Below are 54,764 nucleotides of genomic sequence, written 5' to 3'. Positions count from 1 at the left end.
ATTGTTGTTGCTGTGTTCATAACGTTAGATGTCCAGCTTGGGCATTTAACTGTTATTAATCTGTGCGAGTTCGGCTCTATCCATTTAAATGCATGAAGCCCACCCTGCCGTGTTAAAAAGTCATTGATGTGTTGCGCATCTTCTCGCGATACTTTTAGCGTAACGCTGTATGAGCGCAAGTCGTTGTTAATGCCGTCTTTAATTCGTTGCTCATAGCCGTCACCGAACTTAATGGTTTTTATTTTTGGCTCGGCTTTTTCGCTCATGCTCGGTGCAACTTGCCAGTGAAATGTTTCCATAGTTTTCTCCAGATGATTAAACTAATTTATTTGTGTTTTTACTTGCTAAAACTTATATATCTTATATAATACTTATATCAAGATTAGTTAGAAAAACAAAATGAATAAAATTATTTATCAAATTAAAGCCTTAAAGCAGTTACGGAAAATTCAAAGCAATGCTTTAATCCGTAATAAAATTAATGAACTGGCTGACATGCCGAATTGCATTAATGTAAAAGCCTTAACTAATCATAAATATCAGTACAGATTACGGGTGGGTAACTATCGGGTGTTTTTTAATTTTGATGGTGTTATTCATATTGTTTCTATTGAAGAGGTGAAAAAACGCGATGAACGCACTTACTAATATACAGTTTATTAATAATGAACAAGGACAACCACAGTTTGTAGTTATGCCTTACAACCAATACTTAGAGTTATCAAACGCAAAAACAATCGATGTTGAAACAGGCGTACCAAACGAAGTTGTTAATATGGTTTTTGATAATAACTATTCTCCTGCACAAGCATGGCGTGAGTATTTAAAATTATCTCAAGTTGAAGTTGCGAATAAAATAGGTATTAGTCAATCGGCTTATTCTCAATATGAAAAAAGCCAAAAGTTGAGAAAAGCAACACGGATTAAAATTGCCGAAGCGCTACAAATCAAACCTGAACAGTTAGATTTTTAATAAAAACCACCTATGCGGCGGTTAAGTGAATGACTATAACTTAAAGTTAGGGTCATTATTTCTATTAATAAAAAACCCTCTTAGAGGGTTTGAATTTCTTAATTGTTAATTTCTAAATTGATATTTTCTAAACCACTTAGTTAGTTATAATATGATTCATTAAAACTTTGAATTTTATTTTCATATATATCTAAAAGCTCGTTTTTTAACAACACCACATTGTTTTTATCAAAAAAAATGGTATTTGAACAAACATCAATAAGACTATATGAACACAAATCCACCTGCAAATAGTGAGTGGATTCACTGCCAGATGAAAAAATATAATCATATTGAATTGATAATTTAGGTATTTTTGTGTTACCTATTTTCTTATCCACTATTTCATGTCTTTTTTGGGCAATGACTTCCCAATCTAAATATTTATCCAATAATGGAATTAAATTAGGTATATCCTTCTTTAAAATATAAAACGGAAATTTATTTTTACCAAATGAAGAATATCCATAACGATTTATAGAATATCTAACAATAACAGAGTCATTATTTTTTGGTTCAGTTATATAAAGTTCTGTATGCATAGGAGTATAAACACTACCTAGCTTATTATAATCAGAACCTTTTACTTTAGTTGATAAAGCTTTTTCCGAAACGGAGGAGCAACCACTAACAAACATTATAATAACAAATATTAAAAATAACTTTTTCATACCATCTCCTTAATTTTTTCGTTAATGGTATGAAATTTCAGCTATTAAATCAACGTCTATTTAGCTTGCCACCCGGGCGTGTTTGCTCATCAAGAATTGCTAGTACTGATTGTTTTATCATATTACCGACTGCTTTTCCGTCATCCTCAGATAAACCACCGTTACCAACATTTACAGGCACGTTTACAGTTATATTACTGTATGATTTATTTGATGTTTGCAAGAAATCTTTTAAATCAGCATTTGTTCGTGCATCAACTACACGCTCACCTTTATCAAGTAGCCAAGTACCCTCTTTAGGGATGTTATCAATACCGCTATGCGCCATACCTGAAATTGTTTGAGCTGCGATCATGCCTACCGACGCATAGCCAAGACCTCGAATTAATGAGGCGGCAGGAACACCCATTATTGGACCTAATTCAAGTGCTTTTGCGGCAGCAACTTCGGTGCTAATCATTGCTTGTGCAATAGCCGAGGCTTTACTAGCAAGAAACATCACTTTGTATGCTGCAGATGATTCACCAGCAGTTTCTTTAAACATATCAGCAATCGAGCCAGTTAATGATGAGAATGTGCCAAGTGTTGCGAGTGTGTATGCAGACTGAATATCCTTTTGTTTTTGTTGCATAGTTTCTTCAATCTTAACGACAGCATCTGCATATTCTTGCTGACTAATTAGCTTTTGTGATAATAAGTCATTTTGAATTTGTAGCTGTTTCTCATTCCAGTCGCGTAATTTTTTATCATCTTCAGCTACATTCAGTAAATCACTACCAAGCCCATTGTAAGAATTGTGATAGCTAAATGACGGTGCGGATTCAGCTGCTTTTTTAGCCATTCTATTAAGCATTTCTTCACGTTCTTTTAATGATAGGTTTGCTTTTTCAATGACAGATAAATGCTGCTTGTAAGTATCTAGCTGTTGCTCCGCTGGAGTGCGCAAAGAATCCATTATTGATTTATATTCTTTTTGCGCATTTAGCTTATCTAACTCGATAGCTTTTGATTCTAATGCTTTCTTTTGAATATCAGTTAGCTTACTTAATTCCCCTTCCGATAATTGCCTGCGGATTTTTTGTAGCTCAGTGATATCAGTGTAAGCGTTGATTTGACTATTTAGTTTGTCTAACTGCGACTTATACAGCTCTGCTGCGCTCTTGATCGTTTTTGAGTGTTTGAAGCCCTCTTGTAGCTTGAAGCTTTCACGTAGATTTTTTGTATATAATCTAAGCTTTTCAGTAAGTTCTTCTGACATTTTGCCAGTTAGCTCCTGACCTTTTGCTAATGCAATTAAATCAGCTGCGTGTTCAATAGCAGCATCTCCTGCAGCTCGTTGTAGCCCAGCAAGCACAAATGCCGCCTCTGCTCCACTTTCTGACTTAACTTTGTTTACATCAAGTTGCTGACTAAGTACGCCAAGTTGATTTTCTAAATTTGGAAAATCAGCTACATCAAGTAACTTTATTTCTGTTGCTGTTTCAGCCGAGGCTTTGCCCACCGCATCCATTTTTTCTTTGTTTTCTGCCAAAGCATCTATTGATGAATGCACAGCCGATGTCATACTTCCCAATACTGTTTTAAATTCCTGCCCTTTTCCAACCGCATCTGCAAATTTTTCATTAAGCTCACCGACCTTGTTACCAAAATCATGCTTACTTATAGCTCCTTCGTCATATGATTTTTTTAGCGCTTTAAATTGATCAATATAGTCATGTATGGCAGATTGGTCTTCCTTTGTAACAATCCGTTGAACTGAATAATTGCCGTTAGCTTTCCAAGCCGTTTTAAATTTTTTTTCAAGTTGTTTTTGCAGGTTATCTATTTCATCATCAACTCTTTTAGAGTCTGCATCAACTTTTAATGTTAATTCTGATGTTATTGATTGTTGCTTACCTTTATCTAATTCTTTAAATTTAGCGAGAAGTTCGTCAACAGGCAATTGTAATTCTTCAAGCGGCTTTTTGGCTTTGTCTGCGCCGTCGCCCATTGCAAAAAATGCCGCACCGACGGATAACAATGTCGTAGCTAAACCAAGTGGACCACCGAGCATACCTAATAAACCGCTACCTGCACGGGATAACAAATTAAATTTACTAGTTAATACATTTACTTTTGTTTGTGCAGCAGCTAGCGCATTATTTGCTTGTGTTTGACGATTAATAGCTGCTGTTAAATTATTTTGCGCAACAAGACTTGCTTTTAAACCAACAGCACGTTGCGCTTCAAATCGAGCAGCGTTTACTTCTGCAACTGCTTTTAATTTCAAGCTTTTAACTGCTGCTAGTTGCGCCTGAGCTTGAGATATTTGTGCAGCTCTATTTGCTAATGTTGTCTTTGTTGCATTAAAAACAGATAGCGAAAGTCCGCTAAAATATCGTGATAATCCTGCGGCAGTTAAAACTGCGCCAGCACCAGTAACCAAATGAATATTGTCCGCGACGACTTTCAAACCACTAGCAACACTTTGTGTAACCCCCATGTTGCTATTTATCTCACCGATTAACGATTTGAAGCTGTTTGAAACTTGAGTAAAACCATCTTTTACTGTATTACCCATGCCGTCCGCCATGGCGCCCGTTTCGTCTTTCACCTTTATCATTGCATCTGCTAATTGACGCATTGATATTTGACCGCTCATACCGAGTTGTTTGATAACTACTTCGGCTTTACCCGTTGAGTTTGCCAGAGCTGTAACAACATTCGGTGTAGATGCCATTATCGATTTCCAGTCGTTACTGCTAACCTTACCTGTGATCATCGATTTAGTGATTGCATTAATGCTTGTTGTCACTTTATCAGCAGAAGTTGCATTTATTGTGTAGCTGTTTGACATTGCCTCGATAAAGTCGATCGTGTCGTTTGTGCTATAACCCAGATCACGCATTGATGATGCCGTTGCAATGTATAGTTCTTGTGAATCTTCAATTGCTTTAGCATTGCGGTTACTAATTTCAAGCAATCGACCTTGCACTTGCTCATAATTATCAGCTGAGCCTTCCACCGAATTTATCGCCATTCGGACACGAGCAGCCATTTGCCCCCAGTCATCAGCCATATTGACAATGCTAGTAAAGGCAAAACCACCGGCAAATGCGGTGGCTACACTTAATGCTGATGATTTTAGCTGTGTTAATTGCATATTCATTGCTTGAACTGAGCGATTATTGCTAGCAATGTATGCATCAAACCGCTTCGAACGGTCTTCCATTGTTTTATAATAATCTGTACCAAGTCGTGATGCTCGACTCATTTCTCGTTGATATGATGATGAGTCGGCTGTAACTCGGATTGCCAATTCTCGCAATGTTGCCATTTTATTTATTTCCCAAGTAAATTTGATAGCGCGTCAAATATGCTGACAGGCTCTTTCTTTTCTTCTTTGAATTTAAGCAAACAGTCGTCAAACTCGACTTTTGCACCTTGTGAGCGATAAATGCTTGAAGATATCTGTGCTGCGTGCCAGTCGTGGCGTTCGTCGCCGATTGGGTTTAATTTGTCGAATGCGACCCAGTAGTAAAATTCTCTTGCTGATAGTGTTTGTTCAAGCTCGGCAAGAGTTTTACCGAGCCTTAATGCTAATTTAAGCTTAAAAAACAGCTCAGGATCGCTTTCTACTTTTTTTCGGCCTCTTTTATCGGCTCGCTTTTCAAGCCAAGTAGATTAAAAGCTTCATTTACTAGTCGAGTGTGAACAGGACCGTAGCTTTTTACTAAATCATCAATATCATTACTGAAAACAAAATCACCGTTATCATCAAGCAAAACCGTTGCAAATAGCGTTGCTTCCGCTTCAATGTTTAACAAATCTTTTTCGCGATCAGTTAGTTTTTCATTATCTGTGATATCTTTGATTGTCTTAATATACCGATTAAAATCGGTGTGCAAAGGCTCACGAATAGTAACCTCCACACCCCACTCGGCGACATGGACCGTTTTTGTGCGAAAGCCTGAGTTTTTTGCTGTAATAATTTGTTTTAAATTCATTATTTTTGTCCTTGATTAACAGACGGAGCATTAAACACAAATTTCCCTTTCACTTTGAATGAGAAAGAACCTGTTACGACACCATTTTTCGCGCCTTTGAACTCGTAGCTAGTTACACGCGCAATCCAGTCGATTGAACTACCGTCTTCATATTTGATCTGGAATGCGTAGTTATCCCCAGTATCGTACGATTTACGTAATACTTGCTGTGCAGCGTTACCAATCACAAAATTAGCATTCATTGAAACCGTTGCCTCTGCAGGCAAGCCGCTGATAGTTTCTTTTGTGATTGATGAAAGTGTCGATACGTCGATTTCCTCACCTTCTGGCGCAGTCATGGAGTAATCGGTTACAGTGCATTCTAGACTAAGCTTTGCTGTTGCTGAGGCGATAAATTTAAGAGATGGATCTTTACTAACAAAAACACCGACATCCCTTGTTTTTGTGTATTCACTTTGTACTTGTTGAACTTCTGGCATATTAATATCTCCAAAAATAAAAAAACCGCAGTTAAGCGGCATAAATGGTTAAATGGGTTATTATTGAATGTAAAATTCTAACGTTGAGCGATAAAGCTCGGTTTCGGTTTCATAGTCTTGGCGACTAGTGATATTGAATGGTTTTAACAGTTTCAGTTTTTCGTATGACTGTTGTTTAATGGTTTCAGCTTCGAGCAGTGTTTTTGCGTAGATATCAACTTGAAAACAATACTCAACGGATGATTGTCCGCCCATAACATCGTCATAAACTTCTGAAACTTTTGTGTAACACATATATGGCGGACTAGTCCCATACGGTGCAACTAGTGGACTAACACGACCGTCGCACAATGTTTTTAGTGTGTTGTTAATTTTAGCTTCTATCATTTTAAGAAAATCTCATCGATATCTTTTAAATACTGTTTAAATGCTGCATCTTCTGCCTTTTTTACATTTGCATCAAAAGCAGGGCGGACAAAAGGACGTGCTGACATTTTTGACGTTCCGTTTTCGATCATCCACCAGTAAAATGGCAAAGTTTTTTTACTTTTACCTTTTTTTGATTTCTTTGTAACTCGAATTTTTTTAAACTTCACGCCAGCAGTTAGCGAACCTCTTGCTGTATCCACAGAAATAGACCGCCTCAATCGTCCAGTTCGAACAGGCGCACTTGCACGAATAGCGTCACGAAAAACCACTGCTCCAGCACGAACCGCTTTTTTTGATACTTTGCGTTGTTCCGACTTTGAAAGCAACTTAAAATCAGCTTCAAGCTCTTTAAATCCCGCTATTGATAACGAGGGTTTCATCATAACGTACACCCTTTTGACATGGTAATTCAAGCCTTGTCCTTTTTACGTCTTCAAGCACCGCTTTAATGTCGTAATAAGTTCCATTACACAGCGCACGCATATCAGCAGTAATATCGTTTCTATACCGAATTAAGATTTTACAATCTGTTTGCACCTGTTCAGCTTGTGAGCTTTGATACTCTTTCCCCGACACGTCCCGAATTTCGGCTCGTACAGTGCACACATCGACCCATTCATTAACTAGTTGTCCCAGTTCGTCTGTACGTTTAATTTGCTTCTGAAAAGTTACTTCGTTGCGTAATCGACCTGCTTTCATATGGGTATAATCCTGTATGGGTTAATCAACATTTGATAAGCTAATGGTAAAACACTCGCATTTCCGTTAATTGTTACCGCTTCTCGATTGTCATACCAGTGTCCGGCAAGCATCAAGATTGCAACTTTGATTGCATCGTTAACAACAATTCCATTTGAATCGCTATCAGGCACGGAATCATTATATAATTTCCGATTTAGATGACTTTCAATTGTTGTTTTTGCGGCATTTGCATATGTGGCCAATAAAGCGTTATCTTCATCATGATCAAGGTTTATATGAGTTTTTAACTCTTCAATTGTGGGCAAAGCCATAAATATACCTCTAAGCCCTTTATTTAATAAAGGGCCTTGTCTTTTCAGTTAAGATTTTGCTGAACGTGATTGAACCGCTGGCATAGTTAACACTTTAATAGCATTGCTATCATTCAACATAGAGCCAACACGTTTGGTTGTATAGAATCCAACAAATGGCTTCTTAGTGTATGGGTCTCGTAACATACGAATACCAATGCGATCAAAGATATAAAAGCCACGCTTGAAGTTACCGAACGCGATTGGTGCTTTGCCTGAGCTGTCGCCGATATCAGGCATTTGCTCATTTTCAGCAACAGCAAAACCCGATAATAGTGATGGTTGGCCAACTTGTAAGCCCGGTTGCCAGATGTAGTTACCATTAGAATCTTTTAGTAAACGAACGGCTAACAATGATTGATTGTTCATCATAAATTTAGCACCTGCACGATAGACTTTACGCAGTGTGTAAGTTAACTTCACAATATCATCAGTTGTTAAATTCGCCGCACCTGCTACAACATTTTGCAATTTACCCCAGTCACGATCTTTATCTGCTTGCGCTGTAGTTTCGTAAGCTAAAAAGCCTTTCGGTTTTTTATTGCCGTCACCGAGTGTAAATGCCTCTTCTTCTTTTTCTGCAAATTCTTGAGAAAGCTCATTCACAATAAAAGATTCAACATTAAAAAAGGCATCATCAAGCATGGTTTGCGTGGCGTACGGATTACCGTAAATTTCCCCCCAAACAGGAGAAATAACACCGAGTTTTGGTGTTCCTGTTTCTGTTCGCTCATCGGTTTCACCAACCCAACCACTAGCAATGCCACCTTTACTGGTTAGCTTTTTCCAATCAGGTGTTCCAACCGTCATTACCGTACATTCTTGACGCATCACAACTTCATCACGCAATGCGGCTAAAATATCAGTATTTAGTTCTTCTGGTACTGCAAAACCACCGTCAGTATCAACGCCAGTTTGCATCGCTTTTCGTTCCAGTTCGGCTAATCCTTGTTCGTCACCTTTGCGGATGAACATGGCAAACGCTTCTTTATGTGCTGAGGCTTGTTTGTTACCGCCTGCAGGGCGTTTGACCTCTTTTAGTTCGTTTTCTAGCACATTTTTTACATTATCTAATTCTGATAATTTGCCATTTAAGGTTTCAACCCTTTCAGCTAATGCACTTTTTTCTTGTGAGATAGCGTCTAATCGCTTGTCATTTGTTGCTTTAAATTGCTCAAATTGATTTTTAATTTCTTGCGCGACCAGTTCAACATCTTTTTGATCTACTGCCATAATATATAATCTCCTAGTTAAAAATAGATTTTAAAATTTTTAATGCGTTTTCTTCGCTATTACTAACATCTCGCTGTTTTAGTGAAGAGTATCCCTCAGACATAAACGCCTTTGCCTGAGTTCTGGAGAGTCCAACGTCGCGCAGCACTCTTTCTATCTCTTTCGGCGGCGGTATATCACCACTTTCGAAAATACTTTTTACGTTATCAATCCTTGCTTCATCATTGGCAGGGAACGTGACAACGGAAACCTCCCAAAGGTCAATATCCTTTAAAATGAATGCAGATTTTTCCTTGTCATAATCATAATCGTTTAATATATAGCCAATTGACAATCCCGATAATGATTTTGCTTTCATATGAGCATGTGCTCGTTTTGCGAGTGGGTCATCGTCAATTAATAACTGCCCCTCAAGGTATAATCCGTTATCGTCCTCAACCATTTTTGTGTAATAGCCGATAGGTTCGTCCATCTTGTGTTGCCAAAGGAGTGCAGGTAAACGTCCTTTTTCTTTCCACTTATTAAGCGAATTAGCAAAAGCACCTTTAATCACAATGTCGGAATAACTATCTTTTACACCGAACACCGAGCCGTAGCCCGTAAACGCACCTGTATCACTGATTGACTTAATTTCAAAGGGTATATCAAGTCTCTTTTTGTTTAGCATTTTTGTTATTATCCTGTGGTTTAGTAGTCATATTCATTGGGGTTAGATAGATGTCTCCACCTTCCCTAGGGTTACGCTCTTCCAAATCTCGGCACTCATTCGGTGACAAAATGCCCCAGTTAATACCTGTGGCGTATGAGTCATAACGTGATTTCATATCGCCACGCAATAACGCTCCAACATTGAATTTGGCATAAAATTGCCCTCGCTTTTCTTTATTAACCAGACCAACATTTATGCGCTGTTCAATACGTGTTAGGTATGGCACTAATGAGTAGTTAACAAAACCCATGCCGAGATTTTCAATATTATTGAATGTCGCCCTATCTGTGTTTTGCACCATGTGCATCGGCACTCGGAATATTCTGCATATTTCCTCTAATTGAAATTTCCTTGTTTCTAGAAATTGGGCATCTTCGGCGGACATACTGATGTTGTTCCACTTTAAACCCATTTCTAGAATCATTGGCTTATGTGCATTTGATAAACCTTGATGACGCTCTTGAAAATTGTCTTTTAATCGTTTGTACGCTTCATCCGTTAATACTTGGTCAGTTTGTAATACGCCGCTTGATACTGCGCCATTACTGAACAGTCTAGATCCGTGCTCTTCCGTTGCTAAGCCTAGCCCTATCGCATGCCGCGCATAACTAATCGGGCTTAGTCCAACCAAAGAATCCATTGAGAATGTGCGCACGTGCCAAATTTCATCTTGCGATAAAACATCACAAGAGCCATCAGGAAATGTGACTTGATAAACAGGTTCCCATTTCTCATTAAGCTTAGGCTGTACACTACCAGGTAAAAGCGGGAGTAACTCGACAACTTCACCAAATACTTTTACTTTGTAAGCATAAAAGTTACCTCGTAAGCAGAGACAACCAATCAAGTATTCCCAAAACTCTTGGGGCGTCATATAGTTGTTTGGTGCAACGTACAAAAGCGAGTACAGTTTTTCTTTAGGTGCTTTCTTGCGCCCGTTATCGGTCGCTTGATATAAAAGACAAGGTAGCATTCCAACTGATTCTGTTAATACCCTCACGCAACCGAACACCGCCGTTAACTGCATAGCTAGGGCAGGGCTAACTCTGCGACCCGCGTAAGTATCTAGTGAAAAGCCGATGTAATCGGATACCTCTTGAGAAGAGGTGCTAGCTTGCGATTTACGTTTAAATAAATTAAAAATTTTCATTATAAGGACCGTATTCCTACGTTTAGGATGTGATCTGATAAATTGTTTTCCAACTCATCTTCTTTATTTGTTACACCAAAAGCCATAGCTAACGCTTGCATTCCGTCTATCCGCCCTGTTGCTTTGTGCTTATCGAACTTCCTATTGTCCGCTTCATCCCTTGTAACAACAGCATTAGCAGCACACATAGTTAATACCGGATGGTTACCGTGTCTGATAGTTCCATTTAAAAGCTCATCTTCTAAAATCGACAAAGCAGGCGTCATATCTTTAAAGCCTTGACCAAACCTAACCAGTGGTGGGTTGACATTAATTCGCTCAAATTCCTTGATTAAAAAATCAATGTGATATCGGTCAAAGGCGATAGCAGAAATGTTATATTCTTGGATGATTTCATCTAGTTCTTTAACTAGATACTCATAATCAATAGATGCCCGTGGCGTTGTTCTTAAGTAACCTTGTTTAGCCCACACATCGTATGGCACTCTGTCCCGTTTTGAACGATCATGTATGCCAACTTCTGTTGCCCAAAAATACGGGTGAACGTTCCAGTGCCCATCACTTGTTTTTGATATAACAACGAATGCGGTTAAGTCATTCTTTTGTGATAAATCAAGTCCAGCAAAGCTAATGATATCTTCTGACGTCGGCTTGGCTGAGCAAGATTCCCAAACATTGCGGGAAACAAAAGGACTAACGACGGATACTCTTTGATTTAAGTTTAAATTTCTGAACTTGTTTTCTTCGCTCGGCATTCGATTAGCGGCATTAGCAAGCCGCTTCAAATCGTCATAGGAACGAAACAGACCAAGGGCTGGGTTTGCTGCTTTCCACGCATCCTCATCCAACACATCAGCATTTTTTTCAGCAGAATACACATGGGAAACAATATGTGGATCGTTAGAGTTTTTTGCATCATCAAGCCACACACTAAATAAATCCGCATCATTAGCCGCTTGTGTGCTAATCGCAATGAGTAATGGTGTTTTATGTGCACCCTGCGATGTTGTAATTGCATCAACAAAATCGCTTCTTGGTCCAACTATTTGCCCTACCTCATCCAAAATAGCAAGAATTGGCGATAGTCCGTGTGCTGTTTTTCCTTCAGCGGCTAACGCTTTATATTCAACGTTGCAAAGTAAACCATAGAGCCTTTTCCCACTTGGTACAACCCTTACAATTCTTTGTAGTTCAGGGTTTAAATTCACAATTTTAACAGCTAAATCAAAGACTATTGCAGCCTGCTCTCGGCTCATTGCTCCACTTACGATTTGCGAATTCTGTACAGCTTCGGGACCAACCAAGTGCGCCAACAACAACCCAGCAATTAAACCAGTCTTACCGTTCTTTCTAGCGATACTAAGATACGCCGAATGCGTACCGTGCGGATTATCATAAATATCTAAAATGAACCTTTTCTGAAAATCAGCTAATTGCATCGGCTCGCCAAGGTGTTCGCCGTCGGGGACTCGGCAATATCGCTCAATAAAGGCTATTACTTTTTCACCTCTCGTCATATTCCACCTTAGTGTATGGGAGTGGCAAGCAAGCCATCATCATGTTTACCCAAATATCTTCTAGCTTCTTGCTCGTTTTTATTATGATTAACTTGATCTCGTGATTCGCCGTTTGTTGCATGAGAGTGTATTTGCAGATTTCTTTTTTGTGCGGCAACTAACCGACCCAAATCAGTAATCTGCTTATCAATTCGCTTTATCTCGTTAGAGTTTCGTTCTTCGCCAATTTTTTTATTCTCCTTAGACAGCTCTTTCCGTAATTCGAGAATTCTTAACTGGTTATTACATAAATCAGCACATTCGATAAGGTCGGTATCTGTCCATAAATCTAGCGATTTAGATTTAATGTTAGCATCCCAAAAAGGGCGAGCTTTAGCCATTAGCCCCGCGTGCTCAGGAGGTTCAATTGTGTTTTTAGCGGCATTATTCATCACCCTGATAACCGCCGCGGTGCTATCTGAGCGTGTTTTCTTTTTTGCAGCCATAATCAATCCTAAAAAAACTAAAAAAATCGGGTTAGCGTTAAAATGAAAGGAGGCGGGTGGTTTTCAAAGCATTTAGCTGGAGGAATTACCTACCCCCTCCCTATTGCTGTTGTTATTCAATTCAATATCAACCGGGTTGCTAACCGCTTTACTATCTAATTTAAAATCAACATGTATAATTGTTAGTTGATTGGGTTTTGTCTCGATACTAACAGCTACTTGATTAGTTAAAAGCTGTCCATCCACTGCAATGCCGTAGCCATAAAATTTACCATTCTTATATAAATGGGCTAATTGAATTTGTTTCATCTTTCTTTACTCCAATGTCCACCATAAGGCATACCGTTCACATCGCATCCTATCTCTACTCCTCTATTCTCAATACGTTGTTTAGTGCTTGAGTGATGTGTGCTACATAAGCCTTGATAGTTTGATGAATCCCAAAATAGCTTTTGGGCTTTCTTTATATTTATTGGGTCTTTCGATATTAATGCTTGTTCTAACTTATGGGGGATAATGTGGTCTACTGCTGTAGCGGGTTCATATCTGCCTTGCTTTAAGCACATAACACAAAACGGGTTACGCTGTAGATAGGTTAATCTGGCTTTACGCCATCTAGTATTGTTATATACGTTTATCATGGTGTTAAATCTAATTACACATAAACTCAGTATTATTCTTTGGTGCAATCTCTTTACAATAGTATTTCTGCCAACCCTCAATCATTACTTTGTTGTACTCGATTGCACTGGTGAGATTGTAATAATCTTGTTGAGAAGTTCTTGCAAGTCGTAAGGCTTTGTTAGCAATATTGCTGGAGGTGGTACTATCTCGTTCGACGGATTCGACTTTGACGCGCAACTCGACAAGACCGTTATCGATATCATTACGTAAAGCATCTGTTTTAGCATACCCATTTTTAATAGCCTCGATAATGTTTGATTCAATTTTTTTAACTTCATTATTATCTTGTATATACTTTTCGTACTTTGCTTCGGCTTTATTCGCTTTTGCAACCGCAGTTTTTTCATCTTGCCAACAGTTATATGCAAAATAACAAGCAAATATCAACGCGCTAATCAATGCTACATTTGTTTTATTCATAGTTTTCTATAACTTCCAACTTAAATGACTTTCCGTTAAGTTCATTCATCAGCAAATTTAATGCTTTTTTGCTTTCAAATAACTGAGTATCGTTATTGCTCATGCCTACCAAAATACAGCCCTGTGTATCTTTGGTCCAATTGCCGGCGTGAATTAAAATGTGTGAGCGATTAGGAACGTCTTTAACTTGATATACTCGACCAAATTTTGGTGAGTTAACAATATCGCATTGATATATAGAAGCTGGAATACATGAAATCTGACGTTGATTATTTAGCCACGGTAGCTCTAAAGTTGACAAAACCGCACCCGACGGCAATTGTATTTTACCAAACGTACCGCGCGCACTTGTTTTTAATCTTGTTAGCTTCATGAGTTCCCTCCTGTTTTATCTTTGAATCTATCAGTAATATTCTTTATCATTTCAGCACCTAGCCAGCTTGCAATGCTTATAGCGCAATACTTTTCTTCATCTATCCAGTGCCTACTCGTAGCTATCCAAGCCATTAGCTGCCCGGCATATAGTGCGACTATCACTTGACAAATGACTACTTTTAGCGTGAATGATTTACCGCTTAAAATATCAAACGCTATTTTTGCAATAGAGCCGACAACAGCAGCTATTAACTGGTATAGCCAATCATAATTATTAGGATCTTTGATTGGCATAATTAATTCTTCTTGTTAGTTAATGATGTGACAGCGTACTAGCTAAATGTTAGTTATGTGTGTGTCTAGCTTTGCTGTCGATTCTGTAGATGTTGACAACATCAATGTCGCCGACATGCATGAAATTTGGACATGAAAAAACCGCAATTAAGCGGCTTCATTTAATAATTTTATTCGGTAATAAATCTATAAAAATTAAAATTATTTAGATAAAAAGTGTTGACTTTTATTATAGGTTAACCTATAATTATAACCATCAAGTGAGGGGCTTGATAAGGTAAACCCCCGACCTAAGACGAGGGCTTAAGGAGAAGAAAAAATGAAATTTTTAATCATATTTCTTCTACTACTTGTAAGTTTTCCGGCTTTTTAAGTAGTATCAAAGGTGGGGCGAAAGCCCTACCGATGTCCTTAAATATATCAATTGACACTTAATAAATCAAGGTGATTTTATGGCAAAATCAATAACAGAAATTCAAGCAAAAAGTGACCAAAAACGAGGAGTTAAAGTAAAAGGCTTCAAACTACACGTTGAAGATATCGCATTAATTGAACAGGCGAGTAAAAGCCTAGATATACCCCAAGCTCAACTTATTGTTGATGCTGTTAAATTCTATCTTGATAATAAAAAAGCCTCTTAATTGAGGCTTATATGTAACTATTTACACTGTTGGGTAATGAATCTATTATCATTACCCTGCACTTTTGCTATATGCGCATTACGCTGACATTCCCAATTTTCAGGTGCATACATTTTATTCCAAGCCATCATTAGCTTCTTTTCTTGATTTGATAAATTGATTTTATATTTATCGGACATATAGAGATATGTGCGTGCTATTACACCTCTAATTTCGTCACGAGGTTGAAATTTTCTTTCTTTGAAATCTACAGCAGTTTTGCACTGTCCGTACTGTGTAAATTCTTTAGTAAACTGCGAATAACGATAATTAGACCTGTCACCGTTTACTTCACCAATAGCAGGTTGCAAGTTGTGCATGTCACCTTCCATTTTATTAAAAGTAACATCTTTTTTACATGCTTTACGTCCACCGTCTCGCCAGCATTGTAGATGACGACCGAAGTTTTCGGCTGGCATGACGTGTTCCCACTCAATACGAGACGCTCTATTTAAATTTTTTCTTGGTTTATAACCGCATTTACTGAAATCAACAACACCTTTTTTACCAACCCATGCGATATCACATCCGCAATAAAACTCGGTTTGCGTTAAATATGATTTGTATAATTTAGTAAGATTATTTTTAGCTGAATTGAAATTTTGTGCTGAATTAGCAAGAACCGGAACAAACAAAAGAGAAATGATAAACTTTTTCATAAAAATCCGTTTTTAGAAGAACGTCCAGAAACAATAATATTTCAAATTAAAAAACTGGACTTAAATTCTATGCGTTGAAAACCGCATTTTGAACCAATTATATATGCGCATTTGCGCAAAGTCCAGCTTTTTATCTGCAATATTTTGCATTTTATGCCACTTTTTTGAAATATTCGTAAATATTTCCTCTTACAAACATCTCAGCTTGATTTAATAAATTAATAATATCGTGTGGGCGCTTTCCAATTGCTTTTGCTTGAGCGTTACATGAAACACCACGCAAATAATATGCAGTTAAAACAATCCACTGCGAATAATTATCATTTTTTAAAATTAACACTGCATTATCAACAATTTCAGCTTCATCTTCGGTCAGATACTGACGATAATCAAAATCCATTGGCGCACCATCAATACCTGCCGATTTTGAGGGGTATTCGGTTCCCATTCTTTTTAATATACGGGTGTTTTTCCACGCTGTTAAAATATCTTTAGTTTCTCTCATCATTCCCCCTTTTTTAATTCTTTTAGCTTTTCTTTATACTCAACTTTAATCTGCTTTATTTGCTCTACCGTGTATTTTTTCGGTTCATGATACCCTTCTAACCATTCAACTTTTTCTACACCTATTTTTTTTACTAAATTGATTCTGTACTCAATGATGTTCCCTGATTTGTGGTTGTTACATGCTGAACACTGTTTATGTACATTAAGCTCACAAAATCGTAACTCTGGACATGCTCCAACGCTTCGATAGTGCCCTGCGTGATATTGCCCCGTGTGATAGCGTCCACAACTAATACACGGCTCGTTTTTGTCTCGCTCTCGAATGAATGCGTTAAATGCTGTTTGCGCGTCTCTTAAATGCTCTGAGCGAGTTTTAATTTTCTCCTTAGCTATTCGTGTTAATTTAATTCTGGTTTGCTCTTGAACTTTGTTATCTTTTGCATACTGAATAGCGCAATCAACCGAACATACTTGAGCGAGCGAGTTAAATAATGCGAACTTTTTACCGCAGTTTTTACATTTTTTCTGTTTTATTTCTCTCTTCATCGTCTGAACTTCGCTTTATTCTTGTAAAATTTGCCGCAAGAGCCTTTTACTTCACCGTCAACATTGATGAGAGGTCTATTGCAGACAAATAAATCTAAATCGACGTTATATAAACATGCTCCGTTACACTCTGGACATTTAAAATCTGTTTTAATTAACTTGTGTTTTCTCGGCATCATTAACTCTATTTAAATTATGCTGATTAATGTATTCTCTGCGCTGTTCTCTAACTATTGCGATTGCTCTCTCTAATTCTTGCTCTTTATCATCGTATAGTTTCAGTTGTTCTTTGTGTTCGTTGTTCATCATGCCACCTTTGATAATTGATTAAAAAAATGCATAAAGCTGATTAATTATGTTTTGGTCTGTGGTTTTACCAAACAGATGCTTTAATGCCGCATTTATTAATGCGCTGTAAACTCTCTCAAACTCGTCTTGCTCCATATTTCCGTAAGCGAGGCTTTGCGCTTCTGTTCGTATATCGCCGTTTAATCTAACTGTTTGCTCGTAATAACCCGCTAAAATAGTTAAATCCTTTCTAAATCTATCGAACTGCGCTGATTCGTTCATATGCTCCAGTCCTGCTTTATCAGCAGACCAGTGTTGAAAACAAAACCCAAAAAAGGCAAAAACCTTACGATGAAAATGTGGGTTACGCCAAAGTTTTATTTCAACCTCACAAGCTTCGCCTGTTTTGTATCGTGTCATTTTGTCAGCTTCGGCGTCTGATGCTGGTACTAGTACACCGCCCGCTTGTTTAATAAAAAAATGCTTCATTGTTTATCACTCCGAATACTCAACTATTAACGTTGATTTGCTCTTCATCTTTTCGTGATAGCGTTTGTATTGCTTTCTAACGTTGAACCAAAATATCAATGCCCAAACTGGAAAAAGAATAGGCGTTGTTAATATTAGAAATGTATATATAGCAAGGCTTAGCAAGTGTGTCGGAAATAAAATCGCTTCTTGATTAAGAATCCAAAAAAACTCACCTTTAATATCGTTTAGCTGTTTAATTCCGAACGATGACGCTTTTAATGATAAACAGCTCATAAAATCAGGATAATATCCGTTCCGCATAGCTTTGAACGGGTTTTCAATAAAATCGCTCAGTGTTGGTTTTGTCACTTAGTTGCCCTCCAAATCACGAATCCCAAAAAAACAAACGAAGCTATTGCTACAATCACTTCATCACTCATCGTCTACTCCCCAGTCAACGCACAAACGCTTTTTATTTTCAAAAATCTTCTCGTACTCATTAGCCTTTGCAATGTCTTGCTCTAACGCATCTTTTTTACCTGCCCTGATTCGATATTTCAGAATGTTACCGAGGCAAAAGCCTTGAAATTGCTCAACTGTCATGCTACGTGCGATGATATCGATTGATTCGATACCGCTAATTATTTGATAGTGTTTCGGATTTTTAATGTTGTCGATCACTGTTTGCTGTTGCGTTAGTTTAGTCATTTCGTCATCCTCCAAATTACAAATGCACAATAAAGCATCATCGCTATCGCTACTATTGCTCCATCACTCATCCCTAAACCCTCACGCACTCAAATTATCGACAAATGAAGCTGTTGTAATTGCATCCAACTGGTTCTTAAGCTCCGCAATTTCTCTTTGAAGAACAATCACTTTTTCGCTATCAACTTCATGTTTTAATTTGTTATAGTATTTTTTAATATAATTTTTTGTTACTTGGTTGTAGTCACCTATCTCTTTCCCTAGTACATGTTTTTTATCAGTGATACAGTTGATAATGCTTCTTTTAATTTTTGGGTTGTGCGCAAGGCTTTCTACAGCACCTAAGAATTCAATTTCTAAACCATTTTTTTTGATAACCGAAAAAGCGCACACCAATTCTTGATAATATTGTTCTCTATCAAAAATAAGCTCTGATAACTCCATATTTAAACCAGTGTTTTTATCGAATACTTTTGCTTCCACTACTTTTTTAACTCTTGCCATTTTTGTATCAACTCCCTCAATTTTGTCTTATCTTCTTCTGAATAATTTTTTACTCGTTCTGCTAACTGCTGTTTAATTTGTACCGTATTAGCTCCACGCTCTCGTATCACTCTCACATAGTCGTACGCTATTTTGTCGAGCATGTGATAACGTCCTTGGGAGCAGTGGTTAACTAACGGCTTTCGCATTATTTTGTCCAATCATGAATTTGCGTTTGATTTCTTGTATTCGATTAAGTGACTGTTCACGCGTTAACGTTACGCCAACTGGTGCGCTACTAATTCGTTTAACTGGCTTTGGCTCTTCGTACCCATCAAGAATTTTTTTTGTCATATCAAGCAACGCGATACGTGCTTGTTCTAACAAATCCTTTTTAGACAGATTGCGCTCTCTCGATTCATACATCAAATCAGTAACCAACCAATAACAGGCGTTATTTGGGAAAGGGTAATCTTCGGCTTCAATAATTCCTCTTTGAGCGCTAAAATCCATTAACATTCTGATTAGCTCATCTGGCGTTGGTAGCCCTATTTGTTCAGATATGCCTTGTTTACACCATGCGATAAATTTACCTGTTGATGGTAAAAAATCGGTATTTTGTGCCCTAGCTACTTTCAACCCCGCTCGTAGATATTCCAGTTTGGTTATTCCGTTTTCCTTGAACGCCTGTAGCCATTGCTGTTTGAATGTTTTCTTTGAGTTTTCATCTTTCAAAACTGCTGATGATGCTGGGAAAACAATGATTAATTGCTCACAAAATAAATTAAAGACATTTGCCACTTCATCAGCTCCCGATGTTTTCTCGTGAACGTGTTGATGTTTAATCATGCCTGTATTGATTAACTCTGCGATATTTTTCATATAACGTTATCCATTTCGTATATCCAGCTCGTATCATCACGCATTGAGCTAGCCAATGATTTATTGCTATTGGTAGTATTACCACGCTGAAAACTACCAGCGTTGTGCAGCCATTCAACCTTGACACTCACCCACCCCCTAGCCATACACTCAGCTAACACGTCATCAGTTGTGTAACCAAGAGATAGACAGGCGTTGATTTGTTTAATTAATAAATTCAATGCCGTTTGTGTCAGTTTTGCCTTTTTGTTTTTTCGATGTTCAACAAAATCATTCCAAACCTGTTCGCTTGGTTGTTGCTGAAAATCAGATAAATTCAAGCCGTTTTTATTTATTTTTTTAATATTACTGATCTTAGTATTATTAATATTAGTATTCTTATATGTCGGATTTATTTCCGAGGTTTCTCGGATTTCGATCCGAGTTTGCTCGGATTTATTTCCGAGGGTCGGATTTATTTCCGAGTTCCATTCTTTGCCTTTTGCTGTTAGTGAAATACAGTCTTTTTCACCATATTTTTTGTAATTGATTAACCCTTTTTCACGTAAAATCTTCAATGCACGATAAACCGTATCAACCTTGTTGTAAGCAAGCGGTATTTCATTGCAAATCATCTGCTTTGATGCCCAATAATAAATTTCACCATCAATAGCAACAGGTTCTGCCCAAGTATGAAGTTGATTAAGCAGATCAAACAACGCCCCTTGTTGCATTGTTAAATCCCACTCAATACATTTGGAGTTATTAATAAAAGACGTTATTCTCATTAACCAATCCTCTTCAACGTGTAGTAATAACAAGCTTTTTTAGTCTTCTCATTGATTTTGTGATATTTGTCTTTCACATAGCCATATTTGAATAATCGCCCTGTTTCCCGAAGTCTTGCGCTAATCGCTGGTGTTGTATCAAACTGGTTAAAACGCTTCTTAATCTCGCGTTGAATATCGTCTAGTGTTCGGTATTTACCGTCACTACAAACAGCTATAACACGCTCTTGTTGTGATTTTGGCTTTAATAGATTTTCATTGTTTAATGTACTCATAATTACCTCGAATTAGTTTGATTACCGTAATACAGCCACTCAACCGAACAATTCAAAGCTTTAGCGATTTCTACGATATTCCTTGGTTTTTCTATGTTTCCAGATTCTAGATCGCTGATTGACTGTTGTTTCATACCAACCAAATCGGCTAAAAAAGATTGACTTATATTTTGCTCAATTCTCTTTTGTTTAACTCGCTCTCCAATTGTCATATTTGCCCTTACTAAATATTAACAGTTATAACTGTATTAAATAACAGTTTATACTGTTTGTCAATTACAGATTTATCTGTATTATTTTTTTTATAACAATGGAGATTTTTAAAATGAATAATCTTGGTCAACGAATCAGAGCACGACGAGAAGAATTGAACTTAACGCAGGAACAAGTAGCTTCACAAGTTGGAATAAAACAACAATCTTATCAAGCAATTGAAAGTGGAGAAGTAAAAAAACCTCGCTATTTATATGAAATATCTGTTGCTCTTAAATGCGATATGGCGTGGCTATTAAGCGGAAAAGAGAAAGAAGTAAAGAATGTAGAACCCATAGCACTAAAAGCTCGCCAAGTGCCTTTAATTAGTTATGTACAAGCAGGAGTTTGGACTGAATCATGCGAATTAAGAGATTCAACAGGATTTGAATATATTATGACATCTTTGGAATTATCAGATAAAGCATTTGCATTACAAATAAAAGGCGACTCAATGGAGCCAGAATTCAAAGAGGGTGATGTTGTCATTATAGATCCAGCCATTAAACCAATTCCTGGTGAATTTGTTGTTGCAATGAACGGCGAATCAGAAGCTACGTTCAAGAAATATCGAGAGTTAGGATATGATGAACATGAAAGAATGCAATTTGAGCTGATTCCGTTAAATCCTGACTATACAACAATGAGTACATTAACCCAGCAAATAAGAATAGTTGGCACAATGGTTGAGCACAGAATATTTAGACGTAAAAGATAATAGTTCAAAATAAAACACGGCTAACCGCTTCGGTGGTCTGGGATTAACTAGAAATAAGGAATATATGAATGGAAAAAAGAAAAATTATTCATGAAGGTGAAATTATTTTAAATGAAACAATAATACCTTGTTATATTCTAGATGATGGAACTAGGGTTTTATCTGGTAATGCAATGCAAAACGCACTAAAGTTACAAGAAGATAATGAAAAAAAATCAGGGACAAGACTGGCCAGATATTTGAATCAAAAAACGCTTAAGCCATTTATTTATCAAGGAAAAAGTCCTGGCCACTATAGCCCAATAGAGTGTTATAAAGGGACTCAAAAAATTAATGGATACGAAGCAACAATATTGGCTGATATTTGTGAAGCATTTCTTGAGGCTAGAAATAATATAAACTTATCTGCCAGACAAAAAATTATTGCAGATCAATGCGAAGTATTGATTAGAGGTTTTGCTAGAGTTGGGATTGTCGCATTAATAGACGAAGCAACTGGATATCAATATGAAAGAGAGAGATTTGAATTACAAAAGATTCTCAACGCTTATGTCTCGGATGAAATATTAAAATGGCAATTAACATTTACTGATGATTTTTATAAAGAAATTTTTAGGTTGTGGAATTTACCATTTATACCTAAATATATTAAAAATAAACCATCTTTTATCGGTAAATTGACCGTCAAATACATATATGATCAAATGCCTAAAGGTGTAATTGAAAAAGTGAAAGATAATATTGGAAAAACAGAAAAAGGAAACTGGAAATACAGATGGCATCAATCTTTAACTTCTGATATTGGTCGAGAGCATTTAAGAAAACAAATCATTGAAGTTACAACACTGATGTCTATTTCTGAATCAAAAGAACAATTTAATTATTTTTTTAAAAAGAAATATAACGAGGAGCCTCAATTACAATTAGAATTTAATGAGTCTCCACCAAAATAAGTTATTAACTAAAACAAAGCCCGCCTAATGCGGGTTTTTTCACGCCTAAAATCCCCCACCACAACTTTAGAACACCTTTCTGATTAAAAAATAATCAAACAAATTAATTACAGTTAAAAATACAGTTTTATCTGTTTACTTATAACAGTTTTAACTGTATTATCATTTCATCAAAACAAATCAACTTAACAAAGTTGAAGCTCTTTAAAAATTCGGAAAGTCGGGACAACTTATAAAGTGTTATTCAAGTAGACAGTGTGAAAGCGAAGCTCATCTTAGAACGAAATGCCTAGCTCCCTCTAAGCTGATGAACGAATAACGCAGAGTAAGGGAGCGCAACACCAGCTGGGGTATGTACCAGTATTCAAATCAAAGCGTATTCATAGAGTGCACTTGAGTTTGAAAATGAGGTGAATAGATGAATAGATTAATGATGATTCTAGCTATATTCGGTGTAATGTTGAGTTTTGCGCTAATTATATTTGGCGTCCACATCCGTAATAACGGTGCTATTCAAAACGGCTTAATGTTTGCATTTTTAAATTTGCTGTTTTGTTATCTGATTAAAAAGCATTGATGCTGATATTTATAATCAGTTTATAACCGACATATGTTATGCACAAGCTAAAGTTGAATATAACAAGAGATTCTGACAGCTCGGAAAGACGAGTACATACTAACATCCTTTCGCCCTCTTTGAGGGCTTTTTTTGACAGATCATTTTAACGAGGAGTAAATCAATGACAAGCAAGAAAATTATTGAACGATTACAAAAACAAAACTGGTTTGTTAAATGTGAAACAGAGCACGAAGTAGCATTAGTGTTAAACGCCTGCGTTGATGCAAAAATTAGCTGGTCGCACGGCGCGTCTGCGTCGTGCTTACCCGACCTGCTTTTACTGAAAAAGCCTTTGTTTATTGAACAAAACACGGAACATGGATGCGGTTTGCGTTGGGATGATCTGGAACCATTTCGCATTGGTAAAAATTGCGAAGACATAACAGATTGGTTTTTCGAAGAATTGAGGAATGAATAATGGAAGAATTAATACCACAAAATGAACATCAAGAGCATATGGTACAGGTTTTATTAGCAAAAATGCAGGGTGTACCAGTTGAATATAAGCGCGGCGCTGATTGGTGCCGAGCAGTCCCTGATTCCGTATCATTGAATACAGAATACCGTATCGCACCTCAATCAACACCTTTACCAATTTCTCGTGAAATGTGGACACTGATTGATAGGACATGGAACTATGCAGCAATAGATGCAAATGGCAGAGTGTTTTTTTTCGAACGTAAACCATACATCGTAGCAACTGATGAATTGTGGAGCAGTAACACAGGAAAATATATAGGGTGCGCATTAGCTATTAATATTGAAGGCATTAACTGGAAATGGTCGCTCACAGAACGACCAGAGGACGTTTAAATGAACACAATACCAACTGATCATGTCGGCTGTAATGTACATGACACAGACCGATTCAGACTAAATTACAAACTAAACAAGGGCGAGCAAATATACGCCCTTTTTTGTACCTACTTTTTGACATTAGGCGGATTGTTTATGCTTATTCGCTGGATGTTAGAAGTAGCGACGGAGTGAAGATAATGACGTGGGAAGAAATATATAGCTCGCTACCCATTCAAGCCAGAATGATTATTGATATAGCAGAAGCGTACAAAGTTGATTTAACAGAATTAGCTAATTTACAAGTTCAAAAACAAGAAAACGACACGCATTTAAATGAGGTTCGATATGGTAGAGATTAGAAAAGCGGTTAGAAAAAAAGCAAAATTAAGATTGGGTATAGCGGCACCCAGTGGCGCAGGTAAAACTTACTCATCATTGCTGTTAGCTTTCGGGTTGGGTCAAAAGGTAGGGTTAATTGACACAGAACAAGGTAGCGGTGATTTATATGCTGATTTGGGCGACTATGACATTATTCAAATTGAAGCCCCCTACACTATTGATAAATATCTACAGGCAATTAAGGCGTTCGAGCAAGCTAATTATGACGTAATTATTATCGATAGTCTTTCTCACGCATGGGCAGGCGATGGCGGTTTATTGGATAAACAAGGGAAAATCGCAGATAGCGGTAAGGGAAATGGCTACACAGCTTGGAGAAGCATCACGCCGGAGCATAATGCGCTTGTTAATACAATGCTAGCAAGTCCGTGTCACATTATCGCAACAATGCGAAGCAAGCAAGAATATGTGCTACAAGTTAACGATAACGGTAAACAAGCCCCCAAAAAAGTTGGCATGGCACCGATTCAGCGTGATGGAATGGAATATGAATTCACTGTCATGTTCGATATTGATATTAATCACAATGCAACATCAACAAAAGATAGAACACGGTTATTTGACGGCAAAATTTTTAAGATTACATCAGAAACTGGCGAGCAATTGCTAGCGTGGTTAAATAACGGTGTTACAAAAGAGCAGGCAGAAGTTAATAATTTCAAAGAAAAGACCTCGAATGTGTCATCTTTGGATGAACTGCAAAAATTATTCGCTATTAGTTTTAATAACTTACGTGGATGCAGCGAGCAAGAAGAAGTTATAGAGCACTACAATCAGTTAAAGATAAAGCTTTCAGAAGGTGAAAATAATGAGACAGTTTAATATTTATTTCGATATAGAAACAATTCCAACCCAGTCTGACAATATAAAAAACTATATTCAAAGTAATTTAACAGCGCCGGCAAATTATAAAAAACCCGATTCGATAAGTGCATGGCTCGAAGAAAACAAAGAACCGGCGTATCGAAAAACCGCATTAAATGGCGGTTTTGGTCAAATTGTCTGTATTGGTTACGCAATCAATGACGGAGATGTGAAGGTAATTCATTTTGATAACTGGGCATCATCTGAAAAAAAATATTGCAATTATTTTTTAATGATTTGATTGAGTGTTATAGACCAAGTTCAGATATTACACCACATTTTATTGGTCACAATATCGAAAACTTTGACCTGCGCTTTATTTATCAACGTGCAATTGTGTTAGGCGTAAAACCACCGGCATTTTTACCGCTCAATAGTAAATCATATAACAATATGTATATATTCGACACAATGACGGAATGGGCAGGTAAACGTAATTACGTGTCTTTGAATGAAATTTGTTTGTCGCTCGGTATACAGCCAAAAGGTGACGAAATAGACGGCTCTAAGGTTTGGGATTTTGTGCGGGATGGAAAATTAAAACAAGTTGCAGACTACTGTGCTGATGATGTTGAAAAAGTTAGAGCAATTTATAAAAGAATAACATTTCAAGATGTTGCTTAATTAATCAAATAACCGTCACTTGGACGGTTTTTTATTAAAAGGAAAGAATTATGACTAGATTAACTAAATCTATCAAAGAGCAAATTTGCAAAAATGCAATTGAACAATCACCAGTAACTAAAGAGCTGAAAACAGTAAATGAAAATTTATCTAAATTAGCTCTTGATGTTTATAACGATAACGTAACATCTGAGCTTCTCAAGGAAGCGGATGAGATAAGAGCTCGTGCGAAAGAGTTGCCATTTTATTATTATTCTGTTTTTCAAATTTGCGACGGAGTGAGATGTAATTTTAACGGGTTACGCGCATATCTAAAATTACCTCCTGAGCGAGTTTTTTATAGATTAGACGAAGGTCCAACATACACCGCCGATCATGAGTTTTCAAAACGATTTTTATCATTACAGAACCAGGTCGAAAACTCAGAAAAACAGATAGAAGATTTACGACAGGAAATTATGGCTATCTTAAATAGTTGTGCAACTCTCAAAAAATTACAAGAGGTATGGCCAGAATCAGTCAACTTTTTAGACGGTATACAAGCAGATGTTATTAAAACTAATTTACCTGCCGTTGTCGTTGAAAATTTAAACAAAAAGCTAGGCATAACAGCAGGCTAAAAATAACGTCTGATATATGCGTTGATAATTTGAAATATACAAGCCGTGTATAACATTGACGGTAGTCACGCCGTTGGCGACAGAGTGACACCCACCCAAATCACTACATCAGAGGGTTTTAAAAATGCCTATTCTAAACAAATCACAAACAGAGAAGCAGAATAAAGATTATTGGCGAACATCAGAGTTATTGATCAATGATGCATTAAAACTGCTGAATATCGGAGTATTCGAAGTTGATGTTTGTTGCTCAAGTGTTGATGTGAAAATTGAAAAAGCTAATTTTTGCATAACTGAGAATCGTGATGCATTGAAATGTAATACATGGTTTTCATTGTACAAGTCGAGTAACACCTCATTTTGTAACCCGCCATTCTCTAAAAAGTGGGATTTTTTTCAAAAGGCAGTTGAGCAGGTTAAAAAATGGAGTAAACAGGTATTGATTGTCTTGCCTTACACGCCAGTGACAAAAGCCTGGCAAGATAATATACACGGTCAAAACTGTATTATTTATGTTCCCGACGGTCGTTATCAGTATTTGTTGCCGAGCGGTGAAAAGTCTGTAAATAGCTGTAATTTTGATACATGCTTGATTCTGCTTGTTCCGTTCAAATGTGGAAATGTAATTGTTAATTATAAGCGAGGTTTAAGTGAGTGAAAAAGTATATGACGTTGATTTACCACCTCCTAAATTCGGAATGTTTGACCCAGTTTTTTATGACGGTATGAAAACAGAAATCGCAAATAATGATATTTATTATGCATATGATGAATCTGGCGTTATGTGCCCGTGGTATCACATCCCCGTTTTTATAGACGGGTTTATTAGCATTCAACTAGTACCAGAAACAGATTTAACGGAGGTGGGTAATGATTAATTGGCGTGATGCTAGCAAAGAATTACCAGAAAACCTTGTTGATTGCATCGTAATTACTAGGTCATTTTCGCAAGACGGGAAAATTATAACTAGCACTCAGAACTCATGTTATTACAGAAGAAGCGATAAATGGGGGTATGTTAATGGCTGTCATGTTTTGGCTTGGGTTTACACGCATGAGTTAATACAGTTGTGCGGATTAAATCAATCTTTAATAGAGGTGAGAAATAACTAAATAAGGAGTAATCATGTCAGAAAAAATAACGTTTGTAGTGAGCGCGCGAATTGGTCCGTCACAAAATGAAGTAGAAATAGAAGTTGATAAAGCTGAATATGAAGCTGCGGAAGATAAAAATGCTTACGCACAAGAGTTAGTTGATTCTTATATTCAAGAACTTGTAGAGATCGGAATAGGTATTAAGGAGTAATTATGAAATATTTTACGTATGACCACAATGGCGATGGTTTTGAATATCACAACACAGAAGAAGAAGCAAAAAGCCATGCTGAACAGCTGCTTGATTATTACATACAAAATGGTGATCCTGATTTTGTTGATATTTGTTGGGGTGAGATTAAAGAGTCTGTGCATTCAAATGATGCAGTGCTTGAGTTAAAAGCAAGCAAGGAGTGATTATGATTACAGATGAAAATTCATTGACACGAACTGAACTATTAAAAGAAGCTATTGTTTGCGTTAAAGAAATTGAAAAAAATGCAAAAACAAATTGATAAACGATTGGAGAAAGAAAATGGCAAATAATTTAAATCAGTGTTTATTCACTGGCAGAATCGGGAAAATCGAGGAGCGTTACACCTCTGATAACAAGTTAATCGTTAATTTCACTATGGCAATTGGTAGCTATAAGAAGAATGGCGATAGCTATGAAGATGTCACAGATTGGGCTAATTTACGAGCGTTCGGTAAGATTGCGGAAAAAGTGCGAGATAAAGGCAAAGGTGCTTTTATTCGTGTTACAACTCGATACAAAACAGATAAATGGCAGGACCAACAAGGCAACAACAAAACAGCCATTTATTTTATAGTTGATGATTTTGAGGCGTTAACGTTCGATAAAAGCAGTAATCAGTCAGCGCAACAACATAAACCGCAAACATCAGCTCAGCAAGATGAGTTTATAGATGATGATATTCCATTTTAATCAATGACTTATAAAGTTACCCACAAAATCTGTTAATAACTCACTGAACAACCACCCTATTCTATTAATTTTACAAACATTCTCACGCTGATTATTTAGCGTGCAATTAGCTATTAACTGAGGTTTTACAATGAATAAATACAGAAAATTACTTAGTGTTATTTGTTGATGAGAGATGAGAAGAAATTATAGGGGTAATTATGGAAATGATTACATTAAAAGATGCGGCAAGAATAACAAAATTATCTTACACGTATCTTTATGAAAAAAGAAAAGAATACGGATTTTCTTTTCAATCTAAATCAAAAAATAGAGTTGGAAAGTGGTTAGTCGATAAAAAAGAGTTTGAAGAAAAGTTCAAAGCAAATCATAATGCAAATCGGCTAACCTCTGAAATTAAGGAGGTAAAAAAATGTCAATTAAAAAACGAGGAGAAGTTTGGCATATTGACATCGTCGCGCCAGATGGCTCAAGAATTAGACGCTCTACTGGTACGGCAGACAAAAAACAGGCGTTAGAATATCATGATCGGCTAAAAGCTGAATTGTGGGAAACGTCAAGAATCAACAAAAAGCCAACTAGGCTTTTTGAAGAAGCTATTATATTGATGTTAAAAGATGGAGAACATCAAGCAAGATTTGACTATAAACAGGCTCACGCAGAATATTTTTTAAATATCTTTTCGGGTAGAGATTTATCAACTATTACTGGTGAGGAGTTAACGAACAGTATACCAACATTTCATGCAAAAACTAAGAAACCAATAGCAAATGGTACAAAAAACCGTTATCGCTCTACGATTCTCAGGGCGTTTAGTTTAGCTCATAAAATGAACTGGATTGATGCTGTTCCCTACATTCCTCGTTATGGTGAGCCTAAAGTCAGAGTAAGGTGGATCACAAAGGAAAAAGCAAGCTTGCTCATACAGAATCTAAAATTACAATGGATGAAAGATGTTTGTTTTTTTGCGCTATCAACAGGTGCGCGTATGAGTGAGATATTTACGCTAACGTGGCACAATGTTGATCTTGTTAATCGTGTAGCAACCGTCACTAACGAAAACGCAAAATCAGGAAAAGCAAGAGCGTTATTACTAAATCATGACGCAATGGAGTTAGTACGTAAGTTAAGATTCAGGAATAATTGTGAATATGTATTCACTCGTTCAACTAAAAAGCGAGTGCGTGATATTGATCGTCGAGATTTTAAACAAGCCTGTCAATTATCAGGAATAGATAATTTTCATTTTCATGATTTACGCCACACTTGGGCAAGCTGGCACGTTCAAGCAGGTACACCGCTCTATACGCTCAAAAATCTTGGCGGATGGGAAACGTTAGAGATGGTGAATAAATACGCTCATCTAAACGCAGATCATATGCTTGAATTTGCAAACAATGTCACATTTACGACACAAGGCTTGCTCAACGACACAATGGGAAACGTAAGAAATGGTTAAAAACTTATATAAATCATAGTGTTTAATGGTGGCCCCTACTGGACTTGAACCAGTGACCAATCGATTATGAGTCGACTGCTCTGACCAACTGAGCTAAGGGGCCATTTGGATGTGCTACTTAGTTAGTAGGGTTGCGATTATAATAGAGTTAAATCGAATTTGCTATAGTTAATTAATAAAATAGGTCGGTTTGATTATTTATTGTCCTGTGATTTATTAGATTTTATACAAGTTTAATTACTGATATTTTTTGTTTAATTAAACTGCTACAATAATTTAGTTTATTATTGATTGTTGTTTTATTGGTTGAGGAAATATTATGTCTATAAAAAAATTATTATTCATTGGTGTTACGATGGTTGCGACTTTACTTTTAGGTGCTTGTAGTAGTTCTAACTATCAAACTACTTCTGCCGGTAGTCAAGTTCGGTTTATTGATACTAAACCAGCTGCTTCTTGTCAGTTATTAGGTAAAGCAGAGGGGCGTCGTAGTAGTTTTTTTTCTGGTCTTAAAACACATAGTGAGCTTATTCGTGATGCGGCTTCTGACCTGATGAATAAAGCTGCTGCAATGGGTGGTAATGTGATTTATAATGCACAGGATACTTCAATGCAATATATTTCTGATATTGCACCAACAGATGCGGTTATGGTTGGTGAGGTTTATAGCTGTAAATAATGCTGATTAAATGAAAAAGGGAAGTTTTTCCTTCCCTTTTTGCTGATAGTAATAACTTGTAATATTTTGAGTTAATTTAGCTATTTTGTTTTTCAAATCGCTGCATAAAATCAATTAAATAATTGATGCCTTCTTGATCCATAGCGTTATAAATTGATGCTCGCATACCTCCTTCAATTCGGTGACCTTTAATGCCAATAATGTTAGCTTGAGTTGCTTCGCTTACAAATTTTTTATCCAACTCTTCATTTGGTGATAAAAAAGTAACATTCATAATTGACCGATTTGCTACTGCAACATTATTTCGATAAAAGTTAGATTGGTCGATGAATTGATATAGTGATTGTGCTTTAGCTTGGTTTCGTTGCTGCATTGCTTTTAATCCACCAAGACTTTTTATCCATTTAAACACTAGCCCCGACAAATACCATGCAAATGTAGGTGGAGTGTTAAACATTGAATCGTTGTCCATTAAGATTTTGTAATCTAGTACTGATGGTAAGATTTTTTTTGCATGGCCAATTAGATCTTCTCGCACAATGATAATGGTAATACCTGATGGACCAATATTTTTTTGAGCACCCGCATAAATTATGCCATATCGATTTATGTCAATAGGTTGCGATAATATACACGATGATAAGTCAGCTACAACGGTTTTGTCACCAAAGTTGGGTTCTTCAAAGATTTGAACGCCATCAATTGTTTCGTTTGGACAATAGTGTACATAGGCAGCATTATCATTTAATTGCCATTCTGACATAGATTTAACAGCCGTTAGTCCGTTTTGTTTGATAACAACATTTTGTTCATTAACTTGGCAATATTTGCTGGCTTCTTTGATTGCGCATTGGCTCCAATAACCACTGTTAATATAGTCGGCACTGGTTTTATTTCCTAAAATATTTAATGGAACTGCAGCAAATTGTGCTCTGGCTCCACCTTGGCAATAAAGAATTTTGTAATTTTTAGGAACGTTTAAGATTTCTCGTAGGTCGTTGGTAGCCTCAATAGCACAGGCGTCAAAATCTTTACCTCTATGGCTTAATTCCATGACTGATGCGCCAGTATTATGCCAATTTAATAATTCAGTTTGAACTTGTTTTAATACTTCAGCAGGCAATTTTGCTGGACCGGCACTAAAATTATAACTTTTACTCATTATGCTTCACTTTAATCCATTCAAAAAAGAGCTCTATTTTTACACTGTATGAACAGATATACAATCATATTTTTTGTTAAAAAGTTTCAGGTAACTATGTGTTTCAGTATAAAAATACCAGCTAATACAGGTATAGTTGTTATTAGATTAATATAGCTGTTTATAAAGTTGTTGCTTGGCAACTTCAATCGCTGATTTTACCTGTTGTGGTGAAACCCCGCCTTTGGCACATCGTTTAGCTAGGCATGATTCTAACGATAATATTGGATAAACATCATTATCAATAACTGGGCTAAATTTTTGTAGTTCTTCAAGCGAAAGTTCTTCGAGCGCTTTTTGCTTTGCAATAGCATCAACAACTGCTTCACCAACAATGTGGTGTGCCTCACGGAACGGTATGCCTTTGGCTACTAAATAATCAGCCAGTTCAGTTGCATTAGAATAACCTTGTTTGGCAGCTTCTTGGCAATTTGTGTAGTTAATTTTAATATCCTCTAGTACTAGTGTGGACATATCTAAGCATTCTTGCCAAGTATCAAGTGCGTCAAATAGATGCTCTTTGTCTTCTTGTAAATCTTTATTATAAGCAAGCGGTAAACCTTTGAAGGTCATTAAGGCTCCTGTTAATGCACCCGCAACCCGCCCTATTTTGCCACGAATCAGTTCTAATGCATCTGGATTCTTTTTTTGTGGCATGAGTGAAGATCCTGAAGTCACTCGATCTGATAGTTCAACAAAATTGGCTTCACCACTATTGAAAATAATAAGATCTTCAGCAAAACGCGATAGGTGTACCATACCTATTGAAGCATTATTTAATAGTTCAAGAATGTGATCACGATCAGACACCGAGTCCAAACTATTATTAGTTGCTTGAGCAAATCCTAACCAATGCGCTAATTGTTCACGATCCATTGGATAGGCAGTTCCAGCTAATGCACCTGAGCCTAATGGACTAACATCTAAACGTTGCAATGTATCTTCTAAACGGCTGACATCACGACTTAGCATTTCAAAATAAGCCAGGCACCAATGCGCAAATGTAATTGGTTGTGCTCGTTGCAAGTGGGTGTAACCAGGCATAATAGCTTTTTGGTGCTGTTCAGCGGTTGTAACTAGTAATTGGCGTAAGTGATTTATCGCATTAATTAAATGAGGAATTTGGTCTTTACACCATAATTTTAAGTCGGTTGTTGATTGGTCATTACGGCTTCGTCCTGTGTGTAATTTTTTACCTAATTCGCCAATTTTTTCAATCAGTTTTTGTTCAACCCAACTGTGTATGTCTTCGGCATCACTTTGTAAAATTTGGTTAGGATCTTGTTTAACCAATAGCAACAATTCATTTAAGGCTTTTTCTAATTTTTTTTGTTCATCATAAGATATAACGTTAACCGTTACCAATGCTTTTGACCAAGCAATTGAGCCAATGATATCTTGCTCTGCAAGACGATAATCAAAGCGTAATGAATCATTAAAATGCTTAAATCGTTCATCTGCTTCTTGGCTAAAACGCCCACCCCATAATGCCATAATTACCTCAATATTATCTTAAATAAATGTTATCTTAATGATTAGCTGTACAATTTCAATTTTCGTTTTATATATTTATTTTTATAATAAAATTAAATTTAATCAAGAATAAAAATAATATATACAGGACATTGCCTGTATATATTTATTATTATCGCTATTTTATTTGCAAATTGGCGTTTACTTTTTCGCTTTTTTGGCAGTTTGTTTTTGCTGTTCCTCATTTAAAGCACGTATACGTGATGATAATGAGAATAGACGAATAAATCCTCCTGCATGGCTATGATCATAAACTTCATCTTCACCAAATGTAGCAAATTCTTCATTATATAGGCTATTTGGTGATTTCTTTTGTACGGCAGTTGCATTACCTTTATAAAGTTTAACCACTACTTCACCCGTCATGTCTTGTGCCAAAACTTCAGCCGCGGCTTGAATTGATCGACGATATGGTGCAAACCAGCGCCCATCATAAACAACATAAGCCATTTCAATACCTAGTTGTTCACGCCATTTAAAGCTGTCGCGGTCTAATATTAATTGTTCTAAACCACGTAATGCTGTCATCATTATTGTGCCGCCAGGCGTTTCATAACAACCACGCGATTTGATACCGACTAAGCGATTTTCAATGATATCAACTCGACCAACACCATGTTTTGCACCAATTTTATTTAATGTTGCAACACAGTTATATGGTGATAATTTTTTCCCATTTACTGAAACCACTTCGCCTTTTTCAATACCAATGGTTACTAATTCTGGTTGGTTTGGAGCATCTTCAGGCGAAACAGTCCAAGCCCAGCAATCTGTATTAGCTTGGTTCCATGTGCTTTCTAACACACCACCTTCAGTGGAGATATGCCATGCGTTTTCGTCACGGCTGTAAATTTTTTCAACGGTTGCAGTTGTTGGAATTTTACGAACTTTTAAATAATCAATTAATGCTTCGCGTGAACGCAGATCCCATTCACGCCAAGGAGCAATCACTTTAAGTTGTGGTGCAAGTGCAGTATAGGTTGTTTCAAAACGCACTTGGTCATTGCCTTTACCAGTCGCTCCGTGACAGAGTGTATCAGCCCCGACTTCTAACGCATATTCAACTTGCGCTTTTGCAATAATTGGACGAGCCATGGAGGTACCAAGATAATAAGTTCCTTCGTATAAGGCTCCTGTTTTTAAGACTGGATATACGTAATCTTTAACAAATTCTTCTCTTAAATCAACAACCTTACAAGCAACTGCACCCGATGCTTTAGCCTTTTTTTCTACATCTTTTAGTTCTTTTGGATCTTGACCTACATTAGCAACAAAGGCATAAACTTCACATCCACCATAATTTTCTTTCAACCAAGGAATAATTGCTGATGTATCCAAACCACCTGAATAAGCCAATACGACCTTTTTTGTTCCACTTTTTTCCATGTTATACCCTTTCTAAATTAACTGACGATAAAAATGAGTTAAAAATATTTTTTTATTAATCGTTAGATATAGATAACTAGCTTAATATAATAGCTGCTCAATATCTAAGCAATGATTCTTGTGCCTGTAGTGCCTGATTGCCCATTAAATAATTCGATGAGTTGGTGGGATTCTTTCCAACTAGCAATATCAATTGGTCGTCCTAAGGCCTTGGCGGCTTCGAAAGCTGAATTCACTTTAACAACCATACCGTCTGTAATAACACCTTTAGCAATCAGTTGCTCCGCTTGTGATTGAGTTAATGATTCAATGCGTTGTTTGTTTTCGTCAAGTACGCCAACTACATCAGACAATAATATTAAATCTGCATTTAAGGTCTTAGCTAGTGCTACCGCTGCGTGATCGGCATTAACATTCATCATTTGTCCCGCTTGAGTAATACCAATCGAGCTAATAATGGGAAGGTAACCCGAATTAATAAGTAGATTGATTAATGTGGGATCGCCAGCTTTGGCTTCACCAACATAACCTAAATCTTCTGAAATTTGTTTAACTTCTACACTATTACCATCAGCTAAACAGAGTCCTACACTTGCTATTTGCTGTTTTTTTGCTTCTGACAATAAAGTAGTATTGGCACTGCCAGCAAGGCTACCAACAATAACGTCAATTTGATCAGCAGGAGTTACCCGTAATCCATTGCGACGGACTACGGGTAAAGAAAGCCTATCCATTAATGAATCAACTACCGTACCACCACCATGAACAATAATTAATGATCGTTGAAAATTTTTTTTGTACTCACTAATAACGTCAAATAATTTACTTAAGGCATCTTTATTGTCGAGCAATACGCCTCCAAGTTTTATAATTAATGGTTTCATTTTAGTTTCCTATTAATTTAACCTACTTTTAATTCATTAAAAATTTTGTACAGAGCTTTTGAAATAATTCACTCATTTTTATAATAATGACGTGGTTTCATCAAAATTATATCGAATGTTCATACACTGCACAGCTTGTGCTGCTGCGCCTTTTAATAAGTTATCTTCAACAGAAATTAATATTAAATGACGATCTTTTAATACAAATCCAATATCACAATAAGGCAAACCAATGACAGATTTTAATGCTGGCCAATCTTTTTGATAAATTCTAATCAAAGGCTTATTTTTGTAATATTTATTTAGAGCTTTGAGGATATCTTGTGATGTAACACCTTCATTTACTCGGCAAGTAATTGTGGCGTGGATACCTTGTTTAAAACTGCCTAAATGAGGTGTAAAGATCACTTCTTGACCTAAATGTGTTGCAATTTCGGGTTGGTGCCGATGAGTAAAAAGTCCATAGGCATGTAAACTTACTTCACAAAATATATTATTATGCGAAGGTTTTCGCCCTGCTCCACTCACCCCACTCACAGCATTAATAACAGGCCATTGTGAATTATCTAATAGCCCCTCCTCGATTAATGGTTTTAATGGTAATTGTGATGCTGTAGGGTAACATCCTGGTACAGCAATCAGTTGTGCCTGTTTGATTTGTTCACTATTCCATTCTGCTAAGCCATAAACTGCTTTATCTAACCATTTTGGATGCTGATGAGTAAAACCATAATAATCGGTATAAAAAGTAGCAGAGTTAACTCTAAACGCACCCGACAAATCAAAAACTGTACAACCATGTTCTAAAAAATAAGGAGCTATATTGTGGCTGACTACATGTTCAGTAGCTAAAAAAACTATATCAAGATCATTGATATAGGCAGAATAATCTGCAGTGGCAATAAGTGGTAAGTCAACAACACCTTTTAATTGAGGGTGTAAATCATAATCAGAAATAAGCTTACCACCGTCTTGGCTGTTTTCAGACACAGTTAAAGCAATAAGTTGTATATGCGGATGCTTGTGCAAATAATGAGCTAATTTTGCCCCTGCATAACCACTTGCACCAACAATAATTGCTTTTAACATACCCTACCCTTATCTATTTTTTATGCAATAATGTGCATATAGTAGGTTATTTATAAGGCTATTACAAGCACAAAATGAATTTTTATTCACTTTTTGTGAATTTAATTTCAAACATTTTTTGCAGACACCCAAATATTCTAACGTATTATGTTGTATTAAATTGTTTTTTAGTAAATATAAACACGAGTAATCTGTTCGAAATGCCTGCCGATAAAGATCGGCAGGTGAGGTGTTGGATTATTTTAATAAAGTTGCTGATTTTAATATCGCTATCAATAATTCCCAATAACGATAAACACTTTGAATGTTAACTTTTTCATCTGGTGAATGTGGCGAAACAATCGTTGGTCCAATTGATATCATATCCAGATTTGGGTAACTTTGTTTAAATAAACCACATTCAAGCCCTGCATGAATCACCATTATTTTGGCTTTCTGAGAAAAAATTTCGTGATATTTATCTTTAGCAAGCTTTAAAAGCTGTGAATCTAAATTAGGTTCCCAACCTGAATAACCGCCACTTATTTCATAATTAGCATCCACTAATTGGCTAAGTGATGTCAATGTTGATACAACCGCATCTTTAGCGCTATCGACTTGAGAACGAATAAGAAAATGGACATTCAGTTGATTGTCCTCAATACTAACAATACCTAAATTGAGCGATGTTTCAACCACACCATGAAGTTGATCGCTCATTCTAACTACACCATTAGGCGCTGAATTTAACCAGCTTATGATTTTATTTTGATGCTCTGTAGTTAATACGCGTTTTACTTTGTTTGATTCAACTTCCGATAACGTTATTTCGATAGCAGGTTCTACATGACCTAACTCACTATGTAAAATTGTTTGATACTGTTTAACAATGGCTTCTAATTTTGGCACTTCTTGTTTATTTAGTGTAATTTCAATAAAGGCTTCTCTTGGGATCGCATTACGTAGTGAACCACCTTTTATATCAGCTAATCTAAACGAGATATCTTGTACATATTGTGCTAAAAAGCGAGCCATCAATTTAATTGCATTTCCACGACCAAGATGAATATCACAACCTGAATGCCCCCCTTTTAATCCTTTAAGTGAAATGTTCATATAACAATCATGCTTTTCTGGCATTACTGCATAAGTAACAGCAAAGGTTGTAGTAAAGTCAACGCCGCCAGCACAACCTGTAAATATTTCGCCTTCATCTTCAGAATCAGTATTAATTAGATAGTGACTTTTTAGCCAATTAGGTTGTAAACCAAAGGCACCGTGCATACCAGTTTCTTCTGATACTGTTATCAATACTTCAATTGGTCCATGTTCAACAGCAGGATCAATTAAAACAGCTAATGCAGATGCTAACCCCACGCCATTATCAGCACCTAATGTCGTTCCTTTGGCTTTTACCCATTCGCCATCAACATAAGCTTGAATTGGGTCAGTTAAAAAGTCGTGACTAGTACCTTCATTTTTTTGTGGTACCATATCCATATGAGCCTGTAATGCAATTGATGGGCACTCTTCCATACCTTTGGTAGCAGGTTTACTTAACAAAATATTACCTACTTTATCAAGTTTGCAATCAATACCATGAGTTTTAGCAAAATCGACGATATATTTAGTTATCATTTGTTCATGGTGAGATGGGTGCGGAATTTTACAGATATCATTAAAAATCTGCCAAACAAATTTAGGCGTTAAGGTAGAAAGCATAATATAACCTCAATATTAAGTATGTAATAAATTAATGAGTGGTTTTTTTTATTGAATCACATTATAATAAGGTGCAATTTTACATCTATTTTTAGTTCATTAATATTTATTTATTCATACAATCGATTAAAATTGCAGGTTACTCAATGTCAACAGATCAAATTTTATTAACAGAAGAAGAAATCCAAGCCAAAAAACAACATAAAGCAGAACTTATTGCTGAAAAGAAAAAATTCAATGTTACTTGGGAAATGTTGCAATCCTATGGGCGCCAACTTTCTGAACGCTTATTACCTGCAAATCAATGGAAAGGTATTATTGCCGTTAGTCGTGGTGGATTAGTTCCAGCGGCAATTTTAGCGCGCGAATTAAGTATTCGCTATGTCGATACCGTTTGTATTTCAAGTTATGATCATGATCATCAACGTGAAAAACTAATATTAAAACAAGCTAATGGCGATGGTGAAGGTTTTATTGTTGTTGATGATTTAGTTGACACTGGTAACACTGCTCATACAATTCGCGAAATGTACCCTAAAGCTCACTTCGTAACTATTTTTGCAAAACCTGCTGGTAAACCACTTGTTGATGATTATGTTGTCGATATTGCACAAGATACTTGGATTGAACAGCCATGGGATACAGGTGTTATGTTTGTTAAGCCTATTAGCGATCATAAATAATTGATAAGGAAGTTAAGGTTGTTATGGCAACTACCGAAAATCTAACTGAACAGATATTTAAACCACAATTTGATTATCCTGAAACTTCAACACTTATCAATCGCATTGATAATAGTAATGGTAGTAGCATTAGCGCCTTAGATGGGGAAGTTGACTCCAGATGGTATCGAGTTATTAATCCCATTTTGTGGCATTGGCGTGGATTACCCAAATTAGAGGTTGAAGCGGTTTTATCAAAAATTGCCGCTTCAACTCGACGCCACACAAATGATACCTGGCTAGACACTGTTGTTGGCTATCAATCTGGCAACTGGGTCTATGAATTTTTAAATCAAGCGGCAGTATGGCAAGCTAAAGCTGAATCAATTGATGAAGCAAATCTTATAGATGAAAATAAAAATAATTTACACAATTATTATCTCATAGCCAGCATATATGCAAGTATTGCTAGTTATCCTCATTTTAAAAATGACCAACTAGCAATGTATGCCCAAACATGCGCTTATCAGTATTATGCAAAAGCTCTTCAATTTTCGCCATTTTTGATAAAAGAACTGGAATTTAAAGTCGATAATCGTAGTGTCAAAACAATTTTACATTTGCCAAAATGCGAAGGGACTTGCCCTGTTGTGTTGATTTGTAATGCGTTAGGCAATTTGCAGATCGATTATTATCGTTATTTTAGTGAATTTTTAGCGCCGCATGGATTTGCCATGCTAACTGTTGATCTACCAACTGTTGGTTATAGCCGTAACTTTGCTTTATCACAAAATAGTAGCCAAATTCATCAAGCTATATTAGAGCAGTTGTCTTCTGTTCCATGGATAGATGCTCATCGGATTATTGTTGCTGGATTTAGGTTTGGTTCGCATATTGCCACACGTTTAGCTTATTTGATGCCAAATAAAATAAAAGGCGTATTTAACTTTACTCCGTTTATTCATCAAATCTTTGTTGATAAAGATCTGCAAAAAAATCTACCGAATAGTTATAAAGATATGTTAGCTAGCCGTTTGGGATTGCCTTCAATATCCAACCAACAATTGGCAGCAGAATTAAATTATTTTTCACTAAAAAATCAAGGACTTTTAACTCATGCTTGTCATGTGCCTGTTATGAATATCATCTTTGAGGATGATAAGTTAAGTGATCTTTGTGAAGCAAAATTAATTCATTCAATCAAACAAAATAAAGTAATAACTGTACCTAAAACACAGTTACAAAAAAGTTTGCATCAGGCGTTAACACAATCAGTAAATTGGATGAAGTCTGTTATATAACGTGAAAAAATAAGAATATGCTATGACTATTAAAAAACAACAAACCGTGGTTGTTAAATTAGGTACCAGTGTACTAACAGGTGGAACAAAACAACTTGATCGAGCACAAATAGTTGAGTTGATAAGACAATGCGCAAGTCTACATCAAGATGGACATAAAATTATCATTGTTACATCTGGTGCAATTGCAGCTGGACGCGAATATCTTAACTTCCCTACCCTACCTAATACTGTTGCTTCAAAGCAATTACTCGCTTCTGTTGGACAAAGTAAGCTTATTCAACTTTGGGAACAGCTATTTTCTATCTATAAGATCTATATTGGTCAAATGTTACTTACCCGTGCAGACCTTGAAGATCGTGAAAGATTTTTAAATGCCCAAGACGTTTTAAAAGCAATGTTAGATAATCATATCGTTCCTGTTATCAATGAAAATGATGCTGTTGCAACCGCAGAAATTAAAGTTGGCGATAATGATAATTTATCAGCACTAGCTGCCATTTTAGCCGAAGCAGATAAGTTGATTTTATTAACCGATATTGAAGGTCTTTATACAGCCGATCCAAGAGCTGATAAAAATGCCAAGTTAATTCATGAAATTGATCATATTGACGATAATTTGCGAAGTATCGCCGGTGGTAGTGTTTCAGGGCTTGGCACGGGTGGCATGAGCACAAAATTACAAGCAGCTGAGGTAGCTGGAAGTGCAGGTATAGAAGTTATTATCGCTGCAGGAAATAAACCAAATATTATTATTGATATTGTCAATAATAAACCGATTGGAACACATTTTTCACCACAAAAAACACCATTAGAACATCGTAAACACTGGTTGTTTGGTGCACCTAAAGCAGGCAAAGTGTTATTAGATGATGGTGCTGTTAATGCGATTTTAAATAATGGTAGTTCGCTATTACCTAAAGGGATTATTAGCGTAGAGAAAGATTTTTCTCGCGGTGAAGTTATTGATATTTGTGACAAATTTGGCAAACGTATTGCGCGAGGTGTCAGTCGTTATAACAGTGATGCTTTAAGGCAAATTGCTAGGCATCATTCTCAAGAAATTAGTCAAATTATTGGCTATGAATATGGTCACGTTGCTGTTCATCGTGATGATATGATAATAAAATAAATAATAAACAAGAAAGGAAAATTATAGAATTAGCTATTGGAGGTATAATTGCTAATTGGTTAGCAGTGGATAGATTTAAATTATATGACTGACGATGATAAGCAATCATTATTAAAAGAAATAAATAATATAAAACAACTAAATAGTAATATAAAATAGTGGTGATAACAATGTTACAGCAAATGGGTAAAACGGCTAAACTTGCTTCATATCAACTAGCACAATGTCCTACCGCAATGAAAAACAACACTTTGATGGTTATTGCTGATTTATTAGAACAGCATAGCGCAAGTATACTCATTGCAAATGAAAAGGACATCCAAGCGGCGAAAAAACAAAATTTAAACGAAGCCATTTTAGATCGTCTACTCTTAACACCCAAGCGATTATCATCTATTGCTAATGATGTCCGTAAAATCATTTCATTAACTGATCCTATTGGTCAAATCATTGATGGTTCTACTTTAGAAAACGGCTTAAAGTTACACCGTCACAGAGTACCACTTGGCGTTATTGGTGCGATTTACGAGGCTCGACCAAATGTAACCATTGATATTACAGCTCTTTGTTTAAAAACAGGCAATGCCGCAATACTTCGCGGGGGTAAAGAAACAATCAATACTAATATGGCCACAATTTCTGTTATTCAAAAAGCGTTAAAACAAGTTGGTTTACCCCAGACAGCTGTTCAATATATTAATAATCCTGATCGTAAATATATTCATGAGTTACTTAAACTCGATAAGTATATCGATATGATTATCCCCCGAGGTGGTGCATCTTTACATAAATTATGCCGTGAACATTCAACAATACCCGTCATTACAGGTGGTATTGGAGTCTGTCACATTTTTGTTGATGAAAGTGCTGATATTGATAATGCTCTACCAATTATTGTCAACGCCAAAACTCAGCGTCCAAGCACTTGTAATACGCTTGAAACGTTACTAGTCCACCGAAATATTGCGGAGCAGTTTTTACCAAAACTTTGTCAGGTCATGGCAGATAATAACGTCGTATTACATACTGACCAAAACTGTTATGACATATTAAAAACAGGTAATGCAACTATCCTACCAGTAAAAAATGAAGAATTACGGCAAGAATGGTTATCAAAAGATTTAAACGTGATCATTGTTGATTCACTTGAATTGGCTGTAGAGCATATCCGCGAGTATGGTACGGGTCATTCGGAGTCCATTCTCACGCGTAACTTGCTTAATGCAGAACAGTTTGTAAATCAGGTTGATGCAGCTGCAGTTTATGTCAATGCATCAACACGTTTTACTGATGGTGGGAAATTTGGATTAGGTGCAGAAGTAGCAGTTAGTACACAAAAACTACATGCACGCGGACCAATGGGGCTCGAAGCTTTAACTACCTATAAATGGATAGGTTATGGAGACAATTTAATTCGTCAATAATAAAATTCTGTTTAATATAACTGTTCGGACATCCCAAACAGTTTTTTATGCTTAACCAAACTAATCAAAATTACGCATTAATAATGCATAATTTAAATCGATTTTTTCAGGAATCGGAATATAAACAACATGGCCATCGCCTAAACCAGCAGGAACAGGTTGTCCTTTTTTGTTTTCCATTCGCTCAATCGTAAAAGTTTTGTTGCCTTTCGGCGTCATCATTTCAACGCTATCCCCAACAGAGAATTTATTTTTTACGATAACTTCAGCCAACCCATTTAATCGTTCACCACTAAACTCACCAACAAATTGTTGCCTTTCCGAAACAGAATGGCTATGTTTGTAGTTTTGCATTTCTTCATGCTTATGGCGACGTAAAAATCCTTCCGTATACCCTCGATGAGCAAGTGCATTAAGCTCTTGTAACAAGCGAGGATCAAAAGGCTTACCTTCACTCGCTGCATCAATAGCTTGGCGATACACTTGTGCTGTTCTTGCACAATAATAAAAAGATTTAGTTCTCCCTTCAATCTTGAGCGAATGTACACCAATTTTTGTTAAATCATCTACTAATTCCACTGCTCTTAAATCCTTTGAGTTCATAATATATGTACCATGCTCATCTTCGTAAGCTTGCATATATTCACCTGGGCGACCTGATTCTTCAAGCATAAATACTTTACTAGTAGTTTGACCAATTTCTAATGTTGGTTCAACTTGTTTTACCGAGATCGGTTCACATTTATGTACAATTTGCCCCACTTCGTCTTCTTTACCCTCAGCAACTTTATATTCCCAACGGCAAGCATTAGTACATGTCCCTTGATTTGAATCACGCTTATTAATATAGCCCGAAAGCAAGCAGCGCCCAGAATATGCCATACACAATGCCCCATGGATAAACACTTCTAACTCCATTTCAGGAACTTTTTCACGGATTTCAGCAATTTCATCAAGTGATAATTCACGCGATAAGACGACTCGAGTTAATCCCATTTGATGCCAAAATTTTACTGTTGCCCAGTTAACAGCATTCGATTGTACAGATAAGTGAATTTCCATATCAGGAAAATGTTCGCGAACTAACATGATTAAACCTGGATCTGACATGATAAAAGCATCAGGTTTCATATTTACAATGGGTTCTAAATCACGAATAAAAGTTTTTAACTTCGAGTTATGCGGTGCTATATTCACAACTACATAAAACTTCTTACCTTGAGCATGTGCTTCGTTAATACCAATTGCTAGATTTTCATGATTAAATTCATTATTACGAACTCGTAAACTATATCGCGGTTGGCCAGCATAAACAGCATCTGCACCATATGCGAAAGCATAACGCATATTTTTTAAAGAACCGGCAGGAGAAAGTAATTCTGGTTTTGCATATAAATTTGTCATTAAAAATGCCTCTGATTTCAGGTCAGTATTACTTATAAGTAATAGGTTAAGCAAAATAGGATGGGCATTTTACGCTTTAGGCTATCTGTTGGCAAATTTATTATATTCCAAACTATGAAAAACTTTCAGTTATTGCTTTTCCCGACACTTCTCACTTTGTTTAAGTATGATAAGTTAGGTTTTATTATTCAATAATGGTAAATATTCATCCCATCGGTATTCTCTAATTGGCATGGGATTAACCTCTTTAAAATATAAAACTAATGCAGGTTTAATACCATTCCAATTATCCACGAACTCATATCTAACAAGTTTACCATCTTTGATTAACTTCTTTGTTTTTGCATGATAATTAAAGTAGCTCATAAATAATGTTAATAAATTATATTATAAAATTGAAAAATAACTGTAACTGAAAAAACTAAAAATTGATTAATTTAAAAAATGGAGGCACATCCCAGAGTCGTACCAAGATAGACGGATTTGTACCCTGAAAGCATATTACTACAAATCAATTAAATATTAAATTAAATTGAATTGTATTCTTGCGTAATTTTGACACTTTTTGTCCCAATTCCCCTAAAATTTCACTTCGCTTATCATGATAACAATAAATTACACACTACCAATTTACATACAATACCAAAGATTTTGTGGTGCTACAGGACGCTGTTGAGTATTGTAAGCTGAAGATTGAAAGTGGTGCTTGGTCTATTAACTATAATGACTTATTCATGTGTAGGATTTACTAGCGTTGTTTACAGTAATTTGAGAAACTACTGTAATGAATATACATACTAACGCCTTATCACAGACAAGAGATATGGCGTTTATATTATAAAGAAAAAATAACGGTCACTGATTTGGCAAAACGCTTTATGGTCAGTCGGCCTACCATTTATAATGTACTAAAGAAAGCCCGATTGAAGCTTTTTGTGCCTTTAAACAGTAAAAATGAATATTATAAAACTATCAGTTATGGTATTAAACGTCTGTTTAAAGTTGAAAAAGCTATTGAAGATAAATTAAGACGGCAAGCTAAACCTATCCCAGTGAAATGCTACACGTTGATACCAAACGTTTACCTTTACTTAAAAATGAAACAAAACAGCAAACTAGAGAATATTTATTTGTCGGCATTGATGATTTTTCACGTGAGCTTTATGCCGGTATTTACCCTGATAAACCCCAATTTAGCAGTGATACGTACTTTGAATTGAGACGTGGCATCATCAGCAAATATTTAGCGACTCAAAAGAGAGAAAACAAAAACTTAAACGCTTTATTAATTTTTATAATACCGTTAAACCGCATAAAGCGATTTCAGGGAAAACGCTTTATGAGTTTTTAGAGGATTATTTTAACTATGATGTGTAAACAACTCGGCGTTTTCTTAAAGATTGGATAACTAATCAAGTTATTGCTCAGTTATCTTACAGTTAACAATATTAACCAATACAAAGCCGTTCATTATAGAACGGCTTTGTATTGGTTAATATTAATTAAATTCGCTTATTAGGCTTTGTATTTTTTCATTACAATTGAGGCATTAGTACCACCAAAACCAAAGCTATTTGACATGACTGTTGTTAGTTCACGCTGGGTAGGTTCAGTAATAATATTCATACCAATTGCAGCTTCATCAAGTTCATCAATATTGATACTTGGTGTAATAAAGCCATGTTCTAACATTAATAATGAATAGATAAGCTCTTGTGCGCCAGTAGCACTTAATGAGTGACCTGTCATTGATTTTGTTGATGAAATAGCTGGAATGTTATCACCAAATACCTGTTTGATTGCCCATAATTCTTTTACATCACCAACTGGAGTTGATGTGCCATGGGTGTTGATATAATCAACTGGTACATCTAAATCTTGAATGGCAAGTTGCATACAACGCATTGCGCCTTCTCCTGATGGGGCAACCATGTCATAACCGTCTGATGTAGCGCCATAACCAACCAGTTCACCATAAATATGAGCACCACGAGCAAGAGCATGCTCTAATTCTTCAACCACAACCATACCTGCACCACCAGCAATAACAAAACCATCGCGGTTTTTATCATAAGCACGTGAAGCCTTTTCTGGATTGTCGTTATATTTGGTTGATAAAGCGCCCATGGCGTCAAATTCGCAAGACATTTCCCAACAAAGCTCTTCTCCACCACCAGCAAAGACGATGTCTTGTTTGCCAAGTTGAATAAGTTCAGCTGCATGACCAATACAGTGAACCGATGTCGCACAAGCAGATGTCATTGAGTAGCTAACACCTTTGATTTTAAATGGTGTGGCTAAACAAGCAGAAATCGCCGATGACATTGATTTAGTTACAGCATAAGGACCAACACCACGTAATCCCTTTTCTTTCATTCCAGCAACAACATTATATTGTGTTTTGGTTGAGCCGCCATAGCCAGCAATTAAACCTGTGCGAGGATTAGAGATTTGTTCAGGGGTTAATTTGGCATCTTCGATCGCTTGTTGCAAAGCAAGATAACCATAAATAGAAGCATCATTCATAAAGCGAACAATTTTGCGATCAATGAGTCCTGTAGTGTCTAATTTGACATTTCCACATACATGGCTACGCATTCCGCTATCTTTCATTTCTTGAGAGAAGGTAATACCACTACGACCTACTTTTAGTGATTCCAAGACTTCTTTAGTATTATTCCCAATACTTGAAAGAATTCCTAGCCCTGTAATTACAACACGTTTCATTTTCTATTTAGCTCCTAAGTTATCTGGCTTTAAAACATGAAATTGTGTTGATTATAGCGTACAGTTGTAAGCTGAACAATACTTTACAATTTTTTTTATTTATATCTTCTAATATAGCCTTAATTATTTATTATAAAAGGAATCAAACAAAATAGAACTGCCTAAAAGTAGCGTAGCTAAAAAGTAATTTTTGTCAACAATATTTGCTTGCTAAGCTTTATATTATTGTTATATACTGTATAAATAAACAGCTATTGTGGTGAGCCAATATGAACGAAAAAATGATAACTAAACTTGAGATATTAGCTGAGTCGGCAAAATATGATATTTCTTGTTCATCAAGTGGCGCTTCAAGAGGTAATAAAGATAAAGGCATTGGTAGTGCACATAAGTCTGGTATTTGTCATACATTTACTGCCGATGGGCGATGTGTTTCGTTACTTAAAATTATGCTCACTAATTATTGTATGTTTGATTGTGCTTATTGTATTAATCGTCAAAGTAATGATATTCCAAGGGCAGGTTTTACACCACTTGAGTTGGCTGATTTGACCATTGAATTTTATCGCCGTAATTATATTGAAGGTTTATTTATTAGTTCAGGTATTGTAAGAAGCCCAGATCATACCATGGAAAGAATGATTCGAGTGGTAACGATTTTGCGTAATGAATATGGCTTTAATGGCTATATTCATATGAAAGCGATTCCTGGTGCTAGTAATGAGTTAATTAATCAAGCAGGTTTATTGGTTGATAGAATGAGCGTTAATTTAGAAATTCCAACTGAAGAAAATCTTAAAATATTAGCGCCTGATAAAGATCATCAAAGTATCTATCAGCCTATGCGACAAATACATCAGAATATGTTAGAAAATATCGAAGATCGCAAAAAATTTCGCACTGCACCCAAATTTGTACCTGCGGGGCAAAGCACTCAAGTTATTATTGGCGCAACTGATGAATCAGATAAACAGATTTTGCAATTAACTGCCAAGCTTTACAAACGACCAAGTATGAAACGAGTTTATTATTCGGGATTTATTCCAGTTAATAGTTATGACAAGCGGTTGCCTGTTGTACAAGACGTACCAAGAGTGCGAGAAAATCGTTTATATCAAGCCGATTGGTTATTGCGTTTTTATGATTTTAATGTTGATGAAATCGTTAACGATCAATATCCTGATCTTGATTTAAGTGTTGATCCTAAACTGGCTTGGGCAATACGTAATCCGCAGTTTTTTCCTATTGATGTTAACCGTGATAGTTATCAAAAAATTTTACGGGTACCAGGCATCGGTGTTAAATCGGCCAAGTTAATTGTGATGGCAAGACGTCATCGTAAGCTTACTTTTGATGCGCTTAAACGTATTGGTGTTGTTTTAAAGCGAGCAAAATTTTTTGTTGTTTGTCATGAAATGAGAAAATTTAAATTGCTTGATTCTTCGGCCGAATATATCCGACTATCGTTGCAAGATCCGCCTTTGTTAGAAGATAAACAAGATAATATTTCACAGCAATTAGTCATGGAGTGGTAGACATGTTGGCGTTTTATTATGATAAAAGCTTTGAAGGATTGCTATGTGCGGTATTTGATGCTTTTAAACTCAAAAAGATGCCTGAATGCCTGTTGGCTATTGGGCAGGTTGAACCGCTATTAGTATCTAATAGGCATAATGTTGAATTTTGCGATCTTAAATATGAGCGTGTACGTATGGCGTTAATTAATAAGATTAGTAAAGTGGCGCTTCGTCATTTAATGTATGTCTGGTTATCAGAATTGCCTGAAAGTGATTTAATTGTTTTTCGTTATATTTGCAAGGTATTCAAATCATCTAAATCAATCGAAACTGATTTTGCCGATAAAAATGTGTTATCTGTACATGATATTGCCAAAAAAGTTAGTCGAGAGCGGCATCGTATAATGCAATTTGTACGTTTTAATGCAGTTGACAATCCTCTTAAAGATACGATAGAGCCTAATGAAAGGGAAGATAAGGTCTATTTTTCTATCATTGCTCCTATTTATAACGTATTACCTTTAGTTCTTAAATTTTTTAAAGATCGTTTTGCCGATCAAAAGTGGGCTATATATGATGAAAAGCGCGAATACGGTTATATCTATAATTTACATAGTATTGAACCGATCTCGCTCGTTGATAAAGATGATCTGATTATTAATAGTCAGGTGAATCAACGTTATTTATCTAAGGACGAAGTACTATTTCAGAATATGTGGTTACGCTATTGTAATGCATTAACTATAAAAGAACGAATCAATCCTAAATTACAACGCCAGCAAATGCCAAGCCGATTTTGGCAATATTTACCAGAAATGAAATCAATATTAAAATAAATATGTAAATAAAAAATAATTAAATTAGTATCATCATAAACAAAAGAACATAAAAAACCGCCAATTAACAGCGGTTTTTAATATGATTTAGTAAAAGTACGTAATTTAACAAAAGTTATTGTGAATCGATATCATTAATAACATCATTAATCGATTCTTCACGTTGTTTCTGTTTGTTTTCATCTACTTTACCACCCGATGCGATAAAGTCATTACGCTGGAAGTAAGCATTACGCATAAAGTTATAAGGATCATCGCTATTTTTAATTAGATCTTCATATTCGATTGCCATTGCTCGTGCTTCAACGCCATCAATTACACCACGTGCCAACATCCATTGCCAATCTATCCAAGCAAGTGGTGGATAAAGAGTGTCAACAATGCCACCACCTTCTTCTCTCAATGTTGCTGAACCATAAAATGGCAGTACAACATAAGGACCGTAAGGTACATCGTAATGACCAAGAACATCACCAAAAGTTCGTTTGCCACCTTTTTGTAATTGTGGATCAGACATGCTAGCAACATCCATCAAACCAGCAAAACCGAAAACTGTGTTTAAAAAGAACCGCGCTAAATGTGTACCTGCTTTATGGGTATCACCTTGTAGTAAATTGTTTATCATTGAAGCGGGCTCTGAAAGGTTAGATGAAAAATTAACCACACCTGTACGAACTGGAGACGGAACATAATCTTTCCAAGCTACTGCGGCAGGGCGTAAAACATAGGGATCAAGCGCATAGTAGTTAACATCAAACATGGTTTTGTTAAAACCTGATAACGGATCACTATAGGAATTAGTTTCGGCCTGATAAGTAGCACAACTTGTAAGTGTCATTACAGAAAACATCATACCAACAATTCGTTTTTTCATAGTATTTTCGATTAAAAGTAATAAGGTTAATTATGATGCGATTGTATCATGATTACTTAAAATAGAAAATTTTTCGTTATTTAAATGGCATTACCTAATAAAATTTATTAAAATGTGTGGCCTTATGACCTCATAGTTAAATGGATATAACAAGCCCCTCCTAAGGGCTAGTTGCAGGTTCGATTCCTGCTGGGGTCGTATTTTATAAGTGCTGCTAACTTTTTTTGCATTCCGTATTTATAATTAATTTCCTATTATTTTGTTATTAAAAATTAAATTTAAGAAATCCCATTAGCTTTTTAAAACTTTACTAATTACCTTTATGTATTCTAATTTGACGCAAAAATAAGCATGCTGAATAAATTTTTGTTTTTAATTTATATAATATGAAAATATATTCATGACGTTCGCTTGTAGAAAATTTTCTCGATCCGTTGGGAGTATAATGAATTTAAATCCTATGACAGATTATCGTTCATACACTTCTGTTGACAAATCTAATTCATTTAAAGCTGTTCGAACAGATATGAGCAATGTAGCTAGAGGTTTAAGAAAGTTATAAAGCTTTATTAGCTAATCCTTCGACCCTATATTAAATTTTGTGTATTTACCGGTTAAAGTAGACGGTGAACCCAGTCCCCAAATTCTATCATAAATCGACTCATCGCGCTTTTCCCATTGTGGAGCGACTTTGTTCATTTTTCAGATGCTTGTTGTATCGCTAAATAGATCACCTTTTTCACCGAATCATCTGTTGGAAATACTTTACGTTTTTTAATGACGTGGCGAATTATGCTATTAAGTAACTCTATCGCGTTAGTTGTGTAAATCTCCTTACGGATATCCTTCGGATAAACAAAAAAAGGACTGAGATTTTCCTTGTGCCGTCGCCAAGTTTGACCAATAAACGGGTACTTTTATCTCTCTTCTCTTCAAAATGAGTCAGTTCCTGTGATGCCAGTTCTTGTGTCGATACCTGATAAATGGATTGATTGATTTTATCGATTCGCGTTTGATGTTTTTTGACGAGTTGTGGTTCAAAATCGCTTTCCCTATCACGAGGAATAGCGAGCACTATGGTTTTTATCTCTATGGCAAGAGATACCCCCATTCTCTTAGTCTTTTTTCATCCATTTGTAATTACCTATTTTTACTCAATAGAGTAGTTTAAAAATAAGCAAATACACAAATTTATTTATAGAGTTAAAATATCAGATTTATAAACATAAATAATTTTTTTATATGATAATTATTTTAAAACCGAATCATATCTGATTTTATTTCACCTGATTTAATTTCCAACATTCTACACCTATTTTAATCCTTTTCTTTAGTAATAACCTTTCCACAACTAGATAAGATTCCTACTCTTTCATCATAAATAATACTGATATTTGTTGGTTTCATTTGAGTTTATTCAATATAGATAATTTAAAATTAATCAATGCCCCGCTACTTTCGAGAATAAATTAATAATCACCACACCAAACATGATAAATCCAATGCCTACTAGTGCAGCTAAATCCAAAGTTTGTTTTAAAAAGACCCAAGCAATTAAACTGATTAACACAATTCCGATTCCAGACCAAATCGCATATGCAATACCAACAGGGATTGTTTTTAACACCAATGAAAGAAGATAAAATGATGCGCTATAGCCAATAATAGTGATAATTGAGAAAATAAGATTGGTAAAACCATTTGATAGTTTTAATGAAGATGTAGCTATCACTTCGCAGATAATTGCAAAAAATAATAACATATATGAGTTCATTTTAACACCTATAATTGTTAAATCAAATAGCTAACTATCTAAAATTAAAGTTAAAATTTCAGATTAATCAATCTTCAATTAACAGTATAAATGTTAATAAATATTACCAATATTTATATTATTTTTACATCATTAATTATGAATTATAGATAGCTATTAATACTAGAAAAGAGAGTGAATATGGTGGGTTGTGAGGGGATCGAACCCGCGACCAATTGATTAAGAGTCAACTGCTCTACCGACTGAGCTAACAACCCACTTAAATATTTTAGTTTATTTTATATAAATTAGATTAATAATGCAAATTATCAATTTAATTTTATTTATCAGGATATTTTGATATAAATCTCAGAAACATCAAATTCATTATTATAATATTGTAAAATAAAAATAATTATAAAATCAATATTATTTATCTAACTAAAACTTGTTGTCATAATTTACATTAATTCGCAATTTAACTTTGGAGGCAAAATGAGAGTATTATCAATTACAATGCTTATCTCAATAGAATTAGTAAGCTCCTTGGCGTATGCTCATACAGCAAATGAAATTATTATCCGAGGAGGACCAGTTTATGTTAATCCTCAAAATAAAAGTGATCATGTTAAAGTAGGTGGAGTAAAAAGCGATCTAAAAGCAAAGGCAGATAACGATACCCAACTTGGATTAAACTTTCAATATATGGTTACTAATAATATTGGTGTCGAATTGCTAGCTGCAACGCCTTTTAGCCATCAGCTTAAGTTAGGGGGTGGTAGTTCAACAGGCCTTTCTGGTGCTCATTTAGGAAAAATTAAACACCTACCGCCAATATTAAGTGCTGTTTGGTATCCGCTTGATTCGCAATATGAGTTTCAACCTTATCTTGGAATGGGCATAAACTACACCTTCTTTTTTGATGAAAAACTCAATGGTGAAGCTAAAAAGGTTGGGTTCCATGGTTTAGATCTTGATAGTTCCTGGGGCTGGGCAGCACAGGTTGGTGCTGATTATACTTTCAATGAAAATTGGCTTGTTAATGCTCAAATACGTTATATTGATATTGAAACGAAAGCAACTACACATTTAGGCAATACTAAAGTGACAGCCAATTATAAGCTTGATCCTTGGATTGCTATGATTGGAGTTGGGTACAAATTTTGATTTAATAAGTATAAAAGCCTCTCATTTGAGAGGCTTCAGATTGATGACAAACCTCGATATAATTCGGGGTTTATTTTTTTATTTAAACCATAAATAGGATTTTTAATTTGGATTTTATTAAATAAATTAAAAAATAGCTTAAAAAAATGTAACAAAAATAGCTTTATCGCTATTTTCTTGATATTTTGAGTCGTTGCGGCCAATAAACACTGCATTTGAACCTGCGCTCTATGGTCTCTTTTCGTCGAGCATAGACTTTTTTTCCCACTGACTTAAACAAGTCTCGTTGGCTTTCTCTTTATCTGCTTCCCAGATATAGCGTGTGATGACTTTCTGTGTATTTTTACTCTGTGTACACTGTGACAATAACGGACAGACTTTGCAGGTTGTTGCATCAGAATGATAATGACGATAACCTTCCCTGCTGGTAGTTTTATATATTAATGTTTGCCCGTTTGGGCAAATATAAGTATCGTTTTGACTGTTATAGATAAACTGCTTTTTTCTGATGGGATTCGCACCATGGGTGGGACGACGATAACCCAACACCGGATATATCTGCTCTGCCTGCAGTAAATGGCAAATGGGAGCCGTAAAATAACCCGCATCAAGACCGACACCAACCGGATTAAAGCCAAACCGCTCTAACTGGCGTTTTAATCGAGCCATGTAAGGCTGGGAATCATGAATATTTCCAGCTGTGACATAGGTATCGGTAATTAAATTATGTTTGCCATCAACCGTTCGGTGATCTACGTAGAAAAATCCTTTAGGCTTGCCTTCCCAATGCATAAAGCCACTGTCCAGATCTGTTGTACTGACTTTAATCTCCTTGTATTTCTCTACCGTCGATGGCTTTAAAGCTTTTTTCCGTTTAATTCTCTTTCTGCGTTGATGGCTTGATTAAGTGCATCAATATAATGACTGGGATCAACAATACGTTGCTCATTACGTGCCTTGCCTTTATTGGCATTTGCTTTTAGGTAAGTACTGTCCGTATATAAAACCCGACCACCTATCAACCCTTTGGCAATGGCCTGCTCAACAATATTATCAAAAATCTGTTGATAAATTTCACTGTCATTAAACCGACGGCGACGATTTTAGCTGAGTGTTGAGGCGTCAATCACTTTTTCGGTTAATCCCATTCCCAGAAACCAGCGGTAAGCTAAATTGACCTGAATTTCCTGAATCAGACGACGTTCACTGGGGATACCGAAAAGATACCCCAATAACATGATTTTAAACAGTCTGACCGAATCTTCTGCTGGACGACCATTATTAGGGCAATAAAGTGGTGCTACCGCTTCTCGAATAAATTCAAAATCAATGACTTTAGCTATTTTACGAACAAGATGATTTTAAGGGACAAGCGCATCTAGCGA

The 54,764-nt window shown here is 36.0% G+C and carries 73 protein-coding genes, 3 tRNA genes and 2 pseudogenes (1 of these 78 running past the window's edge); 30 read left to right on the top strand and 48 right to left on the bottom strand.

What is annotated here, in order from left to right; translation table 11 throughout:
* Positions 1-299 carry the 5' portion of a phage tail protein gene (locus A9G43_RS02670; protein WP_065606409.1) on the bottom strand. It extends 31 nt beyond the left edge of the window, so the window shows 299 of its 330 coding nt (coding positions 1-299); the start codon lies at positions 297-299; its stop codon lies beyond the left edge, outside the window.
* Positions 300-399: 100 nt separating this feature from the next.
* On the opposite strand from A9G43_RS02670, the gene A9G43_RS02665 reads away from it, so the two are divergent.
* A complete protein-coding gene (locus tag A9G43_RS02665) occupies positions 400-648 on the top strand; it encodes a type II toxin-antitoxin system RelE family toxin (protein ID WP_065606407.1) in 249 nt (82 codons plus the stop codon).
* Positions 632-973: a helix-turn-helix domain-containing protein gene (locus tag A9G43_RS02660; RefSeq protein WP_065606405.1), complete on the top strand. Its 342-nt coding sequence runs from the start codon at positions 632-634 to the stop codon at positions 971-973. The genes A9G43_RS02665 and A9G43_RS02660 overlap by 17 nt, the downstream gene beginning before the upstream one ends.
* 140 nt (positions 974-1,113) lie before the next feature.
* Here the strand turns inward: A9G43_RS02660 and A9G43_RS02655 are convergent, their stop codons facing one another.
* From A9G43_RS02655 to A9G43_RS02570, 19 genes are all read right to left on the bottom strand, one after another.
* Positions 1,114-1,683 carry a hypothetical protein gene (locus tag A9G43_RS02655; protein WP_065606403.1) on the bottom strand — a complete coding sequence of 190 codons (570 nt, stop codon included), beginning with the start codon at positions 1,681-1,683 and terminating at the stop codon, positions 1,114-1,116.
* 49 nt (positions 1,684-1,732) lie between these two features.
* A complete protein-coding gene (locus A9G43_RS02650) occupies positions 1,733-4,999 on the bottom strand; it encodes a tape measure protein (RefSeq protein ID WP_065606401.1) in 3,267 nt (1,088 codons plus the stop codon).
* 5 nt (positions 5,000-5,004) lie between these two features.
* The gene (locus tag A9G43_RS11340; RefSeq protein WP_081297998.1) at positions 5,005-5,283 is read right to left on the bottom strand and encodes a phage tail assembly protein T; all 279 of its coding nucleotides are present in this window, start codon (positions 5,281-5,283) and stop codon (positions 5,005-5,007) included.
* Between the two features lie 14 nt (positions 5,284-5,297).
* Positions 5,298-5,669 carry a phage tail assembly chaperone gene (locus tag A9G43_RS02645; RefSeq protein WP_065606399.1) on the bottom strand — a complete coding sequence of 124 codons (372 nt, stop codon included), beginning with the start codon at positions 5,667-5,669 and terminating at the stop codon, positions 5,298-5,300.
* Entirely contained in the window at positions 5,669-6,190 is a 522-nt protein-coding gene (locus tag A9G43_RS02640) for a phage tail tube protein (RefSeq protein ID WP_081297995.1), read from the bottom strand. Before A9G43_RS02640 ends, A9G43_RS02645 begins: the two co-directional genes overlap by 1 nt.
* Before the next feature lie 18 nt (positions 6,191-6,208).
* Positions 6,209-6,535 (bottom strand): DUF3168 domain-containing protein, encoded by a 327-nt coding sequence (locus A9G43_RS02635; protein ID WP_065606395.1) that lies wholly within the window; start codon positions 6,533-6,535, stop codon positions 6,209-6,211.
* Positions 6,532-6,960: an HK97-gp10 family putative phage morphogenesis protein gene (locus tag A9G43_RS02630; RefSeq protein ID WP_065606393.1), complete on the bottom strand. Its 429-nt coding sequence runs from the start codon at positions 6,958-6,960 to the stop codon at positions 6,532-6,534. The genes A9G43_RS02635 and A9G43_RS02630 overlap by 4 nt, the downstream gene beginning before the upstream one ends.
* Complete coding sequence (locus A9G43_RS02625; RefSeq protein WP_065606391.1) at positions 6,926-7,276, bottom strand: phage head closure protein; 351 nt, start codon at positions 7,274-7,276, stop codon at positions 6,926-6,928. The genes A9G43_RS02630 and A9G43_RS02625 overlap by 35 nt, the downstream gene beginning before the upstream one ends.
* Positions 7,273-7,590, bottom strand: a complete 318-nt coding sequence (locus A9G43_RS02620; protein WP_065606389.1) for a head-tail connector protein — start codon at positions 7,588-7,590, stop codon at positions 7,273-7,275. The genes A9G43_RS02625 and A9G43_RS02620 overlap by 4 nt, the downstream gene beginning before the upstream one ends.
* A 48-nt stretch (positions 7,591-7,638) precedes the next feature.
* Complete coding sequence (locus A9G43_RS02615; RefSeq protein WP_065606387.1) at positions 7,639-8,862, bottom strand: phage major capsid protein; 1,224 nt, start codon at positions 8,860-8,862, stop codon at positions 7,639-7,641.
* Between the two features lie 13 nt (positions 8,863-8,875).
* Positions 8,876-9,529 (bottom strand): HK97 family phage prohead protease, encoded by a 654-nt coding sequence (locus tag A9G43_RS02610; RefSeq protein ID WP_065606385.1) that lies wholly within the window; start codon positions 9,527-9,529, stop codon positions 8,876-8,878.
* Positions 9,507-10,721 carry a phage portal protein gene (locus A9G43_RS02605; RefSeq protein ID WP_065606382.1) on the bottom strand — a complete coding sequence of 405 codons (1,215 nt, stop codon included), beginning with the start codon at positions 10,719-10,721 and terminating at the stop codon, positions 9,507-9,509. Before A9G43_RS02605 ends, A9G43_RS02610 begins: the two co-directional genes overlap by 23 nt.
* Positions 10,721-12,238, bottom strand: a complete 1,518-nt coding sequence (locus A9G43_RS02600) for a terminase large subunit (protein ID WP_065606380.1) — start codon at positions 12,236-12,238, stop codon at positions 10,721-10,723. The genes A9G43_RS02605 and A9G43_RS02600 overlap by 1 nt, the downstream gene beginning before the upstream one ends.
* A gap of 8 nt (positions 12,239-12,246) precedes the next feature.
* On the bottom strand, positions 12,247-12,723 hold the full coding sequence (locus A9G43_RS02595; RefSeq protein ID WP_065606377.1) for a terminase: 477 nt from the start codon (positions 12,721-12,723) through the stop codon (positions 12,247-12,249).
* A 72-nt stretch (positions 12,724-12,795) separates the two neighbouring features.
* A complete protein-coding gene (locus A9G43_RS02590; RefSeq protein WP_065606374.1) occupies positions 12,796-13,032 on the bottom strand; it encodes a hypothetical protein in 237 nt (78 codons plus the stop codon).
* On the bottom strand, positions 13,029-13,364 hold the full coding sequence (locus A9G43_RS02585; RefSeq protein ID WP_065606372.1) for an HNH endonuclease signature motif containing protein: 336 nt from the start codon (positions 13,362-13,364) through the stop codon (positions 13,029-13,031). Before A9G43_RS02585 ends, A9G43_RS02590 begins: the two co-directional genes overlap by 4 nt.
* A gap of 10 nt (positions 13,365-13,374) precedes the next feature.
* A complete protein-coding gene (locus tag A9G43_RS02580; protein ID WP_065606371.1) occupies positions 13,375-13,827 on the bottom strand; it encodes a lysis system i-spanin subunit Rz in 453 nt (150 codons plus the stop codon).
* Positions 13,820-14,200, bottom strand: a complete 381-nt coding sequence (locus A9G43_RS02575) for a DUF5675 family protein (protein WP_065606370.1) — start codon at positions 14,198-14,200, stop codon at positions 13,820-13,822. The genes A9G43_RS02580 and A9G43_RS02575 overlap by 8 nt, the downstream gene beginning before the upstream one ends.
* Positions 14,197-14,496 carry a hypothetical protein gene (locus tag A9G43_RS02570; protein WP_065606368.1) on the bottom strand — a complete coding sequence of 100 codons (300 nt, stop codon included), beginning with the start codon at positions 14,494-14,496 and terminating at the stop codon, positions 14,197-14,199. Before A9G43_RS02570 ends, A9G43_RS02575 begins: the two co-directional genes overlap by 4 nt.
* Before the next feature lie 452 nt (positions 14,497-14,948).
* Here A9G43_RS02570 and A9G43_RS02565 point away from each other — a divergent pair, with 452 nt between their 5' ends.
* Positions 14,949-15,137, top strand: coding sequence for a ribbon-helix-helix protein, CopG family (locus A9G43_RS02565; RefSeq protein WP_065606366.1), 189 nt, complete (start codon positions 14,949-14,951; stop codon positions 15,135-15,137).
* 17 nt (positions 15,138-15,154) lie between these two features.
* On the opposite strand, the gene A9G43_RS02560 is transcribed toward A9G43_RS02565, so the two are convergent.
* From A9G43_RS02560 to A9G43_RS11335, 13 genes are all read right to left on the bottom strand, one after another.
* Complete coding sequence (locus A9G43_RS02560) at positions 15,155-15,835, bottom strand: endonuclease (protein WP_065606364.1); 681 nt, start codon at positions 15,833-15,835, stop codon at positions 15,155-15,157.
* 151 nt (positions 15,836-15,986) lie between these two features.
* Complete coding sequence (locus tag A9G43_RS02555) at positions 15,987-16,343, bottom strand: antiterminator Q family protein (RefSeq protein ID WP_141674002.1); 357 nt, start codon at positions 16,341-16,343, stop codon at positions 15,987-15,989.
* Positions 16,340-16,888: a recombination protein NinG gene (locus A9G43_RS02550; RefSeq protein ID WP_065606360.1), complete on the bottom strand. Its 549-nt coding sequence runs from the start codon at positions 16,886-16,888 to the stop codon at positions 16,340-16,342. The genes A9G43_RS02555 and A9G43_RS02550 overlap by 4 nt, the downstream gene beginning before the upstream one ends.
* Positions 16,889-17,038: 150 nt before the next feature.
* Positions 17,039-17,194: a hypothetical protein gene (locus A9G43_RS10970; RefSeq protein WP_176701685.1), complete on the bottom strand. Its 156-nt coding sequence runs from the start codon at positions 17,192-17,194 to the stop codon at positions 17,039-17,041.
* A gap of 21 nt (positions 17,195-17,215) precedes the next feature.
* Complete coding sequence (locus A9G43_RS02545; RefSeq protein WP_065606357.1) at positions 17,216-17,665, bottom strand: DUF1367 family protein; 450 nt, start codon at positions 17,663-17,665, stop codon at positions 17,216-17,218.
* 6 nt (positions 17,666-17,671) lie between these two features.
* Positions 17,672-18,016 (bottom strand): hypothetical protein, encoded by a 345-nt coding sequence (locus tag A9G43_RS02540; protein WP_065606355.1) that lies wholly within the window; start codon positions 18,014-18,016, stop codon positions 17,672-17,674.
* A gap of 63 nt (positions 18,017-18,079) precedes the next feature.
* Entirely contained in the window at positions 18,080-18,355 is a 276-nt protein-coding gene (locus A9G43_RS02535) for a DUF3310 domain-containing protein (RefSeq protein ID WP_065606353.1), read from the bottom strand.
* Positions 18,356-18,436: 81 nt separating this feature from the next.
* Positions 18,437-18,859 carry a hypothetical protein gene (locus A9G43_RS02530; RefSeq protein WP_065606351.1) on the bottom strand — a complete coding sequence of 141 codons (423 nt, stop codon included), beginning with the start codon at positions 18,857-18,859 and terminating at the stop codon, positions 18,437-18,439.
* Positions 18,838-19,047, bottom strand: coding sequence for a hypothetical protein (locus tag A9G43_RS10845; RefSeq protein WP_141674001.1), 210 nt, complete (start codon positions 19,045-19,047; stop codon positions 18,838-18,840). Before A9G43_RS10845 ends, A9G43_RS02530 begins: the two co-directional genes overlap by 22 nt.
* Positions 19,028-19,720: a replication protein P gene (locus A9G43_RS02525; RefSeq protein WP_065606348.1), complete on the bottom strand. Its 693-nt coding sequence runs from the start codon at positions 19,718-19,720 to the stop codon at positions 19,028-19,030. The genes A9G43_RS10845 and A9G43_RS02525 overlap by 20 nt, the downstream gene beginning before the upstream one ends.
* Positions 19,717-20,487 (bottom strand): hypothetical protein, encoded by a 771-nt coding sequence (locus A9G43_RS11115; RefSeq protein WP_218058589.1) that lies wholly within the window; start codon positions 20,485-20,487, stop codon positions 19,717-19,719. Before A9G43_RS11115 ends, A9G43_RS02525 begins: the two co-directional genes overlap by 4 nt.
* On the bottom strand, positions 20,487-20,762 hold the full coding sequence (locus A9G43_RS02515; RefSeq protein WP_065606346.1) for a hypothetical protein: 276 nt from the start codon (positions 20,760-20,762) through the stop codon (positions 20,487-20,489). Before A9G43_RS02515 ends, A9G43_RS11115 begins: the two co-directional genes overlap by 1 nt.
* 2 nt (positions 20,763-20,764) lie before the next feature.
* Positions 20,765-20,974 carry a helix-turn-helix domain-containing protein gene (locus tag A9G43_RS11335; protein ID WP_065582603.1) on the bottom strand — a complete coding sequence of 70 codons (210 nt, stop codon included), beginning with the start codon at positions 20,972-20,974 and terminating at the stop codon, positions 20,765-20,767.
* 113 nt (positions 20,975-21,087) lie between these two features.
* On the opposite strand from A9G43_RS11335, the gene A9G43_RS02505 reads away from it, so the two are divergent.
* From A9G43_RS02505 to A9G43_RS02440, 16 genes are all read left to right on the top strand, one after another.
* Positions 21,088-21,732 carry a LexA family protein gene (locus A9G43_RS02505; RefSeq protein ID WP_065606344.1) on the top strand — a complete coding sequence of 215 codons (645 nt, stop codon included), beginning with the start codon at positions 21,088-21,090 and terminating at the stop codon, positions 21,730-21,732.
* Positions 21,733-21,800: 68 nt separating this feature from the next.
* Positions 21,801-22,685: a P63C domain-containing protein gene (locus A9G43_RS02500; protein WP_065606342.1), complete on the top strand. Its 885-nt coding sequence runs from the start codon at positions 21,801-21,803 to the stop codon at positions 22,683-22,685.
* A 740-nt stretch (positions 22,686-23,425) separates the two neighbouring features.
* Positions 23,426-23,722 (top strand): hypothetical protein, encoded by a 297-nt coding sequence (locus tag A9G43_RS02495; RefSeq protein WP_065606340.1) that lies wholly within the window; start codon positions 23,426-23,428, stop codon positions 23,720-23,722.
* On the top strand, positions 23,722-24,117 hold the full coding sequence (locus tag A9G43_RS02490) for a hypothetical protein (RefSeq protein WP_065606338.1): 396 nt from the start codon (positions 23,722-23,724) through the stop codon (positions 24,115-24,117). The genes A9G43_RS02495 and A9G43_RS02490 overlap by 1 nt, the downstream gene beginning before the upstream one ends.
* Positions 24,118-24,299: 182 nt before the next feature.
* A complete protein-coding gene (locus A9G43_RS10965) occupies positions 24,300-24,461 on the top strand; it encodes a hypothetical protein (RefSeq protein ID WP_176701684.1) in 162 nt (53 codons plus the stop codon).
* Complete coding sequence (locus tag A9G43_RS02485) at positions 24,448-25,323, top strand: ATP-binding protein (protein WP_065606336.1); 876 nt, start codon at positions 24,448-24,450, stop codon at positions 25,321-25,323. The genes A9G43_RS10965 and A9G43_RS02485 overlap by 14 nt, the downstream gene beginning before the upstream one ends.
* Positions 25,310-25,606: a hypothetical protein gene (locus A9G43_RS11110; RefSeq protein WP_218058588.1), complete on the top strand. Its 297-nt coding sequence runs from the start codon at positions 25,310-25,312 to the stop codon at positions 25,604-25,606. Before A9G43_RS02485 ends, A9G43_RS11110 begins: the two co-directional genes overlap by 14 nt.
* Positions 25,582-25,989, top strand: a complete 408-nt coding sequence (locus tag A9G43_RS11105; RefSeq protein WP_218058587.1) for a ribonuclease H-like domain-containing protein — start codon at positions 25,582-25,584, stop codon at positions 25,987-25,989. The genes A9G43_RS11110 and A9G43_RS11105 overlap by 25 nt, the downstream gene beginning before the upstream one ends.
* 50 nt (positions 25,990-26,039) lie before the next feature.
* Positions 26,040-26,609, top strand: a complete 570-nt coding sequence (locus tag A9G43_RS10645; protein WP_081297994.1) for an Nmad5 family putative nucleotide modification protein — start codon at positions 26,040-26,042, stop codon at positions 26,607-26,609.
* 124 nt (positions 26,610-26,733) lie between these two features.
* Positions 26,734-27,267: a DNA N-6-adenine-methyltransferase gene (locus A9G43_RS02470; RefSeq protein WP_065606334.1), complete on the top strand. Its 534-nt coding sequence runs from the start codon at positions 26,734-26,736 to the stop codon at positions 27,265-27,267.
* On the top strand, positions 27,260-27,487 hold the full coding sequence (locus A9G43_RS02465) for a hypothetical protein (RefSeq protein ID WP_065606332.1): 228 nt from the start codon (positions 27,260-27,262) through the stop codon (positions 27,485-27,487). The genes A9G43_RS02470 and A9G43_RS02465 overlap by 8 nt, the downstream gene beginning before the upstream one ends.
* 248 nt (positions 27,488-27,735) lie before the next feature.
* Entirely contained in the window at positions 27,736-27,915 is a 180-nt protein-coding gene (locus A9G43_RS02455; RefSeq protein ID WP_065606328.1) for a hypothetical protein, read from the top strand.
* Between the two features lie 2 nt (positions 27,916-27,917).
* Positions 27,918-28,121, top strand: coding sequence for a hypothetical protein (locus tag A9G43_RS02450; RefSeq protein WP_065606326.1), 204 nt, complete (start codon positions 27,918-27,920; stop codon positions 28,119-28,121).
* Positions 28,122-28,239: 118 nt separating this feature from the next.
* Positions 28,240-28,650 (top strand): single-stranded DNA-binding protein, encoded by a 411-nt coding sequence (locus A9G43_RS02445; protein WP_065606324.1) that lies wholly within the window; start codon positions 28,240-28,242, stop codon positions 28,648-28,650.
* A 200-nt stretch (positions 28,651-28,850) separates the two neighbouring features.
* Positions 28,851-29,168 (top strand): hypothetical protein, encoded by a 318-nt coding sequence (locus A9G43_RS10960; RefSeq protein WP_176701683.1) that lies wholly within the window; start codon positions 28,851-28,853, stop codon positions 29,166-29,168.
* On the top strand, positions 29,063-30,109 hold the full coding sequence (locus A9G43_RS02440; protein ID WP_065606322.1) for a tyrosine-type recombinase/integrase: 1,047 nt from the start codon (positions 29,063-29,065) through the stop codon (positions 30,107-30,109). The genes A9G43_RS10960 and A9G43_RS02440 overlap by 106 nt, the downstream gene beginning before the upstream one ends.
* 26 nt (positions 30,110-30,135) lie before the next feature.
* Here the strand turns inward: A9G43_RS02440 and A9G43_RS02435 are convergent.
* Positions 30,136-30,212 (bottom strand) — tRNA-Ile (locus A9G43_RS02435).
* A 216-nt stretch (positions 30,213-30,428) separates the two neighbouring features.
* Between A9G43_RS02435 and A9G43_RS02430 the strand changes: the two genes are divergently transcribed.
* Complete coding sequence (locus A9G43_RS02430) at positions 30,429-30,788, top strand: DUF4156 domain-containing protein (RefSeq protein ID WP_065606320.1); 360 nt, start codon at positions 30,429-30,431, stop codon at positions 30,786-30,788.
* A gap of 76 nt (positions 30,789-30,864) precedes the next feature.
* On the opposite strand, the gene serC is transcribed toward A9G43_RS02430, so the two are convergent.
* From serC to A9G43_RS02400, 6 genes are all read right to left on the bottom strand, one after another.
* Positions 30,865-31,950 carry a 3-phosphoserine/phosphohydroxythreonine transaminase gene (gene serC, locus A9G43_RS02425; protein WP_065606318.1) on the bottom strand — a complete coding sequence of 362 codons (1,086 nt, stop codon included), beginning with the start codon at positions 31,948-31,950 and terminating at the stop codon, positions 30,865-30,867.
* A 147-nt stretch (positions 31,951-32,097) separates the two neighbouring features.
* Entirely contained in the window at positions 32,098-33,483 is a 1,386-nt protein-coding gene (gene argH, locus A9G43_RS02420; protein ID WP_065606316.1) for an argininosuccinate lyase, read from the bottom strand.
* 180 nt (positions 33,484-33,663) lie between these two features.
* Entirely contained in the window at positions 33,664-34,908 is a 1,245-nt protein-coding gene (locus A9G43_RS02415) for an argininosuccinate synthase (protein WP_065560029.1), read from the bottom strand.
* A gap of 104 nt (positions 34,909-35,012) precedes the next feature.
* Positions 35,013-35,792, bottom strand: coding sequence for an acetylglutamate kinase (gene argB / locus A9G43_RS02410; protein WP_065606314.1), 780 nt, complete (start codon positions 35,790-35,792; stop codon positions 35,013-35,015).
* Between the two features lie 78 nt (positions 35,793-35,870).
* Positions 35,871-36,881: an N-acetyl-gamma-glutamyl-phosphate reductase gene (gene argC / locus A9G43_RS02405; RefSeq protein ID WP_065560031.1), complete on the bottom strand. Its 1,011-nt coding sequence runs from the start codon at positions 36,879-36,881 to the stop codon at positions 35,871-35,873.
* A gap of 237 nt (positions 36,882-37,118) precedes the next feature.
* Positions 37,119-38,582, bottom strand: a complete 1,464-nt coding sequence (locus A9G43_RS02400) for an aminoacyl-histidine dipeptidase (protein ID WP_065606312.1) — start codon at positions 38,580-38,582, stop codon at positions 37,119-37,121.
* Positions 38,583-38,728: 146 nt separating this feature from the next.
* Here A9G43_RS02400 and gpt point away from each other — a divergent pair, with 146 nt between their 5' ends.
* From gpt to proA, 4 genes are all read left to right on the top strand, one after another.
* Positions 38,729-39,265: a xanthine phosphoribosyltransferase gene (gene gpt, locus A9G43_RS02395; protein WP_081296839.1), complete on the top strand. Its 537-nt coding sequence runs from the start codon at positions 38,729-38,731 to the stop codon at positions 39,263-39,265.
* 23 nt (positions 39,266-39,288) lie between these two features.
* Entirely contained in the window at positions 39,289-40,545 is a 1,257-nt protein-coding gene (locus tag A9G43_RS02390) for an alpha/beta hydrolase (RefSeq protein ID WP_065606310.1), read from the top strand.
* A 22-nt stretch (positions 40,546-40,567) separates the two neighbouring features.
* Positions 40,568-41,677 carry a glutamate 5-kinase gene (gene proB, locus A9G43_RS02385; protein ID WP_065606308.1) on the top strand — a complete coding sequence of 370 codons (1,110 nt, stop codon included), beginning with the start codon at positions 40,568-40,570 and terminating at the stop codon, positions 41,675-41,677.
* A gap of 170 nt (positions 41,678-41,847) precedes the next feature.
* On the top strand, positions 41,848-43,101 hold the full coding sequence (gene proA, locus A9G43_RS02380; RefSeq protein ID WP_065606306.1) for a glutamate-5-semialdehyde dehydrogenase: 1,254 nt from the start codon (positions 41,848-41,850) through the stop codon (positions 43,099-43,101).
* A gap of 60 nt (positions 43,102-43,161) precedes the next feature.
* On the opposite strand, the gene trhP is transcribed toward proA, so the two are convergent.
* Positions 43,162-44,505 (bottom strand): prephenate-dependent tRNA uridine(34) hydroxylase TrhP, encoded by a 1,344-nt coding sequence (trhP, locus tag A9G43_RS02375; RefSeq protein ID WP_065606304.1) that lies wholly within the window; start codon positions 44,503-44,505, stop codon positions 43,162-43,164.
* Between the two features lie 174 nt (positions 44,506-44,679).
* Positions 44,680-44,871: a thermostable hemolysin delta-VPH gene (locus A9G43_RS02370; protein WP_065606302.1), complete on the bottom strand. Its 192-nt coding sequence runs from the start codon at positions 44,869-44,871 to the stop codon at positions 44,680-44,682.
* Positions 44,872-45,383: 512 nt separating this feature from the next.
* Here A9G43_RS02370 and A9G43_RS11330 point away from each other — a divergent pair.
* Complete coding sequence (locus A9G43_RS11330) at positions 45,384-45,725, top strand: hypothetical protein (RefSeq protein ID WP_442903311.1); 342 nt, start codon at positions 45,384-45,386, stop codon at positions 45,723-45,725.
* Positions 45,721-45,882 carry an integrase core domain-containing protein gene (locus tag A9G43_RS11325; RefSeq protein WP_218058592.1) on the top strand — a complete coding sequence of 54 codons (162 nt, stop codon included), beginning with the start codon at positions 45,721-45,723 and terminating at the stop codon, positions 45,880-45,882. Before A9G43_RS11330 ends, A9G43_RS11325 begins: the two co-directional genes overlap by 5 nt.
* 138 nt (positions 45,883-46,020) lie before the next feature.
* On the opposite strand, the gene fabB is transcribed toward A9G43_RS11325, so the two are convergent.
* Entirely contained in the window at positions 46,021-47,232 is a 1,212-nt protein-coding gene (gene fabB / locus A9G43_RS02360) for a beta-ketoacyl-ACP synthase I (RefSeq protein WP_065606301.1), read from the bottom strand.
* A gap of 269 nt (positions 47,233-47,501) precedes the next feature.
* On the opposite strand from fabB, the gene A9G43_RS02355 reads away from it, so the two are divergent.
* Together A9G43_RS02355 and A9G43_RS02350 are read left to right on the top strand one after the other, a co-directional pair.
* Entirely contained in the window at positions 47,502-48,767 is a 1,266-nt protein-coding gene (locus A9G43_RS02355; RefSeq protein ID WP_065606299.1) for a putative DNA modification/repair radical SAM protein, read from the top strand.
* Positions 48,768-48,769: 2 nt separating this feature from the next.
* Positions 48,770-49,585, top strand: a complete 816-nt coding sequence (locus A9G43_RS02350; RefSeq protein ID WP_065606297.1) for a TIGR03915 family putative DNA repair protein — start codon at positions 48,770-48,772, stop codon at positions 49,583-49,585.
* Between the two features lie 115 nt (positions 49,586-49,700).
* Here A9G43_RS02350 and A9G43_RS02345 read toward each other — a convergent pair whose 3' ends face one another.
* Positions 49,701-50,459: an MlaA family lipoprotein gene (locus A9G43_RS02345; protein WP_065606295.1), complete on the bottom strand. Its 759-nt coding sequence runs from the start codon at positions 50,457-50,459 to the stop codon at positions 49,701-49,703.
* A 126-nt stretch (positions 50,460-50,585) separates the two neighbouring features.
* Between A9G43_RS02345 and A9G43_RS02340 the strand changes: the two genes are divergently transcribed.
* Positions 50,586-50,657 (top strand) — tRNA-Arg (locus A9G43_RS02340).
* Positions 50,658-51,073: 416 nt separating this feature from the next.
* Here A9G43_RS02340 and A9G43_RS10640 read toward each other — a convergent pair.
* The 3 genes and pseudogenes from A9G43_RS10640 to A9G43_RS02325 form a co-directional block, all read right to left on the bottom strand.
* Positions 51,074-51,450, bottom strand: a pseudogene (locus A9G43_RS10640) (transposase); the annotation flags it as partial.
* Between the two features lie 450 nt (positions 51,451-51,900).
* A complete protein-coding gene (locus tag A9G43_RS02330; RefSeq protein WP_065606291.1) occupies positions 51,901-52,233 on the bottom strand; it encodes a DMT family transporter in 333 nt (110 codons plus the stop codon).
* 181 nt (positions 52,234-52,414) lie between these two features.
* Positions 52,415-52,490 (bottom strand) — tRNA-Lys (locus tag A9G43_RS02325).
* 217 nt (positions 52,491-52,707) lie between these two features.
* Between A9G43_RS02325 and A9G43_RS02320 the strand changes: the two genes are divergently transcribed.
* Positions 52,708-53,379: an OmpW/AlkL family protein gene (locus tag A9G43_RS02320; protein ID WP_065606290.1), complete on the top strand. Its 672-nt coding sequence runs from the start codon at positions 52,708-52,710 to the stop codon at positions 53,377-53,379.
* 35 nt (positions 53,380-53,414) lie between these two features.
* Here A9G43_RS02320 and A9G43_RS10635 read toward each other — a convergent pair.
* A pseudogene (locus tag A9G43_RS10635) lies at positions 53,415-54,764 on the bottom strand (IS1182 family transposase); the annotation flags it as partial.

This window comes from Gilliamella sp. Occ3-1 (assembly GCF_001690655.1).
Lineage (GTDB): Bacteria > Pseudomonadota > Gammaproteobacteria > Enterobacterales > Orbaceae > Gilliamella > Gilliamella apicola_P.
Note: the sequence above shows the minus strand (reverse complement) of the source record. Positions and strands in the feature narration are given on the sequence as shown.

Bases quoted from the DNA above. Each gene is read 5' to 3' on its own strand.
- A9G43_RS02635 (WP_065606395.1), bottom strand. From the start codon at position 6,535: ATGATAGAAGCTAAAATTAACAACACACTAAAAACATTGTGCGACGGT.
- trhP (WP_065606304.1), bottom strand. From the start codon at position 44,505: ATGACAAATTTATATGCAAAACCAGAATTACTTTCTCCTGCCGGTTCT.
- A9G43_RS11335 (WP_065582603.1), bottom strand. From the start codon at position 20,974: ATGACAATTGGAGAGCGAGTTAAACAAAAGAGAATTGAGCAAAATATA.
- A9G43_RS02630 (WP_065606393.1), bottom strand. From the start codon at position 6,960: ATGATGAAACCCTCGTTATCAATAGCGGGATTTAAAGAGCTTGAAGCT.
- A9G43_RS02430 (WP_065606320.1), top strand. From the start codon at position 30,429: ATGTCTATAAAAAAATTATTATTCATTGGTGTTACGATGGTTGCGACT.
- A9G43_RS02530 (WP_065606351.1), bottom strand. From the start codon at position 18,859: ATGGCAAGAGTTAAAAAAGTAGTGGAAGCAAAAGTATTCGATAAAAAC.
- A9G43_RS02515 (WP_065606346.1), bottom strand. From the start codon at position 20,762: ATGAGTACATTAAACAATGAAAATCTATTAAAGCCAAAATCACAACAA.
- A9G43_RS02450 (WP_065606326.1), top strand. From the start codon at position 27,918: ATGAAATATTTTACGTATGACCACAATGGCGATGGTTTTGAATATCAC.
- proB (WP_065606308.1), top strand. From the start codon at position 40,568: ATGACTATTAAAAAACAACAAACCGTGGTTGTTAAATTAGGTACCAGT.
- gpt (WP_081296839.1), top strand. From the start codon at position 38,729: ATGTCAACAGATCAAATTTTATTAACAGAAGAAGAAATCCAAGCCAAA.
- A9G43_RS02640 (WP_081297995.1), bottom strand. From the start codon at position 6,190: ATGCCGCTTAACTGCGGTTTTTTTATTTTTGGAGATATTAATATGCCA.
- A9G43_RS02620 (WP_065606389.1), bottom strand. From the start codon at position 7,590: ATGGCTTTGCCCACAATTGAAGAGTTAAAAACTCATATAAACCTTGAT.
- A9G43_RS02445 (WP_065606324.1), top strand. From the start codon at position 28,240: ATGGCAAATAATTTAAATCAGTGTTTATTCACTGGCAGAATCGGGAAA.
- A9G43_RS02565 (WP_065606366.1), top strand. From the start codon at position 14,949: ATGGCAAAATCAATAACAGAAATTCAAGCAAAAAGTGACCAAAAACGA.
- A9G43_RS02575 (WP_065606370.1), bottom strand. From the start codon at position 14,200: ATGAAGCTAACAAGATTAAAAACAAGTGCGCGCGGTACGTTTGGTAAA.
- A9G43_RS02590 (WP_065606374.1), bottom strand. From the start codon at position 13,032: ATGAAACAAATTCAATTAGCCCATTTATATAAGAATGGTAAATTTTAT.
- A9G43_RS02665 (WP_065606407.1), top strand. From the start codon at position 400: ATGAATAAAATTATTTATCAAATTAAAGCCTTAAAGCAGTTACGGAAA.
- A9G43_RS02490 (WP_065606338.1), top strand. From the start codon at position 23,722: ATGGAAGAATTAATACCACAAAATGAACATCAAGAGCATATGGTACAG.
- A9G43_RS02655 (WP_065606403.1), bottom strand. From the start codon at position 1,683: ATGAAAAAGTTATTTTTAATATTTGTTATTATAATGTTTGTTAGTGGT.
- A9G43_RS10960 (WP_176701683.1), top strand. From the start codon at position 28,851: ATGGAAATGATTACATTAAAAGATGCGGCAAGAATAACAAAATTATCT.
- A9G43_RS02455 (WP_065606328.1), top strand. From the start codon at position 27,736: ATGTCAGAAAAAATAACGTTTGTAGTGAGCGCGCGAATTGGTCCGTCA.
- A9G43_RS02650 (WP_065606401.1), bottom strand. From the start codon at position 4,999: ATGGCAACATTGCGAGAATTGGCAATCCGAGTTACAGCCGACTCATCA.
- A9G43_RS10970 (WP_176701685.1), bottom strand. From the start codon at position 17,194: ATGAACAACGAACACAAAGAACAACTGAAACTATACGATGATAAAGAG.
- A9G43_RS11115 (WP_218058589.1), bottom strand. From the start codon at position 20,487: ATGAGAATAACGTCTTTTATTAATAACTCCAAATGTATTGAGTGGGAT.
- proA (WP_065606306.1), top strand. From the start codon at position 41,848: ATGTTACAGCAAATGGGTAAAACGGCTAAACTTGCTTCATATCAACTA.
- A9G43_RS02660 (WP_065606405.1), top strand. From the start codon at position 632: ATGAACGCACTTACTAATATACAGTTTATTAATAATGAACAAGGACAA.
- A9G43_RS02330 (WP_065606291.1), bottom strand. From the start codon at position 52,233: ATGAACTCATATATGTTATTATTTTTTGCAATTATCTGCGAAGTGATA.
- A9G43_RS02610 (WP_065606385.1), bottom strand. From the start codon at position 9,529: ATGCTAAACAAAAAGAGACTTGATATACCCTTTGAAATTAAGTCAATC.
- A9G43_RS10965 (WP_176701684.1), top strand. From the start codon at position 24,300: ATGACGTGGGAAGAAATATATAGCTCGCTACCCATTCAAGCCAGAATG.
- A9G43_RS11330 (WP_442903311.1), top strand. From the start codon at position 45,384: ATGGTCAGTCGGCCTACCATTTATAATGTACTAAAGAAAGCCCGATTG.
- A9G43_RS02505 (WP_065606344.1), top strand. From the start codon at position 21,088: ATGAATAATCTTGGTCAACGAATCAGAGCACGACGAGAAGAATTGAAC.
- A9G43_RS02370 (WP_065606302.1), bottom strand. From the start codon at position 44,871: ATGAGCTACTTTAATTATCATGCAAAAACAAAGAAGTTAATCAAAGAT.
- A9G43_RS02470 (WP_065606334.1), top strand. From the start codon at position 26,734: ATGCCTATTCTAAACAAATCACAAACAGAGAAGCAGAATAAAGATTAT.
- A9G43_RS10845 (WP_141674001.1), bottom strand. From the start codon at position 19,047: ATGCGAAAGCCGTTAGTTAACCACTGCTCCCAAGGACGTTATCACATG.
- A9G43_RS02390 (WP_065606310.1), top strand. From the start codon at position 39,289: ATGGCAACTACCGAAAATCTAACTGAACAGATATTTAAACCACAATTT.
- A9G43_RS02585 (WP_065606372.1), bottom strand. From the start codon at position 13,364: ATGATAAACGTATATAACAATACTAGATGGCGTAAAGCCAGATTAACC.
- serC (WP_065606318.1), bottom strand. From the start codon at position 31,950: ATGAGTAAAAGTTATAATTTTAGTGCCGGTCCAGCAAAATTGCCTGCT.
- A9G43_RS02415 (WP_065560029.1), bottom strand. From the start codon at position 34,908: ATGGAAAAAAGTGGAACAAAAAAGGTCGTATTGGCTTATTCAGGTGGT.
- A9G43_RS02600 (WP_065606380.1), bottom strand. From the start codon at position 12,238: ATGACGAGAGGTGAAAAAGTAATAGCCTTTATTGAGCGATATTGCCGA.
- A9G43_RS02440 (WP_065606322.1), top strand. From the start codon at position 29,063: ATGTCAATTAAAAAACGAGGAGAAGTTTGGCATATTGACATCGTCGCG.
- fabB (WP_065606301.1), bottom strand. From the start codon at position 47,232: ATGAAACGTGTTGTAATTACAGGGCTAGGAATTCTTTCAAGTATTGGG.
- A9G43_RS02500 (WP_065606342.1), top strand. From the start codon at position 21,801: ATGGAAAAAAGAAAAATTATTCATGAAGGTGAAATTATTTTAAATGAA.
- argH (WP_065606316.1), bottom strand. From the start codon at position 33,483: ATGGCATTATGGGGTGGGCGTTTTAGCCAAGAAGCAGATGAACGATTT.
- A9G43_RS02355 (WP_065606299.1), top strand. From the start codon at position 47,502: ATGAACGAAAAAATGATAACTAAACTTGAGATATTAGCTGAGTCGGCA.
- A9G43_RS02570 (WP_065606368.1), bottom strand. From the start codon at position 14,496: ATGCCAATCAAAGATCCTAATAATTATGATTGGCTATACCAGTTAATA.
- A9G43_RS02645 (WP_065606399.1), bottom strand. From the start codon at position 5,669: ATGAATTTAAAACAAATTATTACAGCAAAAAACTCAGGCTTTCGCACA.
- A9G43_RS02580 (WP_065606371.1), bottom strand. From the start codon at position 13,827: ATGAATAAAACAAATGTAGCATTGATTAGCGCGTTGATATTTGCTTGT.
- A9G43_RS02615 (WP_065606387.1), bottom strand. From the start codon at position 8,862: ATGGCAGTAGATCAAAAAGATGTTGAACTGGTCGCGCAAGAAATTAAA.
- A9G43_RS02345 (WP_065606295.1), bottom strand. From the start codon at position 50,459: ATGAAAAAACGAATTGTTGGTATGATGTTTTCTGTAATGACACTTACA.
- A9G43_RS02495 (WP_065606340.1), top strand. From the start codon at position 23,426: ATGACAAGCAAGAAAATTATTGAACGATTACAAAAACAAAACTGGTTT.
- A9G43_RS02350 (WP_065606297.1), top strand. From the start codon at position 48,770: ATGTTGGCGTTTTATTATGATAAAAGCTTTGAAGGATTGCTATGTGCG.
- A9G43_RS02560 (WP_065606364.1), bottom strand. From the start codon at position 15,835: ATGAAAAAGTTTATCATTTCTCTTTTGTTTGTTCCGGTTCTTGCTAAT.
- A9G43_RS11110 (WP_218058588.1), top strand. From the start codon at position 25,310: ATGAGACAGTTTAATATTTATTTCGATATAGAAACAATTCCAACCCAG.
- A9G43_RS02400 (WP_065606312.1), bottom strand. From the start codon at position 38,582: ATGCTTTCTACCTTAACGCCTAAATTTGTTTGGCAGATTTTTAATGAT.
- A9G43_RS02605 (WP_065606382.1), bottom strand. From the start codon at position 10,721: ATGAAAATTTTTAATTTATTTAAACGTAAATCGCAAGCTAGCACCTCT.
- argB (WP_065606314.1), bottom strand. From the start codon at position 35,792: ATGAAACCATTAATTATAAAACTTGGAGGCGTATTGCTCGACAATAAA.
- A9G43_RS02625 (WP_065606391.1), bottom strand. From the start codon at position 7,276: ATGAAAGCAGGTCGATTACGCAACGAAGTAACTTTTCAGAAGCAAATT.
- A9G43_RS02320 (WP_065606290.1), top strand. From the start codon at position 52,708: ATGAGAGTATTATCAATTACAATGCTTATCTCAATAGAATTAGTAAGC.
- A9G43_RS02595 (WP_065606377.1), bottom strand. From the start codon at position 12,723: ATGGCTGCAAAAAAGAAAACACGCTCAGATAGCACCGCGGCGGTTATC.
- A9G43_RS02485 (WP_065606336.1), top strand. From the start codon at position 24,448: ATGGTAGAGATTAGAAAAGCGGTTAGAAAAAAAGCAAAATTAAGATTG.
- A9G43_RS02545 (WP_065606357.1), bottom strand. From the start codon at position 17,665: ATGAAGCATTTTTTTATTAAACAAGCGGGCGGTGTACTAGTACCAGCA.
- argC (WP_065560031.1), bottom strand. From the start codon at position 36,881: ATGTTAAAAGCAATTATTGTTGGTGCAAGTGGTTATGCAGGGGCAAAA.
- A9G43_RS02525 (WP_065606348.1), bottom strand. From the start codon at position 19,720: ATGAAAAATATCGCAGAGTTAATCAATACAGGCATGATTAAACATCAA.
- A9G43_RS10645 (WP_081297994.1), top strand. From the start codon at position 26,040: ATGACTAGATTAACTAAATCTATCAAAGAGCAAATTTGCAAAAATGCA.
- A9G43_RS02550 (WP_065606360.1), bottom strand. From the start codon at position 16,888: ATGAAGAGAGAAATAAAACAGAAAAAATGTAAAAACTGCGGTAAAAAG.
- A9G43_RS02555 (WP_141674002.1), bottom strand. From the start codon at position 16,343: ATGATGAGAGAAACTAAAGATATTTTAACAGCGTGGAAAAACACCCGT.
- A9G43_RS02535 (WP_065606353.1), bottom strand. From the start codon at position 18,355: ATGACTAAACTAACGCAACAGCAAACAGTGATCGACAACATTAAAAAT.